This is a genomic window from Streptomyces sp. NRRL S-31 (assembly GCF_000718775.1).
Taxonomy (GTDB): Bacteria; Actinomycetota; Actinomycetes; order Streptomycetales; family Streptomycetaceae; genus Streptomyces.
In genome coordinates, this window is sequence record NZ_JOCB01000068.1 from 1 (window position 1) to 46,885 (window position 46,885).

Consider the following 46,885-nt stretch of genomic DNA (forward strand, 5'->3'; position numbering starts at 1 on the left):
GGTCGTCGCGCGGGGGGGCGGGGTCGGGGGTGGGGGGCAGGCCGGGGAGGGTGGTGCGCAGGGCCGCGGCCAGGGTGTGGGCCGAGCCCGCCGTACCGGCCAGGGCGCCCGCCACCAGGGAGCCGAACAGCTTGCGGCGCAGGGCCGTCGGGTCGTCGGTGATCAGGCGGCCCCCCAGGGCGGGCGGAGCGATGCCGTGGCGGGCCAGCCGGGCGGGGCTGATCCGGATGTCGGCCAGGTCCCGGTAGACCAGGCGCACGGGCGTGCGGTCGGCCGCCAGGACCACCAGGAGGTTCTGGCCGTGCGCCTCCAGGGCCACGCCCAGGTCCAGCAGCCGCAGGCCCACCGTCAGCGCCAGCCGGGTGAACGCGGCCAGCCACGCGGGCGACCGGGGCAGGGACGTGGTGGCGAGCGCGGCCACCGGCAGGACGTGTTCCCCAGGCGCCGCGTACACCCCCGGCGACTCGCGCAGCAGCGCGGCCAGGCCGGGGGAGCCGGCCGTGACCGCCCCCAGCGTGCGGGTGACGTGCAGCAGCCCGCCGGTGCGCGCCGCCAGCTCCTCGCCGAGCGCGGTCAGCGGTGCCGCGGCCTCGACCGAGTACGCCGAGATGTCCCGCACCGACGACGTCAGCCGCGCGCTCAGCGCCGTCTTCACGTGCGGGCCGCCGGGCAGCGCCAGGGTGCGCAGCGACATCAGCGGCCGGGCCGCGCGCCAGGCGTCGCAGGGCTGCTTGAGCACGTGCGCTGCCTGCCAGGGATGCACCGGCACCAGCAGCCGCCCGCCCGCCCGCAGCTCCGCCGGCCAGTCCCCGGACACCAGGCACTCGTCCGCCGGCACCGGCACCGTCCCCAGCTCCACCACCGGCCCGTGCTCGGGTCCGTACGCCAGCTGGTCCGCCACCGAGAAGCCGGGCCGGGAACGGCAGCCCGGGTGGAACGGGTGCCCGTCGACAACCCGCCGCTCCCACGCCCAGTCCGCCTCCGGCCACTCCCGCGAATCGTCCCCGCCGGCCCGGGACAGCGCCAGCGAGGCCACGCTGTGCCCCAGCTCCGCCGCGAACGCGGAGCCGTGCGGCACCCGCAGGGCGGCCAGCAGCAGCGCCGGATCGTCGTACCGCTCCCGGTCCAGGAGCACGGCGCCGACGTACGCGCGCGTCGCGTACGGGTCCGCGCGCGGCCCGCGCAGGGTGCGGCCGTCGGCGAGGCGCAGCGCGAGGCCGTCGGCGTCCGGCGTCCTGCCGGTGACCCACGGCAGCGGCTCGTGGACCAGCGCCCGCCACAGCCGGGTCAGTACGGCGGCCCGGGCACCCGGCAGCTCCGCCGCGTACCGGGGCAGCAGGGCGGGCCGGACGGCCGCCAGCTCCTCGGCGATCTCGGTCTCGGCGGTACGGGCACGCTGCACGGTCGGCTCCTGGGGTAGGCGGGCACGGCACGATTGTCGGGGACCGCCGCGGACGGCGGCCATACTGATCGTCTCCGGCTCCCGGACGGCGCACCCGGCGTGCGCGGGGACGACCGCGAGCCCCTGGACGACGGACGAATGGAACGCGTGGACCTCACACCCCCCACCGGCGAGGCCGGCTGCCGCGCCGACGCGTACGCGTCGGCCCCGCTGCTCAACTGCCTGCTGCGAGAGGTCGCCGTGCCGCTCCCGGACGGCGCCGGCGACCGCCGCGCCCACCGGCTGCCGGACGGCCGGCTGCTGCGGGTGCGGGCCGGCCGGCGCCCCGCCGACCCCGAGTTGTACGGGGCCGGGGCCTGGCACCCGATCGGCCACCCGGAGCTGGTCAAACTGGTCGCCGAGGAGCTGCGCCGGCACACCGGGCTGCCCGGCGGCGACCTGCCCGCCGAGATGCTCGACAGCCGGGAGGCGGTCGCCGCCCTGCTCACCGCCCGCGCGCGGGCCACCCCGCCCGAGGACCCGTACCTGCGCTCCGAGCAGTCCCTGCTCATCGGCCACCCGTACCACCCGGCGCCCAAGGCGCGCGGCGGCGGCCCGGTCGCCTCCTGGCTGCCGTACGCCCCCGAGGCGCACGCCCGCTTCCCGCTGACGCTGCTCGGCGTCCGCGAGGACCAGGTGGCCGAGGAGGGCGACACCCGCGCGCTGGACGCCCTCGGCACGGCCCCGCCCGGCTACCGGCTGCTGCCCGCCCACCCCTGGCAGCTCGAGCTGGCCGGCCGCGACCTCGCGCCCGCGTTCGCCGACGGCCGGCTGCTGCGGCTCGGCACCACCGCGTCCGACACCTGGCCCACCGCCGCCGTCCGCACGGTGTACGAACCCGGCCGCGACCTGTTCCTGAAGTTCAGCCTGGACGTCCGCATCACCAACGACGTCCGCCGGCTGTGGCGCCACGACCTGCGCGGGCTCCGCCGCACCGACACCGCCGCCGGGCACGCCTTCGCGGCGATGGGCCCGCCCGCCGCCTGGCTCAGCGACCGCGGCTACCGCACCGCCGCCTTCGCCTTCGAGCAGCTGGCCGTGCTGGTCCGGGACGGGCTGCGCGGCCACCTCCTGCCGGGCGCCGTCCCGCTGCTCGCGGCGGGTCTCGCCGAGGGCTTCGCGGGCAGTCCGCTGGCCGCCGCCACCGATCCGGCCGGCTGGTGGGAGGCGTACCTGCGGCAGGTCGTACCGCCCGTGCTGACCGCCTTCGACGACCACGGGGTGGTCCTGGAGGCGCACCTCCAGAACACCCTGGTCGCCGTGGACGCGTCAGGCACCCCCGTGCAGGCCCTGTTCCGGGACGCCGAGGGCGCCAAGCTGCTGCCGGACGTGACGCGCGCCGCCGGCTGGGAGCGACTGGTGTACTGCCTGGTCGTCAACCACCTCTCGGAGATCGCCGGCGCCCTCGCCGACCACCACCCGGGTTTCGACCCCTGGCCCGCCGCCCGCCGCGAACTGGCCCGGCACGACCTGCCCGAGATCCCCGCCCTGCTGACCGCGCCCACGCTGCCCGGCAAGACGAACCTGCTGCTGCGCTGGACCGGCGCGGACGGCGCGGCCGCCCGCTACCAGCCACTGCCGAACCCCCTGGCACACCCCGCACCCGCCCCCTGACCCGCCGTGGGCCGCCCGGTACGCCGCGGTCGGACCATCACCACGTGTCGCCCGTCCACACCGAGATGGCTGCGGCACCCCGCCGGGCGGCCAGTCTCGTGCCCCGGAGGGATTCCTCCTCGGCTGTCACGCTTGGTTACTATGCTCACTTCAGGCCGGTGGCCGCAGGCAGGGGTCGCACCGCCATCGACGGACCGCTGGGGAGTGAGGGAGACGAGCGTGCCAGCCGGAACTCCCCGACTTCTCCCGAGGGCCGGTCGTGGACGTTCCCCCGGATCGGAACCCCTTGGAGGTGGCCATGAAACGCAAGGCCGATGAGTGGCGGAGCCTTCGAACATGCTGAGGGAAGTCTCCGCGACCCGGTACGTCGAACCCTTGCGATCCGGCGGCTCCGTCCCCGGAGTCGTCGAGGCCGACGATCTCGGCACGTACGTCGTGAAGTTCACCGGCTCTGCGCAGGGCCACAAGGCGCTGGTCGCCGAGATCATCGTCGGGGAGCTCGCCCGCGCGCTCGGCCTGCGCTTCCCGGAACTCGTCCTGGTCCACTTCGACCCGGCCATCGCCGCCGCCGAGCCGCACCAGGAGGTGCGCGAGCTGCACAGCGCCAGCGCGGGCGTCAACCTGGGCATGGACTATCTGCCCGGCGCCCGGGACTTCACCCCGGAGATCGCCCGGACCTTCCCGGTGGACCCGCTGGAGGCCGGCCGGATCGTCTGGCTGGACGCGCTGACCGCCAACGTCGACCGTACGGTGCACAGCTCCAACCTGATGGTGTGGCCGAACCTCGGCACCGCGCCCACGCGCCTGTGGCTCATCGACCACGGCGCCGCCCTCGTCTTCCACCACCGCTGGGACGCCACGGACCCGGGCCGGAAGTACGACTTCCGGCACCACGCCCTCGGCCTCTACGGCCCGGACGTGCGGGCCGCCGACGCCGAACTGGCGCCCCGGGTGACCGAGGAGCTGCTGCGCCGGATCGTCGCCGAGGTGCCGGACGCCTGGCTCGCCGAGGACGCCGGGTTCGCCACCCCCGACGACGTCCGCGACGCCTACGTCGGCTATCTGCTGGACCGCGTCCGGCGCTCGCCGGAGTGGCTGCCCACCGACTTCCCGAGCCGCGAGGAGCTGGCCGCCGAGGAGGCCGCCCGCACGGCGAAGACGCAGGCGGGCCGCCCGGACTGGCTGAAGCGGGTCCCCGACCTGCACGGCAAGCCGGCGGCGCAGCAGGACTGGTCGGTGCACCTGGGCTGAGGCCGCCAAGGCCCCGGCCCGGCGGCGCGAGGCGCCGCCGGACGGTCCGCCGGCCGGGTCGCTCGGCCGCACCGCCGAGGGGCGCCGCCGCCGCGGACCGCCCGCTCACGACGCGGCACGCCCCCGGCACCCACGGGTGCCGGGGGCGTCGCGGTGGGCGGGATCAGCCGCGCAGCTGCCGGTACGCCGGCAGGGTCAGGAAGTCGGCGTAGTCCTCGTCCAGGGCCACCTGGAGCAGCAGGTCGTGCGCCTGCTGCCAGTGTCCGGCCGCGAACGCCTCCTCGCCGATCTCCTTGCGGATGGCGTCGAGTTCCTCGGCGGCGACCTTGCGGGCCAGCTCCGGCGTGGCCGTGGCGCCGTTCTCGAACTCGACGCCCGCGTTGATCCACTGCCAGATCTGCGAGCGGGAGATCTCGGCGGTGGCCGCGTCCTCCATCAGGTTGAAGATGGCGACCGCGCCGAGCCCGCGCAGCCAGGCCTCGATGTACCGGATGCCGACCTGCACGGCGTTGACCAGGCCCGGGTACGTCGGCTTCGCGTCCAGCGAGTCGATCGCGATCAGGTCGGCGGCCTCGACGCGCACGTCCTCGCGCAGCCGGTCCTTCTGGTTCGGCCTGTCCCCGAGGACCTTGTCGAAGGACTCCATGGCGATCGGCACCAGGTCGGGGTGGGCGACCCAGGAGCCGTCGAATCCGTCGTTCGCCTCGCGGTCCTTGTCGGCGCGGACCTTCTCGAACGCGACCTTGTTGACCTCCGGGTCCCTGCGGGAGGGGATGAAGGCCGCCATGCCGCCGATGGCGTGCGCGCCGCGCTTGTGGCAGGTGCGGACGAGCAGTTCGGTGTAGGCCCGCATGAACGGGGCGGTCATGGTGACGGCGTTGCGGTCCGGCAGGACGAACTTGGCGCCGCCGTCCCGGAAGTTCTTCACGATGGAGAACAGGTAGTCCCAGCGGCCCGCGTTCAGCCCGGAGGCGTGGTCGCGGAGTTCGTAGAGGATCTCCTCCATCTCGTACGCGGCCGTGATGGTCTCGATCAGCACGGTGGCGCGGACGGTGCCCTGCGGGATGCCGACGTAGTCCTGCGCGAAGACGAACACGTCGTTCCACAGGCGGGCTTCGAGGTGCGACTCGGTCTTCGGCAGGTAGAAGTACGGGCCCTTGCCGAGGTCGAGCAGCCGCTGGGCGTTGTGGAAGAAGTACAGGCCGAAGTCGACCAGGGCGCCCGGCACCGGGCGGCCGTCGGCGTCGGTGAGGTGCCGCTCGTCCAGGTGCCAGCCGCGCGGCCGCATGACGACGGTCGCCAGCTCCTCGGCGGGTCGCAGGGCGTACGACTTGCCGGTGCGCTCGTCGGTGAAGTCGATGTTCCGGGTGTAGGCGTCGATCAGGTTGGCCTGGCCGAGGACGACGTTCTCCCAGGTCGGCGCGGAGGCGTCCTCGAAGTCGGCGAGCCAGACCCGCGCGCCCGAGTTGAGCGCGTTGATGGTCATCTTGCGGTCGGTGGGGCCGGTGATCTCGACGCGCCGGTCGTTCAGCGCGGCCGGGGCCGGGGCGACCCGCCAGGAGTCGTCCGCGCGGATCGCGGCCGTCTCCGGCAGGAAGTCGAGCGTGGAGGTGCGGGCGATCTCGGCGCGGCGCTCGGCCCGGCGGGCCAGGAGTTCGTCACGGCGCGGGGTGAACCGCCGGTGCAGCTCCGCCACGAAGGCGAGCGCCGCGTCCGTGAGGACCTCTTCCTGCCGGGGCAGGGGCTCGGCGTCGACGATGGCCAGCGGGGACGGCGCTGGTGCGGACATGAGCTGTCACTTCCTTCAGCGGTGGCACCGGGTGCCAAGTGGCGCGAATAGGGCAGACAGCGCCCGCTGTGCGGTCGGACGCTTCTGAGCAGTGGATAGTAGTTTCCTCATCGTGGAACTTCAATGGTTTGTTGATGTCGAGAATCTCTGGGTCGAGGGAAGGTGGCGCCGGGTGCCACCCCGCTCACTCAAGGTGGCCCAGATCGGCCTCGGTGTCGATGTCGTAGGGCTCGGCGACGTCGGCGCACTCCACGAGCCGGATCTCCGCCGCGTGCGCCTTCAGGTAGGTCCGCGCCCCGCGGTCCCCGGTCGCCTCCCGGGCCATGCCCGCCCAGTGCGCGGCGCCGAACAGCACGGGATGCCCGCGCACCCCGTCGTAGGCGGCCGAGACCAGCGACCCCTCGTCCTCGAACGCCCCGAGCACCCGGGCCACCGCGGCCGGTCCGATACCGGGCTGGTCCACCAGGCCGACCAGGGCCGCGCGCGCCCCCGTGCCGGCCAGCGAGGCCAGCCCGGCGCGCAGCGAGGAGCCCATGCCCTGCGCCCAGTCGGGGTTGTCCACCAGCACGCAGCCGTCCAGTTCGGCGCGGGCGCGCACCTCGTCCGACCGGGCGCCCAGCACCACGTGGACGCGCCCGCACCCGGCCGCGCGCAGCACCCCGGCCGCGTGTTCCACCAGGGGCCGCCCCCGGTGCGTCAGCAGCGCCTTGGGGCGTCCGCCGAGCCGTCTGCCGCCGCCGGCCGCGAGCAGCAGCCCCGCGACGTCCCGCTGAAGATCCCGGTTGTCCGTCATGGGTCCTGCATACCCGACGGCGCCGGGACCGACCGGTTTTCCGCCACCGGTTCCGTTGGGCTGAATTTCGGTCCGCGCTGTGGCGCTCCCGCGCGGGGTGGCGTTTACTGACCCGCGCACGAGGGCGTTCCGAGGGGGGAGGGCTGTGTTGCGGAGCTTGGGGCAGGCGCCGGTGACCGGCAGCGACGAGGACCCGAGGGTGGCGGAACTGCGGAGCGCGGTGTCCCGGCTGCGCCGTCAGCTCGCCGCGCTGCCGGCGGACTTCCCCGACCGGACGATAGCCGAGGACGAGCTGGCGGCCCTGGCGGCGATGGCCGCGAGCGGCCTGCCGGAGATCCCGCGCCTGCGCGGCTCCCTGCTGCTGATCGCCGGGGCGATCGGCTCGATGAGCGCGCTGGCCCGGGGCCTGTCACAGGTGCGCGACGCGGTGAACCTGTTCGGCGACAGGCCCTAGGGAGCCCTGGCGAAGCCCTGGGGAAGGGCAGTGGCGCACGCGCGGTCCAGGGCGGTGACGCACGGACCAGGGTCCCGGCGGCGCCGGCCCGGCTCCGGGCGTGCGAGTCGCCCGCCACGGCCGCGTCGGGCGACTCGGCCGTGGCGGGCGCCGTGGGCCGGTCAGCCCTGGTTCTGGCTGACCAGCGCGGCGGACAGTTCGCGGGCGACCTGCTGGAGGACCGGCACGATCCGCTCCGTGGCCGTCTCCGTGACCCGTCCCGCCGGTCCGGAGATGGAGATGGCGGCCGCCGTGGGGGAGTCGGGCACGGACACCGCGAGGCACCGCACCCCGATCTCCTGCTCGTTGTCGTCGACGGCGTACCCCGCCTGCCGTACCTCCGCCAGCGCGGCGAGGAACCCCTCCGGCGTGGTGATGGTCTTCTCGGTCGCCGCGGGCATGCCGGTCCGGGACAGCAGCGCCCGCACCTCCGCGTCCGGCACCCCCGCCAGCAGCGCCTTGCCCACACCGGTCGAGTGCGGCAGCACCCGCCGGCCGACCTCGGTGAACATCCGCATGGAGTGCTTGGAGGGCACCTGGGCGACGTAGACGATCTCGTCGCCGTCGAGCAGCGCCATGTTCGCGGTCTCGCCGGTCTCCTCCACCAGCCGGGCCAGGTACGGCCGCGCCCAGGTGCCGAGCAGCCGGGACGCGGACTCGCCGAGCCGGATCAGCCGGGGCCCGAGCGCGTACCGCCGGTTGGCCTGCTGCCGTACGTAGCCGCAGGCGACCAGCGTGCGCATCAGCCGGTGGATGGTCGGCAGCGGCAGTCCGCTGGCCGCGGACAGCTCGCTCAATCCCACCTCGCCGCCCGCGTCCGCCATCCGCTCGAGCAGGTCGAAGGCGCGCTCCAGGGACTGCACCCCACCGGCGGCGGAGGGCTTGGCGGAGTCGGTGGCGCTGGCGCTGGACGTCGGCACGGCGCGTTCCTTTCGGGGCTGGCGGGAGGGCAGAAGCCTACCCGGCAGCCGGTTGACTCCCTGCTTGTACATAGCTACGTTCTGCTTGCTGGAATTCTAATTCCGCTTTGTGGAAACGTCCAGGGGTTCACGCTGCCTTCGTGTGCCCGCGTGGTGTCCAAAAGTGTGCCCCTTGACGGTCGGGAAGCGGGAGTGAACACTCCTTCAACAGAACGTTGAAATCCGTTACGTGGGTGTACATCCCGGTTCCTGGATGCAAGACGGCGGTAGAGAGAGGGGTTCGGGTGTCCGACGCTGAACTGGTGCTGCGCTCGACGCGCGTGGTCACTCCGGAGGGGACGCGGGCCGCCACGGTCACCGTGTCCGCCGGGACGATCACGGCCGTCCTGCCGTACGACGCCGAGGTCCCGGCCGGGGCCCGGCTGGAGGACGTCGGCGACCACATCCTGCTGCCCGGCCTGGTCGACACCCACGTGCACGTCAACGACCCGGGCCGCACCGAGTGGGAGGGCTTCTGGACCGCCACCCGCGCGGCGGCGGCCGGCGGCATCACCACCCTGGTCGACATGCCGCTCAACTCCCTGCCGCCGACCACCACCGTGGACCACCTGCGGATCAAGCAGGCGGTGGCCCGGGACAAGGCGCACATCGACGTCGGCTTCTGGGGCGGCGCCCTGCCCGACAACGTCAAGGACCTGCGCCCGCTGCACGACGCCGGCGTCTTCGGGTTCAAGGCGTTCCTCTCCCCGTCCGGCGTCGACGAGTTCCCGCACCTCGACCAGGACCGGCTCGCGCGGTCCCTGGCCGAGATCGCCGGGTTCGGCGGACTGCTCATCGTGCACGCCGAGGACCCGCACCACCTGGCCGCCGCCCCGCAGCACGGCGGCCCCAAGTACGCGGACTTCCTCGCCTCCCGCCCGCGCGACGCCGAGGACACGGCCATCGCGAACCTGATCGCGCAGGCCCGGCGCCTCGACGCCCGGGTGCACGTGCTGCACCTCTCCTCCGGTGACGCCCTGCCGCTGATCCGCGCCGCGCGCGCCGAGGGCGTCCGCGTCACCGTCGAGACCTGCCCGCACTACCTCACCCTCACCGCCGAGGAAGTCCCGGACGGTGCCAGCGAGTTCAAGTGCTGCCCGCCCATCCGCGAGGCCGCCAACCAGGACCTGCTCTGGGCGGCGCTGGCCGACGGCACCATCGACTGCGTGGTCACCGACCACTCGCCCTCCACCGCCGATCTGAAGACGGACGACTTCGCCACCGCCTGGGGCGGCATCTCCGGCCTCCAGCTCAGCCTGCCGGCGGTGTGGACCGAGGCCCGCAGGCGCGGCCACACCCTGGAGGACGTGGTCCGCTGGATGTCCACGCGCACCGCCGGCCTGGTCGGCCTGGACCGCAAGGGCGCCATCGAGGCCGGCCGCGACGCCGACTTCGCCGTGCTCGCGCCCGACGAGACCTTCACCGTCGACCCGGCCGGCCTCCAGCACCGCAACCGGGTCACCGCCTACGCCGGCAGGACCCTGTACGGCGTCGTCAAGTCCACCTGGCTGCGCGGCGAACGCATCGTCGCCGACGGCGTGTTCACCGAGCCGAAGGGCACGCTCCTCAGCCGCACCCACTGAAAGCCACCCACCGAGCCCCGAAAGGAAGACCTGATCACCGTGACGGCGACACCCAGCTTCACCGGCGACGCGAACCCCTACGGAGGCGGCGACCCGTACGCGGACTACCGCACCGCCGACTTCCCCTTCACCCGGTACGCCAACCTCGCCGACCGGCGGCTCGGCGCCGGGGTCATCGCCGCCAACGACGAGTTCTTCGCCGAGCGGGAGAACCTGCTGGTGCCCGAACGGGCCGAGTTCGACCCCGAGCACTTCGGTCACAAGGGCAAGATCATGGACGGCTGGGAGACCCGCCGCCGGCGCGGCGCCTCCGCCGCCCACCCGTGGCCGACGGCCGAGGACCACGACTGGGCGCTGGTCCGGCTCGGCGCGCCCGGGGTGATCCGCGGCATCGTCGTCGACACCGCCCACTTCCGCGGCAACTACCCGCAGGCCGTCTCCGTCGAGGCCACCTCCGTACCCGGCTCGCCCTCCCCGGAGGAACTGCTGGGCGAGGACGTGAAGTGGACGACGCTGGTGCCGCGCACCCCGGTCGGCGGACACGCGGCGAACGGCTTCGCCGTCTCGGCCGAGCAGCGCTTCACCCACCTGCGGATCAACCAGCACCCCGACGGCGGCATCGCCCGGCTGCGCGTGTACGGCGAGGTCGTCCCGGACCCCGAGTGGCTCGCGGCCCTCGGCACCTTCGACGTGGTCGCCCTGGAGAACGGCGGCCAGGCCGAGGACGCCTCCAACCTCTTCTACTCCCCGGCCACCAACACCATCCAGCCCGGCCGGTCCCGCAAGATGGACGACGGCTGGGAGACCCGCCGCCGCCGGGACCGGGGCAACGACTGGATCAGCTACCGGCTCGTCGCCCAGTCCCAGGTCCGGGCGGTCGAGATCGACACCGCCTACCTGAAGGGCAACAGCGCCGGCTGGGCGTCGGTCTCCGTCCGGGACGGCGAGGACGGCGAGTGGACCGAGGTCCTCCCGCGCACCCCGCTCCAGCCCGACACCAACCACCGCTTCGTCCTGCCCGAGCCGGCGGTCGGCACCCACGCGCGGATCGACATCTTCCCCGACGGCGGCATCTCCCGGCTGCGCCTGTTCGGCTCCCTGACCGAGCAGGGCGCGAGCGGTCTGGCCGCCCGCCACCAGGAGCTGGGGGGCTGACCCCGGCCCACGCGCACGCGTGGGGTGCCCCGGTCCGACAGCACCGGGGCACCCGCGCGCCACCCCCGCCGATCCTCGTCCCGGCGGTCCGGAACCTTTTCCTCCGCCTGCCGCGTTGTCTCCCACGTGACCCTTCAGCAAGAGATCGTCGGCAACGCCATGCAGATGGCGGTCGTCAACCTGCGTCCCGGCCAGACCGTCTACTGCGAGGCCGGGAAGTTCCTGTTCAAGACCACCAACGTGACCATGGAGACGCGGCTGTCCGGCCCCTCCGGCAGCGGCGGGCAGCAGCAGGGCGGCTCGGGCGGCGGCATGGGCGGCCTGCTCCGCCAGGCCATGGGCACCGCCATGCAGGTGGGCCAGCGCATGCTCGCCGGTGAGTCGCTGGCCTTCCAGTACTTCACCGCCCAGGGCGGCGAGGGCACGGTCGGCTTCGCGGGCGTGCTCCCCGGCGAGATGCGCGCCCTGGAGCTGGACGGCGGGCGTGCGTGGTTCGCCGAGAAGGACGCCTTCGTGGCCGCCGAGTCCACCGTCGACTTCGGCATCGCCTTCGCCGGCGGCCGGACCGGCATGAGCGGCGGCGAGGGCTTCGTCCTGGAGAAGTTCACCGGGCACGGCACCGTGATCATCGCCGGCGCGGGGAACTTCATCGACCTGAACCCGGCGGACTTCGGCGGGCGCATCGAGGTCGACACCGGCTGCGTGGTCGCCTTCGAGGAGGGCGTCGAGTACGGCGTCCAGCGCGTAGGCGGCCTCAACCGCCAGGGGATCATGAACGCCGTCTTCGGCGGCGAGGGCCTGTCCCTGGCCACGCTGGAGGGCGACGGCCGGGTGATCCTCCAGTCGCTCACCATCGAGGGACTGGCCAACGCCCTGAAGAAGGCGCAGGGCGGCGACAAGCAGGGCCCGACGGGCGGACTGTTCTCGACACACGCCGGCTGAGCCGACGGGCCGCCGGGCGGGCTCAGCAGCCGTAGTCGACCAGGTCGAACGTGGCGTAGTGGTCCGCCGTGTAGTAGTCCTCCCGGTACTGCTCACCGGTGACGATGCGGCGCGCACCGCGCGTGGGGGAGCCCGGCGTGATCACCGTGTACTCGTGGTAGTAGCCCGTGGACCGGCTGGGCAGGACGTGCTCCCGGTTCTGGAAGACGACGCCGTCCTGCGAGTACGGGAACGGACCGCCCTGCTCGATCAGCTTCAGCGTGTCGTACGCCTGCGGGGGCAGGTCGCCGTAGCAGACGCTGCCGACGGACCGGGCGGCGGCGTCGGCCGCGGTGGCGGAGACGGTGCCGCCCACGAGGAGGGCGGACAGGAGGGCGGCTGCCGCACCGAGGCGCGTGGCGCGTGGGGGGAATCTCATGGACTCATGATGACGCGCGTAGATCATGGCATGTCAATGACAAGGCGCCAGAGTTCACCGGTGCGGCCGTGAATTTTTCCCCGGGGTTGACCCGTCGCCTCCCCGCCATCACACCTTCCTCACGACACGAACACGGTGGTGCCCGCGCGCCGCACTCAGCCGTACGACGGCCCCTCCCGGTCCGGGATCTCCGCGAGTGGCACCGGTCGCCGCTCGCGCCGGGAGATCTCGCAGGCCTCCGCGATCCGCAGCGCCCGCAGCGCCTCCCCGCCGTCGCACGGATTGGTCCGTTCGCCGCGCACCACCCGCACGAAGGCGTTCAGCTCGGCCTCGTAGGCGGGCCCGAACCGCTCCAGGAAGCCCGTCCACGGCTTGTCCGCGGGCGGCGGCCCGGTCGGCTCGGTGGAGGCGAGGGGCGTACGGTCGTCCAGGCCCACCACCACCGTGTCGCGCTCCCCGGCCAGTTCCATGCGGACGTCGTAGCCGGCGCCGTTCAGCCGGGTCGCCGTCACCGCGGCCGGGGTGCCGTCGTCCAGCGTGAGCAGCGCGGCCCCCGTGCCGACGTCCCCCGCCTCGCGGAACATCGCGGGACCGGCGTCCGACCCGGTGGCGTACACGTCGGCCACCTCCCGGCCCGTCACCCACCGCAGCATGTCGAAGTCGTGGATCAGCATGTCCCGGAACAGCCCGCCGGACAGCGGCAGCCATCCTTCCGGGGGAGGGGACTGGTCGCAGGTCATGGCCCGCACGGTGTGCAGCCGGCCGAGACGGCCCGCGGCCACGGCCTCCCGGGCGCCGGCGTACCCCGCGTCGAACCGCCGCTGGAAGCCCATCTGGAGGACCGTCCCGGCGGCCTCCACCTCGGCGAGCGCGCGCAGCGTGCCCAGCAGGTCGAGGGCGATCGGCTTCTCGCAGAAGACCGGCAGGCCCGAGCGGGCCGCCCGGCCGATGAGTTCGGCGTGGGCCGACGTCGCCGTGGTGATCACGACCGCGTCCACGCCCCATCTGAAGATCTCGTCCACGCCCGGCGCCGCCGTCTCGCCCAGTCGGTGCGCCAGTGTCCGCGCCCGCGCCGGCTCGGCGTCCGCCAGGATCAGCGAGCCGACCTCGCGGTGGCGGCTGAGCGTCCTCGCGTGCAGGGTGCCGATGCGGCCCGTACCGATGACCCCGATGCGCATGGAAACAAAGTGGGGGCGGAGGCCGCACGCTGTCAATTGATATGTCCGGACAATCGGACTACACGACTTCCCGTCAACCTGGCACGGGGCTACGCTCGAACCCGTGCCGAAACCAGATGTGGACCCGACCGTGCCGCTCGACCTCCGTGTGGACCGAAGCTCCCCGGTGCCGCTGTACTTCCAGCTCTCCCAGCAGCTGGAGGCCGCCATCGAGCACGGCGGTCTCACCCCGGGCAGCCTGCTCGGCAACGAGATCGAACTGGCCGCGCGGCTCGGTCTGTCCCGGCCGACCGTCCGCCAGGCCATTCAGTCCCTGGTCGACAAGGGGCTCCTCGTCCGGCGCCGGGGCGTGGGCACCCAGGTCGTGCACAGCCGGGTCAAACGCCCGCTGGAACTGAGCAGCCTCTACGACGACCTGGAGGCGGCCGGCCAGCGCCCCGCGACCAAGGTGCTGGTCAACACGGTGGTTCCGGCCTCCGCCGGGGTCGCCGCCGCGCTCGGTGTGGCCGAGGGCGGGGAGGTCCACCGCGTCGAACGGCTCCGCCTCGCCCACGGCGAACCGATGGCCTACCTGATCAACCACCTGCCGCCCGGCCTGCTCGACCTCGGCACCGACCAGCTGGAGGCCACCGGTCTGTACCGGCTGCTGCGCTCCGCCGGGATCACCCTGCACAGCGCCCGCCAGTCCATCGGCGCCCGCGGCGCCACGGCCGCCGAGGCCGAGCGGCTCACGGAGCACGAGGGGGCGCCGCTGCTGACCATGCAGCGCACCACCTACGACGACACCGGGCGCGCGGTGGAATTCGGCGACCACACCTACCGCCCGAGCCGCTACTCCTTCGAGTTCCAGCTCCTCGTACGGTCCTGACGGCGACCGCCGACAGCGTCCGCCGACGGAGACGTCTGGCGGCGTTCTCCGGCCTCCCCGGCGCCCCGCACTTCGTAGCGATGTCCGGACAAGAGAGACGTTTCCGGGGTCCCGGCCGTTCCCCGCGCGCTCCGCGTGACCGATACTGAAGTGTTCGGGGGCTGGTGAGTCACCGCCGGTACGCGCCGCCGGTGGGTCACCCGCCCCTCACGCACGTCGGAGCAGAGCAAGAGCGGAACAAGAAGGGCACGGCCTCGTGGCACGGTTTCGGACCTGGGTAGGCATAGCGCTGGCGGGGGCACTCTCCGTGTCCCTGGCGGCGTGCAGCAGCACCGGAGGCAAGCGGGCGGAGGACGCCCGCAAGGCCGCCGCGGCCCAGGGGCGGGCGGCGGTGGACACCCCCCGCTGGACCTTCGCGATGATCACCCACTCGGGGGACGGCGACACCTTCTGGGACATCGTGCAGAGCGGCGCCAAGCAGGCCGCCGTCAAGGACAACATCAAGTTCCTGTACTCGCACGACGACGAGGCCCAGCAGCAGGCCCAGCTGGTGGACGCGGCCGTGGACAAGAAGGTCGACGGCATCATCGTCACCCTCGCCAAGCCGGACGCCATGAAGGCCGCCGTGGCACGCGCCGAGAAGGCCGGCATCCCGGTGATCACGGTGAACTCCGGCTCCGAGCAGTCCAAGGAGTTCGGCGCCCTCACCCACATCGGCCAGGACGAGACCATCGCCGGCGAGGCCGTCGGCGACGAGCTGAACCGGCGCGGGAAGAAGAAGGCCCTGTGCGTGCTGCACGAACAGGGCAACGTGGGGCACGAGCAGCGCTGCGACGGTGTCGCCAAGACCTTCCGCGGCACGCTGCGCAAGCTCTACGTCAACGGCACCAACATGCCCGACGTGCAGTCCGCCATCGAGGCCAAGCTCCAGACCGACAAGTCCATCGACTCCGTCGTCACCCTCGGCGCGCCCTACGCCGACACGGCCGTGAAGGCGCGGACGGACGCGGGCAGCAAGGCCGAGATCGACACCTTCGACCTCAACGGGAAGGTCGCGGCCTCGCTGAAGAACGGCACCCTCGGCTTCGCCGTCGACCAGCAGCCGTACCTCCAGGGCTACCAGGCCGTCGACCTGCTGTGGCTGTACAAGTACAACGGTGACGTCCTCGGCGGCGGCAAGCCGGTCCTGACCGGCCCGCAGATCATCACCAAGGACCAGGCCGGCGCGCTGGCGGAGTACACCGACCGGGGCACCCGATGAGCGCGGCGACCGACGGCACGCCCGGCGGCGCGAGCGGGACCACGGGCGGCGCGAGCGCGACCACCGACGGCGCGAGCGGGGCGACTGCCCTGGGCGGAGGGAGCGGTACGAGCGGGGTGACGGTCGACGAACGGATTCTGCGCACCTCCGCGGCGCGCGGGCTGCTCGCCCGCCCCGAACTGGGCTCGGTCGTCGGCGCCCTCGCGGTGTTCGTCTTCTTCGCCTTCGTCGCCGACGGCTTCCTGCGCGCCTCCAGCCTCAGCACCGTCCTGTACGCCTCCTCGACCATCGGCATCATGGCCGTACCGGTGGCCCTGCTGATGATCGGCGGCGAGTTCGACCTGTCGGCCGGCGTCCTGGTGACGTCCTCGGCACTGGTCTCCTCGATGTTCAGCTACCAGATGACGGCGAACGTGTGGGTCGGCGTGGGCGTGTCCCTCCTGGTCACCCTCGCCATCGGCGCCTTCAACGGCTTCGTGCTCACCCGCACCAGACTGCCCAGCTTCATCGTCACGCTCGGCACCTTCCTGATGCTGACCGGCATGAACCTCGGCTTCACCAAACTGATCGACGACACGGTCTCCACCAAGACCATCGGCGACATGGAGGGCTTCCCGAGCGCCCGCGCGGTCTTCGCCTCGACGCTCAGCGTCGGCGGCGTCGACGTCAAGGTCACCATCCTGTGGTGGCTGGGCCTGGTCGCCCTCGCCTCCTGGGTGCTGCTGCGCACCCGCACCGGCAACTGGATCTTCGCCGTCGGCGGCAACGAGGACGCGGCCCGCGCGGTCGGCGTCCCGGTCGCCAAGACCAAGATCGGCCTCTACATGGGCGTCGCGTTCGGCGCCTGGATCTCCGGCCAGCACCTGCTCTTCTCCTTCGACGCCGTCCAGTCCGGCGAGGGAGTCGGCAACGAGCTGATCTACATCATCGCGGCCGTCATCGGCGGCTGTCTGATCACCGGCGGCCACGGCAGCGCGGTCGGCTCGGCGGTGGGCGCGCTCCTGTTCGGCATGACCAGCAAGGGCATCGTCTTCGCCGAGTGGAACCCCGACTGGTTCAAGTTCTTCCTCGGAGCGATGCTGCTCCTCGCGACCCTGCTCAACGCCTGGGTCCGCAAGCGCGCGGAGGCCACCAAGTGACTCTCGTAGAGCTGGCCGGCGTCAGCAAGTACTACGGCTCGGTCCGGGCCCTCGAAGGTGTCTCGCTGGAGGTCGACCCCGGTGCGATCACCTGTGTCCTCGGCGACAACGGGGCCGGCAAGTCCACCCTGATCAAGATCATCGCGGGGCTGCACCGGCACGACCGCGGCACGCTGAGCATCGAGGGGGAGGAGACGATCCTCTCCTCCCCGCGGGACGCCCTGGACCGCGGGATCGCCACCGTCTACCAGGACCTGGCGGTGGTCCCGCTCATGCCGGTGTGGCGCAACTTCTTCCTCGGCTCCGAGCCTCGCAGGGGCAAGGGCCCCTTCAAGCGCCTGGACACCGACTTCATGCGCGAGACGACCCGGTCCGCACTGCTGCGCATGGGCATCGACCTCCGCGACGTCGACCAGCCCATCGGCACCCTGTCCGGCGGCGAACGCCAGTGCGTGGCGATCGCCCGCGCGGTCCACTTCGGCGCCAAGGTCCTCGTCCTGGACGAGCCGACGGCGGCACTGGGCGTGAAGCAGTCCGGTGTGGTCCTCAAATATGTGGCGGCAGCACGCGACGAGGGCCTGGGCGTCGTCTTGATCACCCACAACCCGCACCACGCGTACCTCGTGGGGGACCGGTTCGTGCTGCTCCGGCGCGGCACGATGGTGGGCCACTACACACGGGACGAGATCACGCTGGACGAGCTGACCAAGCAGATGGCGGGCGGAGCCGACCTGGACGCCCTGGTCCACGAGCTCCAGCGGGGCTGACGGGGACCTGACGATCCGAGGCGGGCCGGCGAGGTCTGGCCGCGGCACCCGGCGCCTCGCGAGGATGCGCCGGGTGCCGGGCCGTACGTTCGTGTCCGGCGATGGACCCGTCCATGCCAGGTGATGGGCCGTCCATGTCCGGTGACGGTCATGCCCGCCCGGTGACGGACCGTCCGCGCGCCGTGACGGATCTCGCGGGCTAGTCGGCGGGCCACCCGCGCGCGGTGGCGGGCGCGCGCCGGCTCCCCCCGCCCCGCGCGCGGCACTCGGGGTGGGTGTGCGGCACAATCGAGCCCGATGAGCACCTACCGCGACCTCACCGCCCCCATCGGTTCCCGCCGGGCCCCGGTCCTCCGTACCGTCGGCACACGAGAGCGCCGGTCCCACCTGACCGCGCCCCGGGTGCCGACGGTGGGCATCGACATCGGCGGCACCAAGGTCATGGCGGGCGTCGTGGACGCCGACGGCAACATCCTGGAGAAGCTCCGCACGGAGACCCCGGACAAGTCCAAGAGCCCCAAGGTCGTCGAGGACACCATCGTCGAGCTGGTCCTCGACCTGTCCGACCGGCATGACGTGCACGCGGTCGGCATCGGCGCCGCCGGCTGGGTCGACGCCGACCGCAACCGCGTCCTGTTCGCCCCCCACCTGTCCTGGCGGAACGAACCGCTGCGCGACCGGCTGGCCAGCCGGCTCTCCGTGCCGGTCCTGGTGGACAACGACGCCAACACGGCCGCCTGGGCGGAGTGGCGCTTCGGCGCCGGCCGCGGCGAGGACCACCTGGTCATGATCACCCTCGGCACCGGCATCGGCGGCGCCATCCTGGAGGACGGCCAGGTCAAGCGCGGCAAGTTCGGCGTCGCCGGCGAGTTCGGCCACATGCAGGTCGTACCCGGCGGCCACCGCTGCCCGTGCGGCAACCGCGGCTGCTGGGAGCAGTACAGCTCCGGCAACGCGCTGGTCCGGGAGGCGCGCGAGCTGGCCGCCGCCGACTCGCCCGTCGCCTACGGGATCATCGAGCACGTCAAGGGCAACATCAACGAGATCAGCGGCCCGATGATCACCGAGCTGGCCCGCGAGGGCGACGCGATGTGCGTGGAGCTGCTCCAGGACATCGGCCAGTGGCTCGGCGTCGGCATCGCCAACCTGGCGGCGGCCCTCGACCCGTCCTGCTTCGTGATCGGCGGCGGCGTCAGCGCCGCCGACGACCTGCTCATCGGCCCGGCCCGGGACGCCTTCAAGCGCCACCTCACCGGCCGCGGCTACCGCCCCGAGGCCCGCATCACCCGCGCCCAGCTCGGCCCCGAGGCGGGCATGGTGGGCGCCGCCGACCTGGCCCGGCTGGTCGCCCGCCGGTTCCGCCGGGCCAAGCGGCGCCGCGTGGAGCGCTACGAACGCTACGAGCGCTACGCCCAGGCCCGCCGCGACCAGGACAGCGCATGACGCCGTCGCTGCCCCACCAGGGCGGCCCGCCGGCCGGGCCGGACCGGCCCACCGAGAACCCGCGGCACAAGGCCCGGCGCCGGGCGCTCACCCTGCTGATCATCGTCCTGCTCATCGGCGTCCCGGCCGGCTACCTGGTGATCTCCGCGAACCAGAGCCGCGACAGCGGCAAGGACAAGGAGGAGAAGTACTCCGCCACCGGCCTGACCGCCGGCTGGCCGTCCAAGGTGCAGCGCCGCCTCTACCAGGTGACCGTCCCGCACCCCGCCGACAACATCGCCTACTACGAGACGAACAACTGGAAGACCAGCCGCCTCTACGTGCAGTTCCGCACCAATCCCGCGGGCCTGGACAGCTTCCTCGGAGCCATGGGCGTACGCCGGGACCAGCTGCGGAAGGACGACATCACGATCGGCGAGCGGGACCGCAAGGTCAGCGGCTGGACCTTCGCCGAACCGGGCCCGTGGTGGGGACTGACCCACACGCAGAAGAACCCCGCGCCCACCCAGGACGTGGTCGTCAACCTGTCCGACCCGGCTTACCCCATGGTGTTCGCGGTCTCCCGCACCGTCCCGTGAACAGGGGCCCCGGCCGGGCCCCGCGGCCGATTGTCAGACCCCGCCCGTAGAGTCGGAGACAGCTGATCCGACGCACCGACGGGAGGTGGCAGGACGTATGAGCGGCATGGTCGCGGTGGCCGAGCGCACGGGTGGGTCCCGGGAGACGGGGGACGGGCACCCGGCCTCGGTGCGCCTCGCGTCCGTCTACCTGCCCGCGTCCCTGCCGCGCGAGGGCCGCCTCGCCTTCTGGGACCCCGAAGGCGGCCCGCTGCCCGAAGCACCCGCGGGGGAGGCGGAGGAGCTGACGGTCGTCCGGCGCCACGGTGCCGGGGTGCGCCGCCGCCAGGTGCCCGCCCTGACCCTCCCGCTCGCCGAGGCCCTGCCGCTGCTGGTGCGCGCCCGGCACGACCCGGCCGCCCACCCGGCCACCGCCTGCTGGGGCGCCGCCGCCCTGCACGCGCTGCGGCTGATCGCCCGCGGCCGGCTGCTGCCCGGTCTGACCCCGGACGGCCACGACGCCTGGCGGGCCGGCCCGCTGGAGCCCGACGACATCGCCCACCTGCGCGCCATCGCGGCGGCCCTGCCCCCCGAGGGCCATGCCGTGCCGCTCCCCGGCCCGGGCGCGCTCCTGCTGCCCGAGCCGGAGGCCCTCGTCCGCTCCTTCCTGGACGCGGTCGCCGACACCCTGCCGCGCACCCCCGCGGCCCCCCACGCGGGCGGCCGTCCCTTCGCCGCCCGTGAGCCGCAGAGCCTGCCCGCGGCCCACGAGTGGGCGGCCGAGGTCGCCGCCGGCATGGACGCGGGCGTCCGGATCTCGCTCCGCCTGGACCTGTCCGCGTACGACGTCTTCGACGCCGGAGCGAGCGCGGACGCCCGCGCCGCCGGAGCCGCCGTCGTGCAGGTGCACAGCCTCGCCGACCCCACCCTGATGGCCGACGCGGCGGCCCTGTGGGCGGGGGAGGCCGACACCGCGTTCGGGCCCCGCGCGCGCGTGGACGCCGCCCTCGCCGTCCGGCGTGCCGCCCGCGTGTGGCCGCCCCTGGACCGCCTCGCCGAACAGGACGTGCCCGACGTCCTCGCCCTGTCCGAGGAGGAGCTGGGCGAGCTGCTCGGCGTGGCGGCGAGCCGGCTGGCCGCCGCCGGGGTCGCCGTGCACTGGCCCCGCGACCTCGCCCGTGACCTGACCGCCTCGGCGGTGGTCCGCCCGGCGCCCGGCTCCGCCACCGACGGCACCGGCTTCTTCGAGAGCGGGGAGCTGCTGCGGTTCCGCTGGCAGCTCGCGCTCGGCGGCGATCCGCTCGACGAGGCCGAGATGGACGCCCTAGCCGAGGCCCACCGCCCGGTCGTACGGCTCCGCGACCGCTGGGTGCTGGTCGACCCGGCGCTCGTCCGCAAGGCCCGCAAGCGCGAACTCGGTCTGCTCGACCCGGTCGACGCGCTGTCCGTCGCCCTCACCGGCACCGCCGAGGTCGACGGCGAGAGCGTCGAGGCCGTCCCGGTCGGCGCGCTGGCCGCGCTCCGCGACCGCCTCACCGCCGGCCCGAGCCCCGCCGCCCCGCCGCCCGGCCTCGCCGCCACCCTCCGCGACTACCAACTGCGCGGCCTGGCCTGGCTCGACCTGATGACCTCCCTCGGCCTCGGCGGCTGCCTCGCCGACGACATGGGCCTCGGCAAGACGATCACGCTCATCGCCCTGCACCTGAAGCGGGCCCGCACCGAACCGACCCTCGTCGTGTGCCCCGCCTCACTGCTCGGCAACTGGCAGCGGGAGATCACCCGCTTCGCGCCCGGCGTCCCCGTCCGCCGCTTCCACGGCCCGGACCGCACCCTGGAGCGGCTGGACGGCGGCTTCGTCCTCACCACGTACGGCACGATGCGGTCGGCCGCCGCGCAACTCGCCGACCAGTCCTGGGGCATGGTCGTCGCCGACGAGGCCCAGCACGTCAAGAACCCGTACTCGGCCACCGCCAAGACGCTGCGCACCCTCCCGGCGCCCGCGCGGGTGGCGCTCACCGGTACCCCGGTGGAGAACAACCTCTCCGAGCTGTGGGCCCTGCTGGACTGGACCACTCCCGGGCTGCTCGGCCCGCTGAAGTCGTTCCGCGCACGGCACGCCCGCGCGGTGGAGAACGGCGAGGACACGGAGGCCGTCGAGCGCCTGTCCCGCCTCGTCCGCCCGTTCCTGCTGCGCCGCAGGAAGTCCGACCCCGGCATCGTTCCCGAGCTGCCGCCCAAGACCGAGACGGACCACCCGGTGCCGCTCACCCGGGAACAGGCCGCGCTGTACGAGGCGGTGGTGCGCGAGTCGATGCTGGCCATCGAGACCGCCGAGGGCATGGCACGGCGGGGTCTGGTGCTGAAGCTGCTCGGCGCCCTGAAGCAGATCTGCGACCACCCGGCGCTGTACCTCAAGGAGGACGCGCACGCCGACCGGCTCGCGGCCCGCTCCGGCAAGCTCGCCCTGCTCGACGAGCTGCTGGACACCGTGCTCGCCGAGGACGGCTCCGTGCTCGTCTTCACCCAGTACGTCGGCATGGCCCGCCTCCTCACCGCCCACCTCTCCGCCCGGGCGGTCCCGGTCGACCTGCTGCACGGCGGAACCCCGGTCCCGGAACGCGAGCGCATGGTCGACCGCTTCCAGAACGGCGAGACCCCGGTCCTCGTCCTCTCCCTGAAGGCCGCCGGCACCGGCCTGAACCTCACGCGCGCGGGCCATGTCGTCCATTTCGACCGCTGGTGGAACCCGGCCGTCGAGGAGCAGGCCACGGACCGCGCCTACCGCATCGGCCAGACCCAGCCCGTCCAGGTCCACCGCCTGGTCACCGAGGGCACGGTGGAGGACCGCATCGCCGAGATGCTCGCCGCGAAGCGCGCCCTGGCCGACGCCATCCTCGGCTCTGGCGAGGCAGCCCTCACCGAACTGACGGACCGCGAGCTGTCCGACCTCGTCTCGCTGAGGAGGACGTCATGACCACCACAGACGGCTCCCGCCCGGGCACCGACGGCTCCCGCCCCGGCGACGCGGCCCGCCGGGCCCTGCGGGCGGCCCGGGAAAGGGTTGAGTCCGAGCGGGACAGCCGGGCGTGCGGCGCGGCGGAGCCGCGGGGTACGGCTTGGGACGTGGCCGAGCTGGAGGCCGGGGCGCGCGGCGCGACCGAGCCGCAGGGAAGCGACCTGAACGCGACGGTCTTCGACTCGGCCGAGCCGGATGGTGTGGCGCGGGATGCGGCCGAGTCGCGGGGTGTGGTGCGTGGTGCGGCTGAGTCCTGTGAAACGGCCTTGGACTCGGTCGAGTCGGAGGGTGTCGCGTGGGGTGCGGCGGGGTCGAAGACCGAACCGCAGGGAAGTGCGCGTGGCGTGACCGAGCCGGAGGGAGTGGAGCCGGACGGAACGGACCGGAACACGGCCGAGTCGGAAGGTGTGGCGAGGGACGGGGCCGAAGACGTCCCGTCCGGTCCGGTCGGGGCGCCGGGGGCCGTGGACGGGGTCGAAGCGGACTCCTCCGACAGCTTTCCCACGAGGCCCGGTGACGTGGCGCGGGCGGCGCTCAGGGCGGCCATCGCCGCCCGCCGGGCCGACGGTCCGCTTCCGACGGGCCCCGAGCGTGCACGGACGTCCGCCGCCTCCTCCGCCACGGTGGCTCCGGCGGAATCCGAGAGCCGCGTGGAAGCCGCACGCCCCACACGGAACCCGGCCGGCCCCGGACGGCACGGCGCGCTCCGCGCACCGGGAGGGGACGACGGCCGGGACAGCGCAGGTCCGGGCGACGGGGCTTCTGGACGGGACGCCGGTTCGCCGTCGGAGGGCGACGGCGGTCAGGGGGCCGATCCGGAGCCGGGAGACGGTTCGGACACGGTCGGTCCCGCGCGGAGCGTCGGCGCCCGGCCGGACGGTCCCCATGCCGTCGTCGGCGTGCCTTCCGGTGCGGGGCGTTCCGGCGGGACCGCGGGCGGTCGCCCCGGCGATGTCGCCCGGGAGGCACTGCGCGCCGCGCGGCGGGAAGCGCTGCGCGCGGAACCGGCGGAGTCCCCGCGCGAGCGGCGCGGACCGGCACGTTCCGGCTCCGCCGCGCCGCGTGTCGCGTCCGTACCCGGACAGGGCGGCCGAACCGTCAGGGCCGAGGCGGCACGGGAGATACGGCACTACCTGGCGACCGCCTTCCGCATGCCCACGTGGACGGAGGACACCGGGGAACCGGACGAGGCCGCGCCCACCACGGCTGCACCTGCTGCACCGGCCGTATCCGCCGTACCGGCCGTATCCGCCGTACCGGCCGCACCCGCCGTACCGGTCGCATCCGGCGGGCCGGACCCGTGGACGCCGGCTCCGACGCCGGCGCGTTCACCCTCGGCACTCGCGGCGGCCTCCCCGCCGTCCCCCTCTTCATCCCCGTCCCCATCCCCGTCCGAGGGGACGCCGGCGGACCTCCCGCCGGAAGCGGTGCCGGACGCCTCCGCGTCGGGCGTCCCCTCGCCCCCGGCCCCGGGCGGCGTGCCACACGTGCCGCCGACCATGGCCACCCCGCACCGGGACGGTGAACTCCGCCGTACGTTCCCGGCGTTCGGGCCGCGAGAAGCCGTTGGTACCGGCGGGGCGTTCGCCGGGACCTGGTGGGGCAACGCCTGGGTCGGCGCGCTGGAGCGGGGCGCGCTCGACGCCAAGCGGCTGGTGCGCGGCCGTGGTTACGCCGACCAGGGGCACGTGGACGCCATCACCGTCACACCGGGACTGGTGCTGGCGTACGTACGGGGCAGCCGGCCCCGGCCGTACCGCGTACAGGTACGGGTACGGACACTGGAGGAAGAGGACTGGGAGCGGTTCCTGGACGCCGCGGCGGACCGCCCCGGGCACATCGCGGCCCTGCTCGACAAGGAGCTTCCGCACTCCCTCGCCGACTGCGGTGCCCGCCTGCTGCCCGGTGCCGGTGACCTCGCCCCAGGGTGCAGCTGCCCCGACTCCGGCCACCCCTGCAAGCACGCCGCCGCCCTCTGCTACCAGACGGCCCGTCTGCTCGACGCCGATCCCTTCGTCCTGCTCCTGCTGCGCGGCCGGGGCGAGAAGGACCTGCTCGACGCGCTGTCCCGGCGCAGTGCCGCCCGGGCGGCCCGCGCCGCGCGGGAGCGGCAGCCGCGGACCCTGCCCGGCGTCCGCGCCACCGAGGTTCTGAGCGCGCGTGAACTGCCGCCGCCACCCCGGCCGTTGCCCTTGCCGCCGCACCCCGGGCAGCCCCCGGTGTACCCGTCGGCCCCCGGCGGCCCGGACCCCTTCGCGCTGGATCAGCTGGCCACCGACGCCGCCGCCCGTGCCCACGCCCTGCTCGCCACCGGACACGACCCGGTCGGTGAACTCACCCTGTGGCAGGACGCGGTCCGGCTGGCCGCGGCCCGCCCCGGCTCCGGGCTGACCGCGGCCACCCGGGCGCTGTACGCCACGCTCGCCGACGCCGCCGGCCGCACCCCGGCGGAACTCGCGCGCGCCGTCGCCGCCTGGCGGCAGGGCGGCCCGGCCGGGCTGGCCGTCCTGGAGGAGCCGTGGGACCCGCCGGCCGGCCGCTTCGACCGGGCCCGCCCGCTGCTGCTCGCCGCCGACCTGCCGGCGTTCCGCCCCTGGCGCAACCGCCTCACCCACCCCCGCGGCCGGGTCCAGCTCCGGCTGGGCCGCGACGGCCTGTGGTACGCCTACGAATCGGAGCCAGGCCAGGAAGACTGGTGGCCCCGCGGCACGCCGGACCTCGACCCGGTGGGCGCGCTGACCGGCCTGGGGCCCGTCTGACCGTTCCCGCCCCCCGCGCGGGAACGACGGACCGCCCCCTGGCATGTCAGGCCGCCCGCGCCCGCGCCCGCGCCCGTGCGACGTGTGCGACGCCTGTGCCCGTGTGACGTCGGCGGCCGTGCGTCATCAGGGCCGAACGTGGGGCGGCGGCCGAACGTCAGGCGGCGGCCGGGTGCGTGGTCACCGCGCACTCGAAGACCAGGGCGTCGTGCTGCTCGACGGTCACGCGGACGCGGCCGTCACCGAGCGGCTCGGCCGTCACCCAGGCCGGGGCGTCCAGCTCCGAGTACCGGTGGAAGGCCGCGTCCAGGCCCGTGGCGAGGACCGGCGCCGGCCCGAGGAGGTGCTGGGCCGCCTGGCGGGCCGCCTCCAGCAGGAGCATGCCGGGAGCGTGATCGTTCGGGTGGTCGAAGATGATCGGGTGCGTGGTGTGCACGCGCAGCTGCCACCGGCCGTCGTCGGCGCGGGGCGAGAGCACCACGTCGTGCGGGCGTTCCCGGCCGACCAGTTCGGGGGAGGCCGGCAGCGGCGGCGCGATGGCGCCGGCCATCGCCCGCTCCGCGTCCGCGTAGGCACCGCGCAGCCGCCGGTACAGCGCCCCGCTGTGCGAACTGAAGGCGGTCGCCGCGGTGGCCAGGCGGACCCCGTCCCGGGTGGCCGTCACATCCATCCGCATCCCGCGCAGCACACCGGCCCGCCGCTCGACGTCGGAGCAGCGGATCTCCAGCTCCACATCGGCCGGGGTGAGCCCGGCGCGCAGCGCCGCCGGGTCGAGCGAGACACGGAGGTCGCGCCATATCTGCTTGTGGTCCATGGGGGCGCCGTACACCGCGTGCGACAGCAGCGGGACGGTCTGCCGCAGCGTCTCGCTGAACAGCAGGGGGTCGTGGAAGCCGCCGGCGGGACCGTAGAAGGTGTGGGCCCGCGGCCACTGGGCCGTGACCGCGCAGGTGTCCGTGTCCGTCTGCCGCCACCCGGTGAGGAAGACCTCGGTGACCGCCGCGCGGTGGACGTACTCCTTGGGAACGGTTGTCGTCAATGTGTCCAGTCCCACGGGTGTCGTGACGGGCAGGGCCGCCCGGAAATCCGTGACCATTCTGTCGACGGGCGCAAACGTAGTCATGCCTCTCCCCCAAGGGCAGTTGATAACGGTGTGCTGCCGTAACGCGGGCCAAGCCGAGCGTGGGCCTGGGTGGAACGCGGATCGAACTGAGCGGTGCGCGACGGGCGACACTGTACGGACTGACCGGTTTTTTTTCTAGCCTCCCCCGGTCCGTGGCCGTTGCCTGTCAGCCATGCGCGCGCGACGCCCGGCGCGGTGCTGTCGCAGCGCTCGGACGGCCGCCTTCCGAGTGCAGCCGAACGTGCCGTCGCCGTCCCCGACCCCGGTTGTCCGCACGGTTGTTGCTACGGGCTCCTGATGGCGCGCACAGCGGTCCGCCCCCTTTCCGCGCCGCGTCCGACGTCCCGGGCGCGGGCCCGGTCAGCGTAACCCGCGGCCGGCCACCGGAGCCGCCCGGTGTGACCAGCCGGACACTCCGCGTGGACTTCGCCCCGGCAGCTGGGACGCCGGAACACGATCCGACGCCGGATCATGATCCATGGACGATCCGCCGGTCGCCGTGTGAGGATCGGAACCGGTCGTCAGGTTTACCGGTGAGCCGTCCGCGTGTCGCGGACGGGGAGCCGACGGGAGGGAAGGGAAACCATGACCGAGCAGCTCGGCAAGGTCCGCATGGCCGCGCTCAACATCGACGGAGTGCTGCTGAACGACACGTTCAGCCCCGTCATCCACCACTTCGTCACCAGCCGGGGCGGCACCTACTCCGCCGAACTGGAGCGCCGGATCTTCTCCCAGCCGCAGGTGGTGGCGGGCCGGGTGCTCGCGGAGACGTGCGGTCTGCCGACCTCCCCGATGGAGACGATCGCCCTCTATCTCCAGGAGCGGGAACGCTACCTCGCCGACCACCCGGTGCGCCTGCTCGACGGTGCCGTCGAACTGCTGCGCAGGCTCCGCGCGCTGGGCCTGCGGACCGTCTGCTACGGCGGGCTGGACGCCTCCCACTTCGAGCGGTACCTGGGCCATCTGGCCGACCTGTTCGACGAGCCCGGGTACGTGTGCACCAACGACATCCGCCCGGGTCTGTACGAGATCGCGGTCGACGTCGCCGGACTCGCCTGTGACGAGGTGCTGTTCATCGACGACGTCGCCCGGGTCGCCGAGGCGGCCCGGGAGCTGGGCGTGCCGTTCATCGGGCACCCCAGCGACTTCGAGCACGGCCACCAGCGGCAGTTGATGGCGGAGGCCGGGGCCCGCCATGTCGTCGGTTCCCTCGACGCGATCGACGAGCGGCTGCTGCGCACCGTCGACGCCGAGGCGCGGGCCGGCACCCTGTGGGACGGGGCGCCGGGGAAGGTCGTGGCATGACCGACGCGGCGGGGCTGCTGGCCGGCAAGGTCATGCTGGTCACGGGGGCGAGCAGCGGTATCGGAGCGGCGGCGGCCCGGGTGGCGGCGCGGAACGGCGCGGCGCTGGTGCTGATGGCCCGGCGGCTGCCCCGGCTGGAGGAACTGGCGGAGGGATTGCGGGCCGAGGGCGTCGAAGTGGCCTGTGCCGGCGGCGACGTCACCAGCTCGGGCGACGTGGAACGCGCGGTGCGGCTCGCCGTCGACCGTTACGGCAGGCTGGACGCCGCGTTCAACAACGCGGGTACGACGACGGAGCCGGCCCTCCTGCACGAGACGGACGACGCCGACTTCGACACGGTGCTGGACGTGAACCTCCGTGGTGTCTGGCTGTGTCTGAAGCACCAGATCGGCGCCATGCTGGCGAGCGGCACGGGCGGGGCGATCGTCAACAACAGCAGCATCGCCGGGGTCCGGGCCACGTCGGCGGGGGCTCCCTACGTGGCAGCCAAGCACGCCGTGCTCGGTCTGACCAAGACGGCCGCGGCGCAGTACGCGGCCCACGGCATCCGGGTCAACGCGCTCGCCACCGGCCTGACCCGGTCGGAGATGTCCGAAGGCGTCTTCGCCCGTGACCCGGCGGCGGAGGAACGGATGCGCCGCCGCAATCCGCAGGGCAGGGTGGCCGATCCGGAGGAGGTGGCCCAGGCCGCCGTGTGGCTCTGTAGCGACCAGGCGAGCTTTGTCACCGGTGCCACCATGGCGGTGGACGGTGGCGCCGGGGCCTGGTAGCCCGGCCGCACGAGCCGGTGACCACGCGGCTTGGCGGATTGGTAAAGTACCAGTCATCTGGTTTCTTTTGTCTCCCGGTGTGCTCTCGTACCCGGGAACAGGCATCCGCGTCAGCTCAGAGGGGGGTGGCGTGGCGCGGACGAGAGGACGAATTCATGGCACAGCAGTTGCGCGCGATCCGCACCCGTGGCGCGATTCTCGACGCGGCGGCGCAGGTCTTCGCGCAGCATGGCTACCACGGTGCCAGCATCGCGCAGATTCTAGAGAAAGCCCAGGTCACCAGGGGTGCCCTGTACTTCCATTTCGCGTCCAAGGAGCAGTTGGTACAGGGCATCTTCGCCCAGCAGGTGACGGAACAGGGTTACCCGCCGCGGACGTACAAGCTCCAGGAGCTGGTCGACGAGGCCATGGCGCTGGCCTGTCGGCTGCCGCAGGAGATCATGCTGCGGGCCGGGGCCAAACTGGCCATGGAGCCGCAGCTCCAGGAGCTGACGGACGGCGGCCCCTGGGAGGCGTGGGCGCTGCGGTTCGCCTCCATGGTGACCGAGGCCAAGGAGCACGGCGAGGTCTACCCGCACGTGGTGCCGGAGAACCTGGGCCGCTTCCTGGTCAGCTCCTGGATCGGTGCCCAAGTGGTCTCGGAGGTGACGTCCGGGTGGGAGGACCTGGAGGAGCGCATCTCGTCCATCTTCGCCTACACGCTGCCCAGCGTCGCCATGCCGGCGATCTTCGCGCAGCTCGACTTCGGGCCGGACCGCGGGAGCCGGGTGCTCGACGAGGTGCAGCAGGCGGACCGGCCGGCGCTGGTGGCGGAACCGACGGCCTGACGCCGTCGGCGCGGACGCCCCCGCCCGCACCGATGACGACCGACCCGCCCCCGGTGACCGGGTCCGCCTACCCGGCCACCGGGTCCGATCATCCCGCCGCCGGGTTTGCCCACCCCGTCACCGGGTCCGCGCGCCCCGGGCAGGCGGCGACGCCGAGGGGGCGCGTGCCAAGCCTCGCAACGCCGGGAGGAACCGGACGAGAGGCCCTGGGTGCCCCAGGTGCCCTAGGACCAGGTGCCGACCGACGTCAGGGCGTCGGGGAAGGTGGGGGCGACGAGCGCGGGGAGCACCAGATCCCAGACGCCGGTCAGCCACATCTCCCGGTCGTGGTCCGTGTGGACCGCCTCCTGGTGCAGCGCGAGGGCCAGGGCGAGATCCACGACGGACTCCGCGGTGGCGCCGGGCCGCAGGCTCTTCTCCTCCTGGGCGCGCAGCACCGTCCGCCGGAGCGCCGCCTGCCAGGCGAGCCGGCAGTCCAGGGCTGGGGCGGAGGACGACCCGCGTTCCCGGGCCAGCCTGAGGCCGGCCCGGGTGAGCGGGTCGGTGGCCAGCCTGTGCGCCAGCCCGCGCACCATGCCGCCCAGCGCCCGCAGGGCCGGGGCACCCGGATCGTCCAGGGAGGTGAGTTCGGCGCGCGAGCGCTCGCAGGACCAGTGCTGGACGGCGTCCGCGAGCGCCGACTTGCTGCTGAAGTGGAACGAGAGCGCCCCCTTGCTCACCGCGGCGCGGTCGCTGACCGTGGCCAGTGTCGTCCCCTCGTAGCCGTCGCGGTCGAATGTCTGGGCCGCGGCCAGAAGAAGGGCGTTGCGGGTCCCCTCGGCCCTCACTTGTCTCATGCGGCGGACTCATCTCGCGGTTCGGGTCGTGAAGACGACTCTGTGGTGGCCGGAATGCAGGGCACATGGAAGCAGGGCCCGGGGAACCGGGCGTTCTCCCGTATGCAATCCACCGGTAACTCCAGTCTGTGACTCCGTGACGGATACAAATAACAGGACAGGTATCCAGTTGTGGAGGCGTTCTGACAGGAAGTGTCAAGTCTGGCTGAAGCGTGTCGGTCGTCACATGGCTACTCCGATCAGGTAAAAGAGCAGGTCAAAAGGGCAGACGGGGCCTGTTTGACGCGCTGCGAGGCGGCTTGTCCGGCGGCGAATCTTGGCTTGTAAACCGAACCTCCGGTTTGTATCGTGACCCGGGGCTTGCGCTCCTGGCGCGAGCCCGTTGGCGAAAGTCCAACTGATACGGGGGGTTGTCATGTGGTTCCGGATGCTCGGGCCATTGGAGGTCGTCTGCGACGGCCGGGTCGTCGATCTGGGGGGCAGCAAGCAGCGCGCGACGCTCGGCTTCCTCTTGTTGCAGCCCAACCAAGTGGTTCCCATCAGCAGGCTGTTGACGGCGCTGTGGAGCGTGGGGGAGGCCCCGGCCACGGCCCGCAAGATCCTCCAGAACGCCGTCTGGGGCCTGCGCAGGAAACTGGCCTCCGAGGCCGCCGAGACCGGTGCCGCCCTGCGCACCCAGTCTCCCGGCTACACGCTGGAGGTCGACCCCGAGCAGATCGACCTGCACCGGTTCCGCCGGATGGTGGAGGAGGGGCGGGCCCTGCTCGCGGCGGGCCGGCTCGACGAGGCGGCCCGCCGGCTGCGTGAGGCCCTCCGGCTGTGGCGCGGCACAGTCCTCTCCGATCTGGTCGAAGTCGGCGTCAACTGGCCCGAGTTGACCGCACTCCAGAACACCCGCCTGGACGTTCTGGAGGACTACTTCGAGGCTGAACTGGAGTGCGGCCGGCACTACGCGGTGCTCTCCGAGATCGAGACGGTCGTCGAGAGCGAGCCGCTCCGCGAGCGCTCCTGCGGACAGCTCATGCGCGCCATGTACCGCTGCGGCCGGCAGGCCGACGCGCTCGGCGTCTTCAGCCGGCTCCGCATCGCCCTGGTGGAGGAACTCGGCCTGGAGCCGGGCCGCGAACTCCAGCTGCTCCAGCAGGCGATCCTCACCCACGACCCGGCGCTCGAGCTGGCCCCGCTCGCCTCGCGCGTCGTCGTCACCGCACGGCCGGTGCCGCCGGTCGGCACCGAACCGACGGCACCGGCGGCACACCGGGTTCCGGCGGCGGAGACCGTCGGCCGCCCGGATGCGTCCGCCGGCATCGCCGACGCCGGCCGGTGGTCCGCCGTACGCCCCGACACCGTCCGCACCCCCGTACCGCCGGCCGCGCGGCAGGAAGTCAGCGCCCTGCTGCTGCGGGTGGGCGTCAACCTCCGCACGGGCCGGCCGGACGACACGGACGCCGTGTTCGACCGGATGCACGGCAGCATCCGGCAGGAGATCGAGAGTCGCGGCGGAACCGTCGTCGCCGCGCTGGGCAGCGACACCCTCGGGGTGTTCCCCGCCCGGCCGGGCGACGCCGGCCACGCCGGGCGCGCGGTGGCCACGGCCACCGCCCTGCGGGCCGTCGGCGCACGGGAGGGGGAGCCGGGGGACGTCGTCGTCAAGGCCGCGATCGTGACCGGTGAGGCGCTGATGCGGCACCGCACCGAGGAGGGCGTCGACCTGTCCCCGTCGGCCGGCGGCGCGCTGCTGCACGCCTGCCAGGCGATGCTGCCGCTGGTGCCGGACGGGGAGATCCAGGTCTGCCCGACGACCCGGGAGGCGACCGGACCCGACTGCTCCTACAGCCTGATACCGGGCGAACCGGCCCGCTGGCAGCTGCGCCACACCGCCCCGGAGACCGGCCCGGCCGGCGGCCCGGGGTCCGGCGCGGAGCGGGAGTACGAGGGCGAACTGGAGCTGCTGCACAGCCTGCTGGAGCACAGCACGCGCTGGCACCGGCAGCACCAGGTGTTCCTGCTGGGCAGGTCGGAGGCGGGCCGGGCGCGGCTCCTCGCGGAGTTCGGCCGGATCGCCGGGCAGGAACCGTACGGCGCCCTGGTGCTGTCCTGCCCCGGACCGTCCGCGGCGCGCGACGGCCGGTTCGCCCCGCACCGGGCGATCCTCTCCGCGTACTGCGGGATGACGCCGCACGACACGCCCTCCACCGCCCGCGGCCGGCTCGCGGCGACCCTGCGCCGGATGGCCGCGGACCAGGGGCGGGCCAACTGGCTCGCCGCCCGGCTCGGCCCCTTCGTCGACCCGGCCGCCCGGCCGGAGAGCGGCTTCGGCACCGGGGAGTGGCTGGAGGGCTGGCGCCAGTTCGTGGAGATGGCGAGCCGGGAACGCCCGCTCGTCCTGATCACCGACCGGCTGCACCAGGCCGACGACACGGCCTACGACTTCCTGGAGTCGCTGGCCGACCTGGCCCGCCGGCTGCCCGTCCTGGTCGTCGCGGGTGCCGATCCCGCCGCCCTGAGCCGGCGCGCCCGCCCCGCCGTCGACCGGCACTGCACCACCGTGATCCGGATGGACACCCGGTCCGGTCCGGCCGTCGACCGGCTCCTCGACGGCACCGGCCTGCTGCGGCTGCCGCAGCAGGCCGGTCCCCCCGCCCCGGAGCTGTACGCCACCGCGGCGGCGCCCGCCGTGGCCGCCACGGTGAAGTCCGTGCGGAGGCTCAACGTCGCCTGACCCCGGCCCGGCGGGCACCGCCACCGCGGGCACCGGAACCACGCCCGCACGGCCCCGCCGGGCGCCGGGACCACGCCTGTACGACTCGTCCGGGCGCCGGGAGCACGCCTGTACGATCCCGCCGGGCACCGGCATCACACCCGCACGACCCGCCCGGCGCCGGAACCACACCCGCACGACCCGCCCGGCGCCGGAACCATGTCCGCACGACTCGGTCGGGCACCGGAACCACGTCCGTACGACCCCGTCAGGCGTCGGGACCAACCGCACGCCCCCGCCGGGCACCAGGCCGTACGGGTGCGGCCCGGCACCCCGTCCCGGCTCCCCGGCCCACAGCGCGCTGTCACGTCACCGCCCCGGCCCCGGCGGCGGTTCGCCCCGAAGCGAAGGACCGTGAAGGACTCCATGGAGACCGCCCCGCCCGACACCGACCGGCGTCAGCCCCTGGTCACCGGCACCACCCGGCTCTACGCCGTGCTCGGCGACCCCGTCGCCCAGGTGCAGGCCCCGACGATGGTCAATCCGCTGCTCGCCGCGCTGGGGCGGGACGCGGTGGTACTGCCCGTGCACGCGCCCGCCGACCGGTTCGACACCGTGGTGCGCGGCCTGAAGGCCATCGGCAACCTGGACGGTCTGCTGGTCACGGTGCCGCACAAGGCCGACGTCCGGCGGTTCGCCGACCGGGTCAGCGCCGCCGTCGAACTGTCCGGCAGCGCCAACGCGTTGCGCCGCGAGCCGGACGGCGGCTGGCACGCGGACAACTTCGACGGCGCCGGTTTCGTCGCCGGGCTCCGGGCGGCGGGCCACTCGGCCGCCGGGGCCCGGGTCACCCTGGTGGGCACCGGCGGCGCGGGCTGCGCCATCGCGCCGGCGCTGCTGACGGCCGGCGCGGACCACGTGGTGCTGTGCGACCTGGACCCGCGCCGCACGGTCGCGCTCGCCGCCCGGCTGGAGGCCCGCTGGCCGGGGCGGACCACCCGGGCGACCCGGCCGGTCACCGACGGCGCGGACATCGTCGTGAACGCCACGCCGCTCGGACTGCGGGCGGAGGACCCGTTGCCGTTCGACCCCGCCGGGCTCGCCCCGACCACCCTCGTCGCCGACATCGTCATGAAACCCCGGGAGACCCGGCTGCTGCGCGCCGCCACCGCCCTCGGACTGCCCGTGCACTACGGAGCGCCCATGCTGGAGAGCCAACTCGGCCTCTACCTCGACTACTTCGGGCTCGGCCACGGATGAGCGACGAGCGGGCGGGGACCGGGAACGGCGTCCGGCACCGGACGCCCGCCGGACCGGGCGCCGTACGGCGGCGGCGATGACCGGCGATGGGCGGCAGATGGCCCGCCGGTGGACGGGCCGTCCGTAGCGTGGCCCGCATGCAGCCGATCATCACACCCCGGACCTCCGTCCGCCCCTCGACGACCGGGCAGCCGCCGGCCGGCCCCGGTCCGGCCGGCGCCCGGGTGGCCGAGGCACTCGCCCGGCCCGCCGCCCAGCAGCCGCGGTGGCCCGACCCGGTCGCCGCGCTCGGTGCCGTGGGCACCCTGGAGACCCTGCCGCCCCTCGTCGTACCCCAGGAGGTGGACCTGCTGCACGAGCGCCTCGCCGAGGTGGCGCGGGGGCGGGCCTTCCTGCTCCAAGGGGGCGACTGTGCCGAGACGTTCGCGGGCAACACCGAGTCGCACGTCCGGGCCAACCTGCGCACGCTCGTACAGATGGCCGTGGTGCTGACGTACGCCGCGAGCATGCCGGTCGTCAAGGTCGGCCGGCTCGCCGGACAGTACGCCAAACCGCGCTCCAGCGGCACCGACTCGCTCGGACTGCCCGTCTACCGCGGCGACATCGTCAACGCCTTCGACCCGGTGCCCGAGGCCCGCGTCCCCGACCCCGCGCGCATGCTCCAGGCCTACGCCCACTCCAGCGCCGCCCTCAACCTGGCCCGCGCCTACGCCGGTTCGGGTTTCACCGACCTCAAGCGGGTGCACGAATGGAACCGTGACTTCCTGCGCACCTCGCCCGTCGGCGAGCGCTACGAGGCACTGGCCACCGAGATCGACCGGGGCCTCGACTTCATGACCGCGTGCCGCGTCGACCACGGCGCCCTGCACGCGACGGAGCTGTGGTCCAGCCACGAGGCGCTGCTCCTGGAGTACGAGCGCGGCCTGCTGCGGCACGTGCCCCGGGAGGACGGCGGGTCCGCGCTGTACGGGCTCTCCGGGCACTTCCTGTGGATCGGCGAGCGCACCCGGCAACTGGACGGCGCGCACATCGCCCTCGCCGAACTCCTCGCCAACCCCATCGGCCTCAAGATCGGCCCCACCACCACCCCGGCCCAGGCGGCGGAGTACGTCGAGCGGCTCGACCCGCACGGCAGGCCCGGCCGGCTCACCCTCATCAGCCGGATGGGCAGCGGCAGGATCCGCGACGCGCTGCCCGCGATCGTGGAGAGGGTCGAGGCCGGCGGCCACCAGGTGATCTGGCAGTGCGACCCGATGCACGGCAACACCCACGAGGCCGCCAACGGCTACAAGACCCGCCACTTCGACCGGATCATCGACGAGGTGCGCGGCTTCTTCGAGGTGCACCGCGCCCTCGGCACCCACCCGGGCGGCCTGCACATCGAACTCACCGGGGACAACGTCACCGAATGCGTGGGCGGCGCGCAGGCCATCGACGACTCCCGGCTCGCCGAGCGGTACGAGACGACTTGCGATCCGCGCCTGAACCCGCAGCAGTCCATGGAACTGGCCTTCCTGGTCGCCGAGATGCTGCGCACCTGACATCCCCGGAGGTAGCTCGACATGGGCGCAACCACGCCCCGCACATCCCGACTGCTGCCGCTCGTGGTGCTCTGCACCGGGCAGCTGATGATCATTCTCGACCAGAACATAGTCAACGTGGCGCTGCCCGCCATCCAGCGCGACCTCGGATTCTCCGCGGCCGACCTGGTGTGGACCGTCAACGCCTACGTGGTGCCCTTCGGCGGCCTGCTGCTCCTGGCGGGCCGGCTCGGTGACCTGCTGGGCCGCAAGAGGATGTTCATCGCCGGTCTGGCCCTGTTCACCCTCGCCTCGCTGCTGTGCGGGCTGGCCACGGACCAGGGCACGCTGATCGCCGCCCGCTTCGTCCAGGGCATCGGCGGCGCGGTCGCCTCGGCCGGCATCCTCGGCATGATCGTCACCATGTTCCCCGAGCCGCGCGAACAGGCCCGGGCCATCGGCGCGTTCTCCTGCGCCTCGGCGGGCGGCGGCGCCATCGGCCCGCTGGTCGGCGGTGTCCTCACCGACGCGGTCAGCTGGAACTGGATCTTCTTCATCAACCTGCCGCTCGGCGCGGCCGTCGTCGCGGTCGCGCTGCGCGCCCTGCGGCACGAGCCCGGCGCGGGTCTGCGCGGCAACGCCGACGTGGCCGGCGCGGTGCTGGTCACCGCCGGTCTGATGCTCGCCGTACAGACCATCGTCGGCGCCGAGACCGCGGGCTGGGGCTCCGCGCGCACCCTCGGCGGCGCCGCCGCCGCGCTGGCCCTGCTCGCGGCGTTCCTGGTCAGGGAGTCCCGCGCCAAGGCGCCCCTGCTGCCGCTGCGGGTGCTGGCGGTCCGCTCCGTCGCGGTCTCCAACACCGCCCAACTGCTGCTCATCGCGGCGATGTTCGGGTTCCTCTACTTCGGCACCCTCTACCTCCAGAAGGTCCTCGGCTACGACGCGCTCCAGACCGGCCTCGCCTTCCTGCCGGCCGCGTTGTCCATCGCCGTGGTCTCCCTCGCCCTCGCCGCGCGGCTGATCACCCGGCTCGGCGCCCGGCCGGTGCTGCTCGGCGGACTGGTGATGGTCACCGCCGGGTTCGTGCTGTTCGCGCGGATCCCGCTGGACGGGGGCTACGCGTCGGCCTTCCTGCCGTCCGCGCTGCTGCTCGGCCTCGGCTTCGGCGCGGCGATGCCGGCGCTGATGATGCTGGGCGTCGCCGACGCCGGCCCGGAGGACTCCGGTGTCGCCTCCGGCCTGTTCAACACCAGCCAGCAGATCGGCGGCGCGGTCGGCCTCGCCGTCCTCAACACGCTGGCCACGTCCCGGACCGGCGCGTCGGCGGAGCGGGCCGCCCTGCTCGACGGCTACCGGCTGGCCTTCGCGACGGCGGCCGGTCTCGTGCTGGCCGCCGCCGCGGTCGCCTGGGCGGCGCTGCGACCGGGCCGGGACCGCGGTGACGCCGAGGAGAACGGGACACCGGTGGTCCACGCGGGTCTGTGACGGACAAGCTGACTTCCCGCCCGGGGCGCCGGGCGGGAAGTCCGCGGGGGCGGTGCCGGACCGGCACCGCCCCCGCGGTTCGTCCGCCTCCGGCTCCCGGGCGGTCAGCCGACCTCGATGCTGCGGCCGTGCTGGAAGAAGTTCGTCGGGTCGTAGGCCCTCTTCACCGTCGTCAGACGGCCGTAGTTGTCGCCGTAGTACCTGTGCTGCCAGTCGGACAGCCTGGAGCTGGTGAAGTTCACGTACGCCCCGCTGCTCAGCGGGTCCAGCACCGCGGCCGCGTTGTCCGTCCAGCTCTCCGCGACCGCCTGGTCCTCGGCCGGCGGAGCCGCGGTGGGCAACTGGTCGACGAAGCCGGCCACGAACGTGGCGTCCCGGTGCCAGTATGCGGTCGAGGTGCGGCTGACGCGGTTCGCCGCGCCGCCGAGCGCCATGCAGTGCAGATAGCGGGTGTGCCCCGCGGCGCGCTGCGAGTCCCAGGCACCCAGCAGCCGGGCGTTGTCGGCGGCGCCGAGCCGGGTGTTGAACAGCCGGTAGGTCTCCCGCTGCCAGCCGACGCGCGGCAGGGCGGCGTCGGGGTTGGTGCCCGTACGCTGGCACTGCTGCACGGTGAAGGAGTCGCAGTGGTAGACGTGCTTCATGCCGTCCGCGTAGGAGCCCTCGACGGCGTTCGAGTCCTGCGGCCGGGCCCCGGACAGGGACGCCAACTGGGCCAGTGCCGTGTCGAGTTCGGACTTCGGGCCCAGATAGCCGCCGGTGATGAGGACCAGCGGCTGCTGCCCGGCCGCGGCGTCCGGGAGCATCAGGATGAACTGCGAGCCCAGGTTGTCCGAGCCGGACCCGATCCAGTCCTGCCAGGCGCCGAACAGGGCGGCCACGTCGGCGTAGTCCCACCACGTCTCGTAGTACACCATCGTCGGTGCGCTGATCGGGCGGACCTCGAAGTCCACCACGATGCCGAAGTTGCCGCCACCGCCGCCGCGCAGCGCCCAGAACAGGTCGGAGTTCTGCGTCGCCGAGGCCCGCACCAGCGAACCGTCGGCGAGCACCACCGAGGCCGCGGCCACCCGGTCGCTGCCCAGGCCGAACTTGCGGGTCGCGTACCCGTACCCGCCGCCGGAGAAGAACCCGCCGGGGCAGACCGTCGGGCAGGTGCCGGTGGCGATCTGCTTGCCCAGCGGCGCCAGGGCGGTGATCCCGTTCACGGACTGGGTGCCCGGACCCATCCGCACGTTGGAGCCGCTGACGGTGGCGTGGTTGATCCGGGACACGTCGATCACCAGCCCCGGACCGGTGGACCACCCCGCGTAGCTGTGCCCGCCCGAACGCGTCCGGACGGGGATGCCCCGCTCACGGGCGAAGAGCACCGACTTCTGGACGTCCGCGGCCGTCTCGCAGTACGCGATCGCCTGCGGGGCGGCCGCGTCCCACTGCATCATCATGAGCTGCTTGGCCTGGTCGTAACCGGTGTCGCCGGACTGCACCAGGTCACCCTGGAGCCGGGCGGCCAGTGTCGAGAAACCGCTGTCCGCTCCATAGGTCAGGGTAGGAACCGCGCCGGCCGCGACGCCCCCGAGCGCCACACCCCCGCCGACCCGTATGAAATTCCTCCTGTTGAGCATTCTTGCCTCCCCCGCCCCGGAATTCCGGGGTCCTCGTCGTGGATCGCAGCGAACCTACGCGGGGAGATCGACGAGGTAGAACCCCTAACACTTCGGGCGCGACTAAACCCCTAACTCGCCCCGTACCGGACGGGGAAATGCGAATGACGCCCGGACGGGATAATTCCGGGCGTCATTTCGTTTCGCGGACGGTCCGGCTCAGCCGAAGCTGGCCCGCTCCAGCCACGCGTCGAGCAGACCGGCGTCGCCGAGCACCTCGACCCGGCCGCTGTCGGCGGGCTGACGGCGGTAGAAGACCTGGAGCACGTCGACGAGGGGACCGCGCAGCGTGGTGGTGGCCGACTCGTCGACCCCGCGCCGCCAGGAGAACCCGTCGGCGCCCAGCTCGATCAGCCAGTCCGCGCCGATCTCCGGCGCGGTGTCCGTGCCGCGCAGCGCGATGGTGCCCGGGCCGCGCAGCTCCGCCAGCCGCGGGGCGGCCTGCGAGCCCCAGGGGCTGGCCAGCACGAACAGCCACTCGTCGATGGCGTCGGCCGCCACCTCGGGGGCCACCTGGTAGTCCGCGCCGAGCGCGACGGCCGCGTCGGCGTGGTGCACCACGGCCTCGTGCGCCATGCGGCGGGCCCAGAAGGAGGCCGTCTCGACCGGCATCCCGGTCCACACCGCAGCGTCCGGACCGGCCGCGGTCAGGTCCTCGACCACCCGGGCCGCGCTGTCGCGCAGCCAGGCGGCGACCGTCTTGGCGTCCCGCGCGGCCGGCGTCATGTCCGGGACGGTGGCGTGCGGCACGAAGGAGGTGGCCCGGGTACGGACCGTGGCGGCCGCCCAGCGGTTGGTCTGACCGATGTGCAGCGCCAGGCCCGCGATATCCCAGGCGGGACAGGTCGGAACCCGCACCGACAGGTCGGACGCCTCGACGAGATCCGCGATCCGGTCGGTCTCCGCCGTGATTTCCGCGCAGTAACGGGAGTAATCCAATGGGTAATTGACCATGCCGGAATGTTATCCGCCGGATCCGTGGCGCGGGCGTCGGCGCGGGCCGTCGAAGGCAAAGACTGGGGTGGTTTAGGGGGGTGTGAAGGAGCTCGGATGGCCGGAATCCATCGATACAGTCCAGCCGCACACGCAGTCTTGCCGTCCAGGAAGGTCGTCATGTCTCAGACCGAGACCGGCACCGCGGATCCCATATCCCCAGCGAAGGCCGTGTCACGCCTGCCGTCGCTGACGGGCATGCGGTGGATCGCGGTGTCGATGGTGTTCGTCTACCACGCCACGTGGGGCGTCTATCCCCCCACGGCGTTCCCCGAACCCCTCACGTTCGTCACCGCCAACGGGGGCTGGGTCGGGGTGTCGTTCTTCTTCGTCCTCAGCGGTTTCGTCCTCGCCTGGTCGGCCCGCGCCGGGGACACGGCGCCCGGGTTCTGGCGGCGCCGGTTCTTCAAGGTCTACCCGAACCACTTCGTCACCGCCCTGATCGCCATGCTGCTCATGGTCTGGGCGGGCACCGGGATCAAGCACGTCGTGCCCAACCTGCTGCTGGTGCAGTCCTGGTCGTGGGACACCGACGTCTCCCTCAGCGTCAACGGACCCAGCTGGTCGCTGTCGTGCGAGGCGTTCTTCTACCTGATGTTCCCGCTGTGGCACCGGCTGATCCGCCGCATCCGCCCCGAGCACCTGTGGTACTGGGCCTCGGCGGTGATCGCCGCCGTCCTCCTGGCGCCCTTCGTGACCCTGCTCCTGCCCGACCACCCGCAACTGGGCTGGGAACCCACGCCGGTGTACGACTTCTGGTTCGTCTACATCTTCCCGGTCACCCGCACGCTGGAGTTCCTCCTCGGCATCCTGCTCGCCCGGATCGTGCTCACCGGCAAGTGGATCAACGTCCGTCCGGGGGCCGCCGTCGCCGCCTTCGTGGCCGGCTACGCCCTCTCGCTGTACGTCCCCGACCTGTGGGGCTACACCGCCTCCACCATCATCCCGCTCGCCCTGCTCATCCCGGCCTTCGCCATGCGTGACGTCCGCGGGGAGCCGTCGCTCGTCGGCGGCCGCACCATGGTCTGGCTCGGCGACGTCTCCTTCGCCTTCTACCTGCTGCACCGGATGCTCCACGCCCACCTCGTCTATCTGGTGGGCCCCGGCCATGTGTGGCACTTCTGGGACGCCACCGGCCTCGCCGTCATCGCCTTCGCCCTGTCCACCCTGCTCGCGTGGGCCCTGCACCGGCTGGTCGAGACGCCCGTGCAGCGCCGCTTCGGAAAGTCCCGCAAGCCCAGCCCCAAGGCCGTGGAGGTCGCTGCCTGATGTCCGTCGTACTCGTCACCGGTTGCAGCAGCGGCTTCGGCCTGGAGATCGCGCTCGCCTTCGCCCGCGAGGGCGACACCGTGTACGCCTCGATGCGCAACCCCGCCAAGGCGGACCGGCTGCGCGAGCGGGCCGCCGCCGAGGACCTGACCGTCGAGGTCATCGCCCTCGACGTCACCGACGAGACCTCGGTGCGGCAGGCCGTCGCCGATGTCGAGCAGCGCCACGGCGCCATCGACGTGCTCGTCAACAACGCCGGCATCACCTACGCCGGGGCGGTCGAACTGACCCCGGAGGAGCACGCCCGCCGGCTGTTCGACACCAACTTCTGGGGTGCCCTGCGCACCGTACGGGCCGTGCTGCCCGCGATGCGGGCGGCCGGCCGCGGCACGATCGTCAACATCAGCTCGCTGGCGGGCCGCATGTGGTCCGTTCCCTACGGCGGGTTCTACGCGGCCAGCAAGTTCGCCCTCGGCTCCGTCAGCGAGGCCCTCGCCGGCGAGGTGGCCCCGTTCGGCGTCCGCGTGGTGTGCCTGGAGCCGGGCAACTTCGCCACCGACGTACGCGCCAACGCCTACGTCCGCGAGACCGGCCCCGACGACCCCTACGCCGCCGACGAGTCCTGGATGCAGGAGTTCCTGGCCCGCAGCAGCGGCGAGGGCGCAGGCGACCCGGCGGTCCTCGCCCGGGCGGCCGTCGACGCCGTCCGTGACACGAACACCGAACTCCACACCCTGGTGGGGGAGGAGGCCCGGATGATGACCGAGGCGCTTGAGGCCGCCGGCACCTTCGAGAAGTGGCTCCCCGGCTTCGTCACGTTCGCCGAGTCCGTCGCCGGACCGCGCCCCGTGGGACCGTCCGGAGCCTGACGGCACAAGGGGGTGTGAGGGGGGTGGTCACGGGAGGCCACCCCCCTTTCGCCGATCCAGACTGAACGCACCCACGAGGAGGACCAGCCGATGTTCGACGTTGCCGCATACGCCAGCCACCTGGGCTACGAGGGCTCCCTGGAGCCCACCCTGGACACCCTGCGGGCACTGCACCGGGGGCACCTGGAGTCGATCCCCTTCGACAACACCCTGCACGCCCACAAGGGACTCGCGGTCTGGGACGAGGTGGAGACCGACCCCGACGTGCTCTTCGAGCAGCTCGTCACCGGCCGGCGCGGCGGCGTCTGCCACGAGCTGAGCGGACTGTTCCGGACCCTGCTCCAGCGCCTCGGCTACGACGTGCTGATCCTGTCCGCGGGCATCCGCGGCGCGAACGACCAGTACGGACCCGACCTGGAGCACATGCTCAACGCGGTCCGGATCGACGGCGAGACGTACCTGGTGGACGTCGGCTTCGTCGGCCCGTCCTTCATCGAGCCGCTGAAGGTCGCCGACCAGGAGCAGGAGCAGAACGGCTTCCGCTTCAAGGTGGTGGACCAGGACGGCTACAAGGTCGTGCTGCGCCACGGCGCCACCGGCGACTGGCAGGGCGTCTACCGGTTCCGCGACCGCGAGCGCCGGCTGACCGACTGGAAGGGCTTCTCCAGCACGGTCGAGAAGGACATGGAGTGGTTCTGGGAGGGCGAACAGCTCACCGCCGGCACGAAGATCCAGGGACGCACCAGCGAGAAGGGCCAGCAGATCCTGATCGGCCGCCGGTACGTCGAGTCCAGGGACGGCGCGGAGAAGGTCCGCTCGATCATCGACAAGACCGAGTACGCGAACCTGGTGCGCGAGATCCTGCGGCAGACGGACTGAACGGACCCGTGCGCCAAGGGGGCCGTCCGGCAGTGCGCCGGGCGGCCCCCTCCGGCCGTTCGCCAGGTCAGCCGGCGGCGGGCTCCAGCACCCCGATCCCGTCCCGCAACTGCCCGATCACTGCGGCCAGTTCCTCCCGGCCGGCCGCCGCCCCGAACACGTAGAAGTCCGGCCGCACCAGCAGCGTGCGGGTACGCGACTCCGCCAGGTACCGCAGGTACACCCCGTCGGTGTCGGTGACCTGCCCCGGCCCCGGCTCGCCGCCGTCCGCCGGCAGCACCCGCACCACCCGCGCCCGGAGCCGGTCCAGCACCGCGCGCTCGGCGTCGCCGAGCAGGGTGTCCGGGTCGTCCGCGGTCAGCAGGACGAAGCCGAGCCCGACCACCTCGTCGAAGTAGCCGGTCCGCCCGTCCCGGGACACCCGGCCCTGCGGAACGAGGTCACCCGCCGGCCGGCGCGGTGCCCGGCCCGCCGCACGCCGGTACAGCAGCCCGTCCTTGAGCGGCTGCACCGCACCCTGCGGCCGGCCCCCGCCGACCCCGCGCTCCCGGGCCGCGAGCATCGACGCGTCCCGCTCGGCCGCCGCCCGCGGATCGTCCTGGCAGATGACGTGACCGAGGTTCACCGACATGGTGATGGCGTGCTGCACATGCTGCCGACGCTCCACGGTGTAGCTGTCCAGCAGGGCCTCGGACGCCCGGCCGGTGAGCACCAGGTCCAGCTTCCAGGCCAGGTTGGCCGCGTCCCGGAAGCCCGAGCACATGCCCTGGGCGGCGAACGGCGGCATCAGGTGCGCCGAGTCGCCCGCCAGCAGCAGCCGGCCCGCGCGCCACCGGTCGGCGTACCGGGCGTTGAAGGTGTACACGGCGTGCCGCTCCAGTACGGCGTCGTCCGGGGTGACGCCCTGCTCGCCGAGCAGCTTCCAGGCGCGCTCGGCGGTGTTCAGCTCATCGACCGTCTCGCCGGGCACCCGCATGAACTCCCAGCGGCGGTGGCCGGGGCCCGCCGAGACATGGGTGCGCGGCCGGGCCGGGTCGCACACCTGGAGGTTGTTGGGTTCGTGGACCCGGGGCTCCCGCTCGGCGACGTCGCAGATCAGCCAGTCGTGCGAGAAGCCCAGGTCCGTCTGCGTGGTGCCCATCCGGTCGCGCACGAAGCTGTTGGCGCCGTCGCAGCCCACGATCCAGCGGGCGGTGAGGGCGAGCGGGGGCACCTCGTCGTCGTGCCGCCCGGTGGGCCGTACCAGCAGCTCGCAGCCGCTGTCGGTGGCCGTCAGGCCGACGGCCTCGTGGCCGCGCAGCACCGTCAGGGAGGGCAGTTCGGCGCCCCGGGCGGCCAGCGCCGCCTCCAGCCCCGGCTGGTACATCGCCGTGGAGTCGGGCCAGCCGCAGAGGCCCTGCCGCGACGCCTCGATCCGCAGCAGGCTCAGCCCCTCCGCGTTCACCCACTCGTAGGTGCCCGACGGCTCCGAGAAGGAGGGGATCCGCGCGCCGATCCCCGCGGCGGCGAGGACACGGGCCGACTCGCTGTCGAAGTTGACCGCGCGCGGCATGGTGTAGGCCGTGGGCCAGCGCTCCACGACGACGACGCGGTGGCCGTGCCGGGCCAGCAGGATGGACAGGGTCTGGCCGACCGGGCCGTACCCCACGACGAGGACGTCGCTGTCGCCGAAGCCGTCCGCGGTGGTGGTGTGCATGGCGGTGTTCGCGCTCCTTGGGTCGGAGAAGGGTCGGAGAAAGATCAGAGAAGGGTCGCGGAAGGGGAACGGGGCGGGCGGCCCGGCGGGCCGCCCGCCCCGACGGGCGGATCAGGCGTCGGCCGGGGCCGTCGTCAGCAGCGGCTCCAGGAACTCCGCGACCATGCCCGGCGTCGGCTGGTCGAAGAGCAGCATCACCGGCAGCTGGAGGCCGGTCGCCTCCGTCAGCCGGTTGCGCAGCTCCACGGCCGTCAGCGAGGTGAACCCGATGTCGAAGAAGCCGCTGTTCTCCTCGATCTCCTCCAGGTCGTCGTGGCCGAGCACGCCCGCGGCCGTCTGCCGCACCAGGTCGGTGAGCAGGTCGTACCGCTCGTCGGGGCCCAGCCCGGCCAGCCGCTCGGCCAGCACCTCGCCGGGCTCCCGCGCCTCCTCCCCGGGCAGCTGCCGCTCGACGGTCTCGCCGTTGCCGATCACGATGGATGCCTCCAGCCAGTAGCGACGGTGTTGGAACGCGTAGGTGGGCAGGTCGGTGCGGCGGGCACCGGTGCCCTCCAGGACCCGGCCGAGGTCGGCCGGCAGCCCCCGCACCTGGAGCCGCGCGAGCGAGGTCAGGAACGTGGCCAGCCCGCCCTCGTCACGACGCAGCGACCCGGTGACCACGGCACCGCCCGGCGCCCCCTCCAGGGCCTGCTGCAACGCCGGGACCAGCACGCCGTGCGGGCTGCACTCCACCCATACCTGGTGGCCCCGCTCGCGCGCCACGGCCGCGGCGTCGGCGAACCGCACCGTGCGGCGCAGGTTCTCGTACCAGTACTTGGCGTCGGTGTCGCCCGCGCTCAGCCACTCCAGGGTGACGGTCGACAGCATCGGCACCCGCGGGGCGCGCGGCTCCACCGGCGCCAGCAGGTCCAGCAGCTCCGTCCGCAGGTTCTCCACGTGCGGCGAGTGCGAGGCGTAGTCCACCGGGATGCGGCGCACCCGCACCCCCTCCTCGGCCAGTCGCGCGGAGAGCGCGTCCAGCGCCTCGACGCCGCCCGCGACCACCGTGAAACCGGGACCGTTGACCGCGGCCACCGACAGTTCCGCACTGAACGGCTCCAGACGCCGCTCCGTCTCGTCGGCCGGCAGGAACACGGTGGCCATCCCGCCCCGGCCCGAGATCGCGCCGATCGCCTTGCTGCGCAGCGCCACGACCCGGGCGGCGTCCTGGAGCGACAGCGCCCCGCTCACCGCCGCCGCGGCGATCTCGCCCTGCGAGTGCCCGATCACCGCGTCCGGCTCGACACCGTAGGAACGCCACAGCGCGGCCAGCGCCACCATCATCGCGAACGACGCCGGCTGCACGACGTCCACCCGGTCCAGCGCGGGCGCGCCCGCCGCCTGCCGCAGCACGTCGGTGAGCGACCAGTCGACGTACGGTGCCAGCGCCTCCTCGACCTCGGCGATCCGCGCGGCGAACACCGGCGACTCGTCCAGCAGCCGGGCACCCATCCCGGCCCACTGGGAGCCCTGGCCGGGGAAGACGAACACGGTCCGGCCCTCGACGTCCGCGGTGCCCCGCACCACCTGGGCGCCGGAGTCGTCCGCGGCCAGCCCGGACAGCGCGGCCAGCGCCTCCGACCGGTCCGCCGCGACCACCACGGCCCGCCGCTCGTGCGCCTCCCGCGTGGTGAGCAGGGAGTGCCCGACATCGGCCAGCGGCAGCCCCGGGTGGGCCACCAGGTGGTCGTGGAGCCGGGCCGCCTGCCCGCGCAGCGCCGCCGCCGACCGGGCCGACAGGGCCAGCGGGACGGCCACCGGCGTCTGTCGTGGGGCGGGGTCGGTGGTGTCGGCCTGCGGTTCGGGGGCTTCCTCGATGATGACGTGGGCGTTGGTGCCGGAGACGCCGAAGGAGGAGACGGCGGCGCGGGCGTGGCCGATGTTGGATTTGAGGGAGCCGAGCCAGAGGGGTTGGTCGGTGGGGCGGTCCTGGCCGTAGGTGGCGATGACGGCTTGTGCCTCGATGGGGTCGCCGAGTCTGGTGCCGGTGCCGTGGGCTTCGACGGCGTCTATGTCGTGGGTGGTGAGTCCGGCGTTGGCGAGGGCTTGGCGGATGACGCGTTGTTGGGAGGGGCCGTTGGGGGCGGTGAGGCCGTTGGAGGCGCCGTCCTGGTTGACGGCGGAGCCGCGGACGACGGCGAGGACGGGGTGGTTGTTGCGGCGGGCGTCGGAGAGGCGTTCCAGCAGGAGCAGGCCCGCGCCCTCCGACCAGCCGGTGCCGTCCGC

36 protein-coding genes are annotated in these 46,885 nt (G+C 73.5%); 24 read left to right on the forward strand and 12 right to left on the reverse strand.

Features of this window, described 5'->3' with window-relative positions:
• A partial coding sequence (locus IF37_RS0124765) for an IucA/IucC family protein (RefSeq protein WP_030746561.1) occupies positions 1-1,402 on the reverse strand: 1,402 nt, incomplete at its 3' end.
• A 138-nt stretch (positions 1,403-1,540) separates the two neighbouring features.
• On the opposite strand from IF37_RS0124765, the gene IF37_RS0124770 reads away from it, so the two are divergent.
• A complete protein-coding gene (locus tag IF37_RS0124770; RefSeq protein ID WP_030746564.1) occupies positions 1,541-3,055 on the forward strand; it encodes an IucA/IucC family siderophore biosynthesis protein in 1,515 nt (504 codons plus the stop codon).
• A gap of 336 nt (positions 3,056-3,391) precedes the next feature.
• Entirely contained in the window at positions 3,392-4,306 is a 915-nt protein-coding gene (locus tag IF37_RS0124775; protein ID WP_030746566.1) for a HipA family kinase, read from the forward strand.
• A 163-nt stretch (positions 4,307-4,469) separates the two neighbouring features.
• Here the strand turns inward: IF37_RS0124775 and aceB are convergent, their stop codons facing one another.
• Together aceB and IF37_RS0124785 are read right to left on the reverse strand one after the other, a co-directional pair.
• Entirely contained in the window at positions 4,470-6,095 is a 1,626-nt protein-coding gene (gene aceB / locus IF37_RS0124780; RefSeq protein ID WP_030746567.1) for a malate synthase A, read from the reverse strand.
• A gap of 184 nt (positions 6,096-6,279) precedes the next feature.
• Positions 6,280-6,888: an NTP transferase domain-containing protein gene (locus IF37_RS0124785; protein WP_030746568.1), complete on the reverse strand. Its 609-nt coding sequence runs from the start codon at positions 6,886-6,888 to the stop codon at positions 6,280-6,282.
• Positions 6,889-7,033: 145 nt separating this feature from the next.
• Between IF37_RS0124785 and IF37_RS0124790 the strand changes: the two genes are divergently transcribed.
• On the forward strand, positions 7,034-7,342 hold the full coding sequence (locus IF37_RS0124790; RefSeq protein WP_079165868.1) for a DUF5955 family protein: 309 nt from the start codon (positions 7,034-7,036) through the stop codon (positions 7,340-7,342).
• A 161-nt stretch (positions 7,343-7,503) separates the two neighbouring features.
• Here IF37_RS0124790 and IF37_RS0124795 read toward each other — a convergent pair whose 3' ends face one another.
• On the reverse strand, positions 7,504-8,301 hold the full coding sequence (locus IF37_RS0124795; protein WP_030746576.1) for an IclR family transcriptional regulator: 798 nt from the start codon (positions 8,299-8,301) through the stop codon (positions 7,504-7,506).
• A 284-nt stretch (positions 8,302-8,585) separates the two neighbouring features.
• Between IF37_RS0124795 and allB the strand changes: the two genes are divergently transcribed.
• The 3 genes from allB to IF37_RS0124810 all read left to right on the forward strand — a co-directional run bounded on the left by allB (position 8,586) and on the right by IF37_RS0124810 (position 12,020).
• Complete coding sequence (gene allB / locus IF37_RS0124800; protein ID WP_030746578.1) at positions 8,586-9,923, forward strand: allantoinase AllB; 1,338 nt, start codon at positions 8,586-8,588, stop codon at positions 9,921-9,923.
• A gap of 39 nt (positions 9,924-9,962) precedes the next feature.
• Complete coding sequence (gene alc / locus IF37_RS0124805; RefSeq protein WP_030746579.1) at positions 9,963-11,078, forward strand: allantoicase; 1,116 nt, start codon at positions 9,963-9,965, stop codon at positions 11,076-11,078.
• 126 nt (positions 11,079-11,204) lie between these two features.
• Positions 11,205-12,020 (forward strand): AIM24 family protein, encoded by an 816-nt coding sequence (locus tag IF37_RS0124810; RefSeq protein WP_030746582.1) that lies wholly within the window; start codon positions 11,205-11,207, stop codon positions 12,018-12,020.
• 22 nt (positions 12,021-12,042) lie between these two features.
• Here IF37_RS0124810 and IF37_RS0124815 read toward each other — a convergent pair whose 3' ends face one another.
• Both IF37_RS0124815 and IF37_RS0124820 read right to left on the reverse strand, forming a co-directional pair.
• Positions 12,043-12,438, reverse strand: coding sequence for a ribonuclease domain-containing protein (locus tag IF37_RS0124815; RefSeq protein WP_030746585.1), 396 nt, complete (start codon positions 12,436-12,438; stop codon positions 12,043-12,045).
• A gap of 155 nt (positions 12,439-12,593) precedes the next feature.
• Positions 12,594-13,616, reverse strand: a complete 1,023-nt coding sequence (locus tag IF37_RS0124820; RefSeq protein WP_030746589.1) for a Gfo/Idh/MocA family oxidoreductase — start codon at positions 13,614-13,616, stop codon at positions 12,594-12,596.
• Between the two features lie 130 nt (positions 13,617-13,746).
• On the opposite strand from IF37_RS0124820, the gene IF37_RS0124825 reads away from it, so the two are divergent.
• From IF37_RS0124825 to IF37_RS45930, 8 genes are all read left to right on the forward strand, one after another.
• Entirely contained in the window at positions 13,747-14,484 is a 738-nt protein-coding gene (locus tag IF37_RS0124825; protein WP_106981848.1) for a GntR family transcriptional regulator, read from the forward strand.
• Positions 14,485-14,740: 256 nt separating this feature from the next.
• The gene (locus IF37_RS0124830; protein WP_030746595.1) at positions 14,741-15,745 is read left to right on the forward strand and encodes a sugar ABC transporter substrate-binding protein; all 1,005 of its coding nucleotides are present in this window, start codon (positions 14,741-14,743) and stop codon (positions 15,743-15,745) included.
• On the forward strand, positions 15,742-16,884 hold the full coding sequence (locus IF37_RS0124835) for an ABC transporter permease (RefSeq protein WP_253915836.1): 1,143 nt from the start codon (positions 15,742-15,744) through the stop codon (positions 16,882-16,884). Before IF37_RS0124830 ends, IF37_RS0124835 begins: the two co-directional genes overlap by 4 nt.
• Positions 16,881-17,651, forward strand: a complete 771-nt coding sequence (locus IF37_RS0124840; protein ID WP_030746599.1) for an ATP-binding cassette domain-containing protein — start codon at positions 16,881-16,883, stop codon at positions 17,649-17,651. Before IF37_RS0124835 ends, IF37_RS0124840 begins: the two co-directional genes overlap by 4 nt.
• A 297-nt stretch (positions 17,652-17,948) precedes the next feature.
• Complete coding sequence (locus tag IF37_RS0124845) at positions 17,949-19,094, forward strand: ROK family glucokinase (protein WP_030746601.1); 1,146 nt, start codon at positions 17,949-17,951, stop codon at positions 19,092-19,094.
• A complete protein-coding gene (locus IF37_RS0124850) occupies positions 19,091-19,672 on the forward strand; it encodes a hypothetical protein (RefSeq protein ID WP_030746603.1) in 582 nt (193 codons plus the stop codon). Before IF37_RS0124845 ends, IF37_RS0124850 begins: the two co-directional genes overlap by 4 nt.
• A gap of 97 nt (positions 19,673-19,769) precedes the next feature.
• Entirely contained in the window at positions 19,770-22,625 is a 2,856-nt protein-coding gene (locus IF37_RS0124855; protein ID WP_030746606.1) for a DEAD/DEAH box helicase, read from the forward strand.
• Between the two features lie 506 nt (positions 22,626-23,131).
• Positions 23,132-25,426, forward strand: coding sequence for an SWIM zinc finger family protein (locus tag IF37_RS45930; RefSeq protein ID WP_253915838.1), 2,295 nt, complete (start codon positions 23,132-23,134; stop codon positions 25,424-25,426).
• Positions 25,427-25,583: 157 nt separating this feature from the next.
• Here the strand turns inward: IF37_RS45930 and IF37_RS0124865 are convergent, their stop codons facing one another.
• On the reverse strand, positions 25,584-26,465 hold the full coding sequence (locus IF37_RS0124865; RefSeq protein WP_253915837.1) for a ScbA/BarX family gamma-butyrolactone biosynthesis protein: 882 nt from the start codon (positions 26,463-26,465) through the stop codon (positions 25,584-25,586).
• Positions 26,466-27,134: 669 nt separating this feature from the next.
• Here IF37_RS0124865 and IF37_RS0124870 point away from each other — a divergent pair.
• From IF37_RS0124870 to IF37_RS0124880, 3 genes are all read left to right on the forward strand, one after another.
• Positions 27,135-27,854 (forward strand): HAD family hydrolase, encoded by a 720-nt coding sequence (locus IF37_RS0124870; protein WP_030746615.1) that lies wholly within the window; start codon positions 27,135-27,137, stop codon positions 27,852-27,854.
• On the forward strand, positions 27,851-28,624 hold the full coding sequence (locus tag IF37_RS0124875) for a glucose 1-dehydrogenase (RefSeq protein ID WP_030746617.1): 774 nt from the start codon (positions 27,851-27,853) through the stop codon (positions 28,622-28,624). Before IF37_RS0124870 ends, IF37_RS0124875 begins: the two co-directional genes overlap by 4 nt.
• 155 nt (positions 28,625-28,779) lie before the next feature.
• A complete protein-coding gene (locus IF37_RS0124880; protein WP_030746620.1) occupies positions 28,780-29,451 on the forward strand; it encodes a ScbR family autoregulator-binding transcription factor in 672 nt (223 codons plus the stop codon).
• A 224-nt stretch (positions 29,452-29,675) separates the two neighbouring features.
• Here IF37_RS0124880 and IF37_RS40920 read toward each other — a convergent pair whose 3' ends face one another.
• Positions 29,676-30,287: a TetR/AcrR family transcriptional regulator gene (locus IF37_RS40920; protein ID WP_079165869.1), complete on the reverse strand. Its 612-nt coding sequence runs from the start codon at positions 30,285-30,287 to the stop codon at positions 29,676-29,678.
• 427 nt (positions 30,288-30,714) lie between these two features.
• On the opposite strand from IF37_RS40920, the gene IF37_RS43800 reads away from it, so the two are divergent.
• From IF37_RS43800 to IF37_RS0124905, 4 genes are all read left to right on the forward strand, one after another.
• Entirely contained in the window at positions 30,715-33,009 is a 2,295-nt protein-coding gene (locus IF37_RS43800) for a BTAD domain-containing putative transcriptional regulator (protein WP_158727380.1), read from the forward strand.
• 405 nt (positions 33,010-33,414) lie between these two features.
• Positions 33,415-34,248 carry a shikimate dehydrogenase gene (locus IF37_RS0124895; protein WP_052845357.1) on the forward strand — a complete coding sequence of 278 codons (834 nt, stop codon included), beginning with the start codon at positions 33,415-33,417 and terminating at the stop codon, positions 34,246-34,248.
• Positions 34,249-34,385: 137 nt separating this feature from the next.
• On the forward strand, positions 34,386-35,789 hold the full coding sequence (locus IF37_RS0124900) for a class II 3-deoxy-7-phosphoheptulonate synthase (protein WP_030746630.1): 1,404 nt from the start codon (positions 34,386-34,388) through the stop codon (positions 35,787-35,789).
• A 21-nt stretch (positions 35,790-35,810) separates the two neighbouring features.
• Complete coding sequence (locus IF37_RS0124905; protein WP_030746632.1) at positions 35,811-37,253, forward strand: MFS transporter; 1,443 nt, start codon at positions 35,811-35,813, stop codon at positions 37,251-37,253.
• 104 nt (positions 37,254-37,357) lie between these two features.
• On the opposite strand, the gene IF37_RS0124910 is transcribed toward IF37_RS0124905, so the two are convergent.
• Both IF37_RS0124910 and IF37_RS0124915 read right to left on the reverse strand, forming a co-directional pair.
• Positions 37,358-38,875 (reverse strand): FAD-binding oxidoreductase, encoded by a 1,518-nt coding sequence (locus IF37_RS0124910; protein ID WP_030746634.1) that lies wholly within the window; start codon positions 38,873-38,875, stop codon positions 37,358-37,360.
• A 198-nt stretch (positions 38,876-39,073) separates the two neighbouring features.
• Complete coding sequence (locus tag IF37_RS0124915) at positions 39,074-39,868, reverse strand: maleylpyruvate isomerase family mycothiol-dependent enzyme (RefSeq protein WP_030746637.1); 795 nt, start codon at positions 39,866-39,868, stop codon at positions 39,074-39,076.
• A gap of 159 nt (positions 39,869-40,027) precedes the next feature.
• On the opposite strand from IF37_RS0124915, the gene IF37_RS0124920 reads away from it, so the two are divergent.
• The 3 genes from IF37_RS0124920 (at position 40,028) to IF37_RS0124930 (ending at position 42,924) form a co-directional block, all read left to right on the forward strand.
• Complete coding sequence (locus IF37_RS0124920; protein ID WP_052845353.1) at positions 40,028-41,176, forward strand: acyltransferase; 1,149 nt, start codon at positions 40,028-40,030, stop codon at positions 41,174-41,176.
• Entirely contained in the window at positions 41,176-42,045 is an 870-nt protein-coding gene (locus IF37_RS0124925; RefSeq protein ID WP_030746643.1) for an SDR family oxidoreductase, read from the forward strand. The genes IF37_RS0124920 and IF37_RS0124925 overlap by 1 nt, the downstream gene beginning before the upstream one ends.
• Before the next feature lie 90 nt (positions 42,046-42,135).
• The gene (locus IF37_RS0124930) at positions 42,136-42,924 is read left to right on the forward strand and encodes an arylamine N-acetyltransferase (RefSeq protein ID WP_030746645.1); all 789 of its coding nucleotides are present in this window, start codon (positions 42,136-42,138) and stop codon (positions 42,922-42,924) included.
• A gap of 67 nt (positions 42,925-42,991) precedes the next feature.
• On the opposite strand, the gene IF37_RS0124935 is transcribed toward IF37_RS0124930, so the two are convergent.
• Together IF37_RS0124935 and IF37_RS0124940 are read right to left on the reverse strand one after the other, a co-directional pair.
• Positions 42,992-44,620 carry a bifunctional 3-(3-hydroxy-phenyl)propionate/3-hydroxycinnamic acid hydroxylase gene (locus IF37_RS0124935; RefSeq protein ID WP_030746648.1) on the reverse strand — a complete coding sequence of 543 codons (1,629 nt, stop codon included), beginning with the start codon at positions 44,618-44,620 and terminating at the stop codon, positions 42,992-42,994.
• Between the two features lie 111 nt (positions 44,621-44,731).
• On the reverse strand, positions 44,732-46,885 hold a 2,154-nt coding region (locus IF37_RS0124940), incomplete at its 5' end, for an acyltransferase domain-containing protein (protein WP_037856981.1).

Bases quoted from the DNA above. Each gene is read 5' to 3' on its own strand.
- IF37_RS0124770 (WP_030746564.1), top strand. From the start codon at position 1,541: ATGGAACGCGTGGACCTCACACCCCCCACCGGCGAGGCCGGCTGCCGC.
- IF37_RS0124775 (WP_030746566.1), top strand. From the start codon at position 3,392: ATGCTGAGGGAAGTCTCCGCGACCCGGTACGTCGAACCCTTGCGATCC.
- aceB (WP_030746567.1), bottom strand. From the start codon at position 6,095: ATGTCCGCACCAGCGCCGTCCCCGCTGGCCATCGTCGACGCCGAGCCC.
- IF37_RS0124785 (WP_030746568.1), bottom strand. From the start codon at position 6,888: ATGACGGACAACCGGGATCTTCAGCGGGACGTCGCGGGGCTGCTGCTC.
- IF37_RS0124815 (WP_030746585.1), bottom strand. From the start codon at position 12,438: ATGAGATTCCCCCCACGCGCCACGCGCCTCGGTGCGGCAGCCGCCCTC.
- IF37_RS0124820 (WP_030746589.1), bottom strand. From the start codon at position 13,616: ATGCGCATCGGGGTCATCGGTACGGGCCGCATCGGCACCCTGCACGCG.
- IF37_RS0124835 (WP_253915836.1), top strand. From the start codon at position 15,742: ATGAGCGCGGCGACCGACGGCACGCCCGGCGGCGCGAGCGGGACCACG.
- IF37_RS0124845 (WP_030746601.1), top strand. From the start codon at position 17,949: ATGAGCACCTACCGCGACCTCACCGCCCCCATCGGTTCCCGCCGGGCC.
- IF37_RS0124850 (WP_030746603.1), top strand. From the start codon at position 19,091: ATGACGCCGTCGCTGCCCCACCAGGGCGGCCCGCCGGCCGGGCCGGAC.
- IF37_RS0124855 (WP_030746606.1), top strand. From the start codon at position 19,770: ATGAGCGGCATGGTCGCGGTGGCCGAGCGCACGGGTGGGTCCCGGGAG.
- IF37_RS0124870 (WP_030746615.1), top strand. From the start codon at position 27,135: ATGACCGAGCAGCTCGGCAAGGTCCGCATGGCCGCGCTCAACATCGAC.
- IF37_RS0124875 (WP_030746617.1), top strand. From the start codon at position 27,851: ATGACCGACGCGGCGGGGCTGCTGGCCGGCAAGGTCATGCTGGTCACG.
- IF37_RS0124880 (WP_030746620.1), top strand. From the start codon at position 28,780: ATGGCACAGCAGTTGCGCGCGATCCGCACCCGTGGCGCGATTCTCGAC.
- IF37_RS40920 (WP_079165869.1), bottom strand. From the start codon at position 30,287: ATGAGACAAGTGAGGGCCGAGGGGACCCGCAACGCCCTTCTTCTGGCC.
- IF37_RS43800 (WP_158727380.1), top strand. From the start codon at position 30,715: ATGCTCGGGCCATTGGAGGTCGTCTGCGACGGCCGGGTCGTCGATCTG.
- IF37_RS0124895 (WP_052845357.1), top strand. From the start codon at position 33,415: ATGGAGACCGCCCCGCCCGACACCGACCGGCGTCAGCCCCTGGTCACC.
- IF37_RS0124900 (WP_030746630.1), top strand. From the start codon at position 34,386: ATGCAGCCGATCATCACACCCCGGACCTCCGTCCGCCCCTCGACGACC.
- IF37_RS0124905 (WP_030746632.1), top strand. From the start codon at position 35,811: ATGGGCGCAACCACGCCCCGCACATCCCGACTGCTGCCGCTCGTGGTG.
- IF37_RS0124910 (WP_030746634.1), bottom strand. From the start codon at position 38,875: ATGCTCAACAGGAGGAATTTCATACGGGTCGGCGGGGGTGTGGCGCTC.
- IF37_RS0124915 (WP_030746637.1), bottom strand. From the start codon at position 39,868: ATGGTCAATTACCCATTGGATTACTCCCGTTACTGCGCGGAAATCACG.
- IF37_RS0124920 (WP_052845353.1), top strand. From the start codon at position 40,028: ATGTCTCAGACCGAGACCGGCACCGCGGATCCCATATCCCCAGCGAAG.
- IF37_RS0124925 (WP_030746643.1), top strand. From the start codon at position 41,176: ATGTCCGTCGTACTCGTCACCGGTTGCAGCAGCGGCTTCGGCCTGGAG.
- IF37_RS0124930 (WP_030746645.1), top strand. From the start codon at position 42,136: ATGTTCGACGTTGCCGCATACGCCAGCCACCTGGGCTACGAGGGCTCC.
- IF37_RS0124935 (WP_030746648.1), bottom strand. From the start codon at position 44,620: ATGCACACCACCACCGCGGACGGCTTCGGCGACAGCGACGTCCTCGTC.